This window comes from Caballeronia sp. PC1 (genome assembly GCF_021353155.1).
Classification (GTDB): domain Bacteria; phylum Pseudomonadota; class Gammaproteobacteria; order Burkholderiales; family Burkholderiaceae; genus Caballeronia; species Caballeronia cordobensis.
This window is the reverse complement of the sequence record NZ_JAJUBH010000003.1, coordinates 1,601,099-1,658,168: the sequence shown is the minus strand read 5'-3', so window position 1 is coordinate 1,658,168 and position 57,070 is coordinate 1,601,099. Positions and strand designations below refer to the sequence as shown.

The 57,070-nt window shown below is 63.1% G+C and carries 54 protein-coding genes and 1 pseudogene (2 of these 55 cut by a window edge); 32 read left to right on the top strand and 23 right to left on the bottom strand.

All coding sequences use genetic code 11. The features are described from left to right. From LY284_RS32145 to LY284_RS32105, 9 genes and pseudogenes are all read left to right on the top strand, one after another. A protein-coding gene (locus LY284_RS32145) for an ABC transporter permease (protein ID WP_233390391.1) crosses the window boundary here: on the top strand, positions 1-826 show its 3' portion. 95 nt of this gene lie to the left of the window's left edge; 826 of the gene's 921 nt are visible here — the last part of the coding sequence; its start codon lies beyond the left edge, outside the window; the stop codon is at positions 824-826. Then, positions 823-1,620, top strand: a complete 798-nt coding sequence (locus LY284_RS32140) for an ABC transporter permease (protein WP_233390389.1) — start codon at positions 823-825, stop codon at positions 1,618-1,620. The genes LY284_RS32145 and LY284_RS32140 overlap by 4 nt, the downstream gene beginning before the upstream one ends. Further along, positions 1,617-2,612: an ABC transporter ATP-binding protein gene (locus tag LY284_RS32135; protein WP_233390387.1), complete on the top strand. Its 996-nt coding sequence runs from the start codon at positions 1,617-1,619 to the stop codon at positions 2,610-2,612. Before LY284_RS32140 ends, LY284_RS32135 begins: the two co-directional genes overlap by 4 nt. Continuing rightward, positions 2,609-3,574: an ABC transporter ATP-binding protein gene (locus tag LY284_RS32130; protein WP_233390385.1), complete on the top strand. Its 966-nt coding sequence runs from the start codon at positions 2,609-2,611 to the stop codon at positions 3,572-3,574. Before LY284_RS32135 ends, LY284_RS32130 begins: the two co-directional genes overlap by 4 nt. Before the next feature lie 3 nt (positions 3,575-3,577). After that, on the top strand, positions 3,578-4,969 hold the full coding sequence (locus LY284_RS32125) for an LLM class flavin-dependent oxidoreductase (protein WP_233390382.1): 1,392 nt from the start codon (positions 3,578-3,580) through the stop codon (positions 4,967-4,969). Beyond that, the gene (locus LY284_RS32120) at positions 4,962-5,801 is read left to right on the top strand and encodes a TauD/TfdA family dioxygenase (protein WP_233390381.1); all 840 of its coding nucleotides are present in this window, start codon (positions 4,962-4,964) and stop codon (positions 5,799-5,801) included. The genes LY284_RS32125 and LY284_RS32120 overlap by 8 nt, the downstream gene beginning before the upstream one ends. Then, a pseudogene (locus tag LY284_RS32115) lies at positions 5,798-7,172 on the top strand (LLM class flavin-dependent oxidoreductase). Before LY284_RS32120 ends, LY284_RS32115 begins: the two are co-directional and overlap by 4 nt. Before the next feature lie 15 nt (positions 7,173-7,187). Further along, a complete protein-coding gene (locus LY284_RS32110; RefSeq protein ID WP_233390379.1) occupies positions 7,188-8,390 on the top strand; it encodes an acyl-CoA dehydrogenase family protein in 1,203 nt (400 codons plus the stop codon). Positions 8,391-8,450: 60 nt separating this feature from the next. Beyond that, complete coding sequence (locus LY284_RS32105; RefSeq protein WP_233390378.1) at positions 8,451-9,107, top strand: peroxiredoxin; 657 nt, start codon at positions 8,451-8,453, stop codon at positions 9,105-9,107. Positions 9,108-9,219: 112 nt separating this feature from the next. Here LY284_RS32105 and LY284_RS32100 read toward each other — a convergent pair whose 3' ends face one another. The 9 genes from LY284_RS32100 to LY284_RS32065 all read right to left on the bottom strand — a co-directional run bounded on the left by LY284_RS32100 (position 9,220) and on the right by LY284_RS32065 (position 16,933). Beyond that, positions 9,220-10,101 (bottom strand): class I SAM-dependent methyltransferase, encoded by an 882-nt coding sequence (locus LY284_RS32100; protein WP_233390376.1) that lies wholly within the window; start codon positions 10,099-10,101, stop codon positions 9,220-9,222. A 147-nt stretch (positions 10,102-10,248) separates the two neighbouring features. After that, positions 10,249-11,202: an aliphatic sulfonate ABC transporter substrate-binding protein gene (locus tag LY284_RS32095; RefSeq protein ID WP_233390374.1), complete on the bottom strand. Its 954-nt coding sequence runs from the start codon at positions 11,200-11,202 to the stop codon at positions 10,249-10,251. Further along, positions 11,202-12,530 carry an LLM class flavin-dependent oxidoreductase gene (locus tag LY284_RS32090; RefSeq protein ID WP_233390372.1) on the bottom strand — a complete coding sequence of 443 codons (1,329 nt, stop codon included), beginning with the start codon at positions 12,528-12,530 and terminating at the stop codon, positions 11,202-11,204. Before LY284_RS32090 ends, LY284_RS32095 begins: the two co-directional genes overlap by 1 nt. Before the next feature lie 190 nt (positions 12,531-12,720). Next, the gene (locus LY284_RS39140) at positions 12,721-13,488 is read right to left on the bottom strand and encodes a hypothetical protein (RefSeq protein WP_309243227.1); all 768 of its coding nucleotides are present in this window, start codon (positions 13,486-13,488) and stop codon (positions 12,721-12,723) included. 110 nt (positions 13,489-13,598) lie between these two features. Further along, positions 13,599-14,159: an FAD/NAD(P)-binding protein gene (locus LY284_RS39135; protein ID WP_309243226.1), complete on the bottom strand. Its 561-nt coding sequence runs from the start codon at positions 14,157-14,159 to the stop codon at positions 13,599-13,601. Positions 14,160-14,195: 36 nt separating this feature from the next. Then, positions 14,196-14,660 (bottom strand): RidA family protein, encoded by a 465-nt coding sequence (locus tag LY284_RS32080; RefSeq protein WP_077160855.1) that lies wholly within the window; start codon positions 14,658-14,660, stop codon positions 14,196-14,198. Between the two features lie 139 nt (positions 14,661-14,799). Further along, a complete protein-coding gene (locus LY284_RS32075) occupies positions 14,800-15,123 on the bottom strand; it encodes a ferredoxin family protein (protein WP_077160856.1) in 324 nt (107 codons plus the stop codon). After that, positions 15,120-16,736, bottom strand: coding sequence for an FAD-dependent oxidoreductase (locus LY284_RS32070; protein ID WP_233390369.1), 1,617 nt, complete (start codon positions 16,734-16,736; stop codon positions 15,120-15,122). Before LY284_RS32070 ends, LY284_RS32075 begins: the two co-directional genes overlap by 4 nt. Further along, a complete protein-coding gene (locus LY284_RS32065) occupies positions 16,733-16,933 on the bottom strand; it encodes a hypothetical protein (RefSeq protein WP_233390367.1) in 201 nt (66 codons plus the stop codon). The genes LY284_RS32070 and LY284_RS32065 overlap by 4 nt, the downstream gene beginning before the upstream one ends. Before the next feature lie 290 nt (positions 16,934-17,223). On the opposite strand from LY284_RS32065, the gene LY284_RS32060 reads away from it, so the two are divergent. Together LY284_RS32060 and LY284_RS32055 are read left to right on the top strand one after the other, a co-directional pair. Beyond that, complete coding sequence (locus LY284_RS32060) at positions 17,224-18,417, top strand: porin (protein WP_233390365.1); 1,194 nt, start codon at positions 17,224-17,226, stop codon at positions 18,415-18,417. A gap of 222 nt (positions 18,418-18,639) precedes the next feature. After that, the gene (locus LY284_RS32055) at positions 18,640-18,843 is read left to right on the top strand and encodes a cold-shock protein (protein ID WP_077160860.1); all 204 of its coding nucleotides are present in this window, start codon (positions 18,640-18,642) and stop codon (positions 18,841-18,843) included. 106 nt (positions 18,844-18,949) lie between these two features. On the opposite strand, the gene LY284_RS32050 is transcribed toward LY284_RS32055, so the two are convergent. After that, positions 18,950-19,864 carry a LysR family transcriptional regulator gene (locus LY284_RS32050; protein WP_233390363.1) on the bottom strand — a complete coding sequence of 305 codons (915 nt, stop codon included), beginning with the start codon at positions 19,862-19,864 and terminating at the stop codon, positions 18,950-18,952. 118 nt (positions 19,865-19,982) lie between these two features. Between LY284_RS32050 and LY284_RS32045 the strand changes: the two genes are divergently transcribed. The 5 genes from LY284_RS32045 (at position 19,983) to LY284_RS32025 (ending at position 25,279) form a co-directional block, all read left to right on the top strand. Beyond that, a complete protein-coding gene (locus LY284_RS32045; protein WP_233390361.1) occupies positions 19,983-20,726 on the top strand; it encodes an SDR family NAD(P)-dependent oxidoreductase in 744 nt (247 codons plus the stop codon). A gap of 18 nt (positions 20,727-20,744) precedes the next feature. Further along, positions 20,745-21,554 carry a sugar phosphate isomerase/epimerase gene (locus LY284_RS32040; protein ID WP_233390359.1) on the top strand — a complete coding sequence of 270 codons (810 nt, stop codon included), beginning with the start codon at positions 20,745-20,747 and terminating at the stop codon, positions 21,552-21,554. Between the two features lie 28 nt (positions 21,555-21,582). Next, positions 21,583-22,932: an MFS transporter gene (locus tag LY284_RS32035; protein WP_077160863.1), complete on the top strand. Its 1,350-nt coding sequence runs from the start codon at positions 21,583-21,585 to the stop codon at positions 22,930-22,932. Between the two features lie 249 nt (positions 22,933-23,181). Next, a complete protein-coding gene (locus tag LY284_RS32030; protein WP_233391090.1) occupies positions 23,182-24,654 on the top strand; it encodes an MDR family MFS transporter in 1,473 nt (490 codons plus the stop codon). A 52-nt stretch (positions 24,655-24,706) separates the two neighbouring features. After that, positions 24,707-25,279 (top strand): carboxymuconolactone decarboxylase family protein, encoded by a 573-nt coding sequence (locus LY284_RS32025; protein WP_233390356.1) that lies wholly within the window; start codon positions 24,707-24,709, stop codon positions 25,277-25,279. Positions 25,280-25,302: 23 nt separating this feature from the next. On the opposite strand, the gene LY284_RS32020 is transcribed toward LY284_RS32025, so the two are convergent. After that, positions 25,303-26,268, bottom strand: coding sequence for a LysR family transcriptional regulator (locus LY284_RS32020; RefSeq protein WP_233390354.1), 966 nt, complete (start codon positions 26,266-26,268; stop codon positions 25,303-25,305). 128 nt (positions 26,269-26,396) lie between these two features. Here LY284_RS32020 and LY284_RS32015 point away from each other — a divergent pair, with 128 nt between their 5' ends. Continuing rightward, positions 26,397-27,614, top strand: coding sequence for an FAD-dependent monooxygenase (locus LY284_RS32015; RefSeq protein ID WP_233390352.1), 1,218 nt, complete (start codon positions 26,397-26,399; stop codon positions 27,612-27,614). A 43-nt stretch (positions 27,615-27,657) separates the two neighbouring features. Here the strand turns inward: LY284_RS32015 and LY284_RS32010 are convergent, their stop codons facing one another. Next, complete coding sequence (locus LY284_RS32010) at positions 27,658-29,865, bottom strand: molybdopterin cofactor-binding domain-containing protein (RefSeq protein WP_375294319.1); 2,208 nt, start codon at positions 29,863-29,865, stop codon at positions 27,658-27,660. Then, on the bottom strand, positions 29,865-30,320 hold the full coding sequence (locus LY284_RS32005; protein ID WP_233390348.1) for a (2Fe-2S)-binding protein: 456 nt from the start codon (positions 30,318-30,320) through the stop codon (positions 29,865-29,867). The genes LY284_RS32010 and LY284_RS32005 overlap by 1 nt, the downstream gene beginning before the upstream one ends. A gap of 104 nt (positions 30,321-30,424) precedes the next feature. Here LY284_RS32005 and LY284_RS32000 point away from each other — a divergent pair, with 104 nt between their 5' ends. Next, complete coding sequence (locus tag LY284_RS32000; protein WP_233390346.1) at positions 30,425-31,330, top strand: LysR substrate-binding domain-containing protein; 906 nt, start codon at positions 30,425-30,427, stop codon at positions 31,328-31,330. On the opposite strand, the gene LY284_RS31995 is transcribed toward LY284_RS32000, so the two are convergent. Further along, complete coding sequence (locus LY284_RS31995) at positions 31,308-32,201, bottom strand: LysR substrate-binding domain-containing protein (RefSeq protein WP_233390343.1); 894 nt, start codon at positions 32,199-32,201, stop codon at positions 31,308-31,310. The two genes, LY284_RS32000 and LY284_RS31995, sit on opposite strands and share 23 nt — an antisense overlap. Positions 32,202-32,424: 223 nt before the next feature. Between LY284_RS31995 and LY284_RS31990 the strand changes: the two genes are divergently transcribed. The 8 genes from LY284_RS31990 (at position 32,425) to LY284_RS31955 (ending at position 40,905) form a co-directional block, all read left to right on the top strand. Further along, positions 32,425-33,357 (top strand): amidohydrolase family protein, encoded by a 933-nt coding sequence (locus LY284_RS31990; RefSeq protein ID WP_233390341.1) that lies wholly within the window; start codon positions 32,425-32,427, stop codon positions 33,355-33,357. Further along, positions 33,357-34,292 (top strand): amidohydrolase family protein, encoded by a 936-nt coding sequence (locus LY284_RS31985; protein WP_045460554.1) that lies wholly within the window; start codon positions 33,357-33,359, stop codon positions 34,290-34,292. The genes LY284_RS31990 and LY284_RS31985 overlap by 1 nt, the downstream gene beginning before the upstream one ends. Positions 34,293-34,348: 56 nt before the next feature. Then, positions 34,349-35,734: a UbiD family decarboxylase gene (locus tag LY284_RS31980; RefSeq protein ID WP_233390339.1), complete on the top strand. Its 1,386-nt coding sequence runs from the start codon at positions 34,349-34,351 to the stop codon at positions 35,732-35,734. Continuing rightward, positions 35,731-36,303, top strand: coding sequence for a UbiX family flavin prenyltransferase (locus LY284_RS31975; RefSeq protein ID WP_233390337.1), 573 nt, complete (start codon positions 35,731-35,733; stop codon positions 36,301-36,303). The genes LY284_RS31980 and LY284_RS31975 overlap by 4 nt, the downstream gene beginning before the upstream one ends. A 22-nt stretch (positions 36,304-36,325) precedes the next feature. Continuing rightward, complete coding sequence (locus LY284_RS31970; protein ID WP_233391088.1) at positions 36,326-37,372, top strand: GTP-binding protein; 1,047 nt, start codon at positions 36,326-36,328, stop codon at positions 37,370-37,372. A 63-nt stretch (positions 37,373-37,435) separates the two neighbouring features. Next, on the top strand, positions 37,436-38,776 hold the full coding sequence (locus LY284_RS31965) for a nucleobase:cation symporter-2 family protein (protein WP_233390335.1): 1,341 nt from the start codon (positions 37,436-37,438) through the stop codon (positions 38,774-38,776). Positions 38,777-38,796: 20 nt separating this feature from the next. Beyond that, positions 38,797-40,176 (top strand): amidohydrolase family protein, encoded by a 1,380-nt coding sequence (locus LY284_RS31960; protein ID WP_233390333.1) that lies wholly within the window; start codon positions 38,797-38,799, stop codon positions 40,174-40,176. Positions 40,177-40,179: 3 nt separating this feature from the next. After that, positions 40,180-40,905 (top strand): aspartate/glutamate racemase family protein, encoded by a 726-nt coding sequence (locus LY284_RS31955; protein ID WP_233390331.1) that lies wholly within the window; start codon positions 40,180-40,182, stop codon positions 40,903-40,905. Positions 40,906-40,924: 19 nt separating this feature from the next. Here the strand turns inward: LY284_RS31955 and LY284_RS31950 are convergent, their stop codons facing one another. Further along, positions 40,925-41,926, bottom strand: a complete 1,002-nt coding sequence (locus LY284_RS31950; RefSeq protein ID WP_255724893.1) for a LysR substrate-binding domain-containing protein — start codon at positions 41,924-41,926, stop codon at positions 40,925-40,927. Positions 41,927-42,061: 135 nt separating this feature from the next. Between LY284_RS31950 and LY284_RS31945 the strand changes: the two genes are divergently transcribed. From LY284_RS31945 to LY284_RS31930, 4 genes are all read left to right on the top strand, one after another. Further along, a complete protein-coding gene (locus tag LY284_RS31945) occupies positions 42,062-43,297 on the top strand; it encodes an amidohydrolase family protein (RefSeq protein WP_233390326.1) in 1,236 nt (411 codons plus the stop codon). A 34-nt stretch (positions 43,298-43,331) separates the two neighbouring features. Then, entirely contained in the window at positions 43,332-44,693 is a 1,362-nt protein-coding gene (locus LY284_RS31940; RefSeq protein ID WP_233390323.1) for an MFS transporter, read from the top strand. Further along, on the top strand, positions 44,690-45,235 hold the full coding sequence (locus LY284_RS31935; protein ID WP_233390322.1) for a GAF domain-containing protein: 546 nt from the start codon (positions 44,690-44,692) through the stop codon (positions 45,233-45,235). The genes LY284_RS31940 and LY284_RS31935 overlap by 4 nt, the downstream gene beginning before the upstream one ends. 120 nt (positions 45,236-45,355) lie before the next feature. Further along, positions 45,356-46,492 carry a porin gene (locus LY284_RS31930; protein WP_233390320.1) on the top strand — a complete coding sequence of 379 codons (1,137 nt, stop codon included), beginning with the start codon at positions 45,356-45,358 and terminating at the stop codon, positions 46,490-46,492. A gap of 132 nt (positions 46,493-46,624) precedes the next feature. Here LY284_RS31930 and LY284_RS31925 read toward each other — a convergent pair whose 3' ends face one another. Together LY284_RS31925 and phnA are read right to left on the bottom strand one after the other, a co-directional pair. Next, on the bottom strand, positions 46,625-47,914 hold the full coding sequence (locus LY284_RS31925) for an MFS transporter (RefSeq protein ID WP_233390319.1): 1,290 nt from the start codon (positions 47,912-47,914) through the stop codon (positions 46,625-46,627). A 51-nt stretch (positions 47,915-47,965) separates the two neighbouring features. Then, the gene (phnA, locus tag LY284_RS31920) at positions 47,966-49,198 is read right to left on the bottom strand and encodes a phosphonoacetate hydrolase (protein WP_233390318.1); all 1,233 of its coding nucleotides are present in this window, start codon (positions 49,196-49,198) and stop codon (positions 47,966-47,968) included. A gap of 105 nt (positions 49,199-49,303) precedes the next feature. Between phnA and LY284_RS31915 the strand changes: the two genes are divergently transcribed. Beyond that, positions 49,304-50,203, top strand: a complete 900-nt coding sequence (locus tag LY284_RS31915) for a LysR substrate-binding domain-containing protein (RefSeq protein ID WP_233390316.1) — start codon at positions 49,304-49,306, stop codon at positions 50,201-50,203. A 40-nt stretch (positions 50,204-50,243) separates the two neighbouring features. On the opposite strand, the gene LY284_RS31910 is transcribed toward LY284_RS31915, so the two are convergent. Both LY284_RS31910 and LY284_RS31905 read right to left on the bottom strand, forming a co-directional pair. Then, the gene (locus LY284_RS31910; protein WP_233390314.1) at positions 50,244-51,578 is read right to left on the bottom strand and encodes an MFS transporter; all 1,335 of its coding nucleotides are present in this window, start codon (positions 51,576-51,578) and stop codon (positions 50,244-50,246) included. Positions 51,579-51,608: 30 nt separating this feature from the next. Next, positions 51,609-52,577, bottom strand: a complete 969-nt coding sequence (locus tag LY284_RS31905; protein ID WP_233390312.1) for a dipeptidase — start codon at positions 52,575-52,577, stop codon at positions 51,609-51,611. Between the two features lie 116 nt (positions 52,578-52,693). Here LY284_RS31905 and LY284_RS31900 point away from each other — a divergent pair, with 116 nt between their 5' ends. Beyond that, the gene (locus tag LY284_RS31900) at positions 52,694-53,257 is read left to right on the top strand and encodes a PAS and helix-turn-helix domain-containing protein (RefSeq protein ID WP_045460597.1); all 564 of its coding nucleotides are present in this window, start codon (positions 52,694-52,696) and stop codon (positions 53,255-53,257) included. A 62-nt stretch (positions 53,258-53,319) separates the two neighbouring features. On the opposite strand, the gene LY284_RS31895 is transcribed toward LY284_RS31900, so the two are convergent. The 4 genes in view from LY284_RS31895 to LY284_RS31880 are tightly spaced (at most 46 nt apart) and all read right to left on the bottom strand, a layout consistent with a single transcriptional unit that may run on beyond the window. Beyond that, complete coding sequence (locus LY284_RS31895) at positions 53,320-54,861, bottom strand: amidase (RefSeq protein ID WP_233390309.1); 1,542 nt, start codon at positions 54,859-54,861, stop codon at positions 53,320-53,322. A 29-nt stretch (positions 54,862-54,890) separates the two neighbouring features. Then, complete coding sequence (locus tag LY284_RS31890; protein WP_233390308.1) at positions 54,891-55,655, bottom strand: SDR family NAD(P)-dependent oxidoreductase; 765 nt, start codon at positions 55,653-55,655, stop codon at positions 54,891-54,893. 46 nt (positions 55,656-55,701) lie between these two features. Beyond that, positions 55,702-56,352 (bottom strand): ANTAR domain-containing response regulator, encoded by a 651-nt coding sequence (locus LY284_RS31885; protein WP_014252309.1) that lies wholly within the window; start codon positions 56,350-56,352, stop codon positions 55,702-55,704. 1 nt (position 56,353) lies between these two features. Then, a protein-coding gene (locus tag LY284_RS31880) for a transporter substrate-binding domain-containing protein (RefSeq protein WP_053571330.1) crosses the window boundary here: on the bottom strand, positions 56,354-57,070 show its 3' portion. 438 nt of this gene lie beyond the right edge of the window; 717 of the gene's 1,155 nt are visible here — the last part of the coding sequence; its start codon lies off the right edge, out of view; it ends in the stop codon at positions 56,354-56,356.

The following is a 57,070-nucleotide window of genomic DNA, read 5'->3' as shown; positions in this document are numbered from 1 at the left end:
TCCCGCCTATCTGCTGATGCCGCCCGAAGCGACCGAGGCCGACCGCCAGATCTTTCGCGAGCAACTCGGCCTCGCCGATCCCGTTCCGCTGCAATACGCGCGTTTTCTCGCGGGTCTCTTGCGCGGCGACATGGGCAACTCCTTTCACTTCGGCGCACCCGCGCTCTCGATGGCGCTGAGCCGGCTCGCGTCGAGTCTTCTGCTCGTCGGGGTTTCGCTGACGCTGGCGCTGGCTATCGGCTTGTCGCTGGGCGTCGTGTCGGCGGTGCGCCGCGGCGGGTGGATCGACCGGCTGACATCGATCTTCGCGGTGCTCGGGCAGGCCGCGCCGCCCTTCTTCGTCGCGTTGTTGCTGATTCGGCTCTTTTCCGTGCAGTGGGGCTGGCTGCCGACCGGCGGACACGGCTCGTGGCGTCATCTGATCCTGCCCGTGTGCGCGCTCGCGTGGTACTCCGCCGCCGGCATCGCACGGCTCACGCGTGCCAACTTGCTTATGGTGCTCGAAGCCGACTACATCCGCATGGCGCGCATCAAGGGGCTGCCTGAGCGTGTCGTGGTCGGAACGCATGCGCTGCGCAATACGGCGCTGCCGATCGTTGCGTTCACGGCTTCGCAGTTCGGCGTGCTGATTGGCGGCGCGGTCGCGATCGAAACGGTATTCTCGTGGCCCGGCTTCGGCAGTCTGATGGTCGAGGCCATCAGCACGCTCGATTTCACCGTCGTGCAGGCGGCCGTGATCGTGTCCGTACTGCTCTTCGTCTCGATCAATCTTGCGGTCGACGTGCTCTACGCGCTCGTCGGTCCGCGCATTCGGTATCGGCAATGAGCATGCGATTCGTCCTGTTCGGCGGCCTGCTTGTCGCGATCGTCGCGGCATCCGCGTGCGCGCCCTGGCTCTCGGCCGTCGATCCGAACGCGATCGATCTGTCCGCGACCTTCCAGCCGCCGAACTGGCATCACTGGTTCGGCACCGACCAGATGGGCCGCGACGTCTTCGCGCGCACGCTCTACGGCGGACGCATTTCGCTCGCCATCGCGTTCTGCGCGGTGTTGCTGGCGGGCTTCTCGGGCGCGCTCGCGGGCCTCCTGTCGGCGTATGTCGGCGGACGTTTCGATGCCGCGCTGATGCGCATCGTCGATGCGCAATACGCGTTGCCGCCTGTGTTCCTCGCGATGCTGATCGTCGGCATCTGCGGACCGAGCATGACGAACATCGTGATCGTGGTGACGCTCGCGAACTGGGGACGCTTCGCCCGCATCATCCGCGCCGAGGCGCTCAGCCTGCGCGAACGCGACTTCATTCTGATCGCGAAGCTGGCCGGCGCGACGCCGCTGCATGTCGCACTGCGGCATCTGTTGCCCAATGTGCGCAGCACCTTTGCAGTGCTGCTGACGCTGGACATCGGCCTCGTGATCTTCATGGAAGCGGCATTGAGCTTCGTCGGGCTGGGCGTGCAACCGCCCGATCCGTCGTGGGGCGGCATGATCGCCGACGGCCGCAATTATCTCGATACCGCCTGGTGGCTGTCCGCGCTGCCGGGGCTCGTGCTGATCGCCACCGTGCTCGCGAGCAACCGCATCGGCGAATCGCTGCAACGCGACGAAGGAGCGGTGCGATGAGCGTGCTGAGCGTGCATGACCTCGCCGTTGAAACCGGGCACGCGCGGCTTGTCGATGGCGTGAGTTTTTCCGTGAAAGCCGGCCGCACGCTCGGTCTCGTCGGCGAATCCGGCTCGGGCAAGAGCGTGACGTGCCTGTCGGTGCTCGGCCTGCCGCCGCGCGGCGTGCGCGTCACCGAAGGACGCATCCTGTTCGACGGCGACGACCTGCGCGCGAAGACGCCCGCCGAACTGAACGCGTTGCGCGGGCGCGAGATCGGCATGATTCTTCAGGACCCGATGACCTCGCTCAATCCGCTGCTCACGGTCGGCCGGCAGATCACCGAGATGTTCAGCTATCGCGACGGCATGACGAGCCGCAAGGAACGCGAGACCCGCGCCATCGAACTGCTGCGGCGCGTGCGCATTCCCGCGCCGGAAAGCCGCCTGCATAGCTATCCGCATCAGTTCAGCGGCGGCATGCGCCAGCGCGTGGCCATCGCCATGAATATCGCGTGCAACCCTCGCCTCCTGATTGCCGACGAGCCGACCACCGCGCTCGACGTCACCGTGCGCCTGCAGATTCTCGATCTGCTGCGCGAAGTGCAGGCCGAACGCGGCACGGCGATCGTGCTCGTCACGCACGATCTGCACCTGGTGCGCCGCTATTGCGACGATGTCGCCGTGATGTACGCGGGACGCATCGTCGAACAAGGGCCGGTCGGCGATGTATTCGCGCGGCCGCGACATCCATACACCAAGGGTCTGCTCGGCGCCGTGCCGCGTCTGCGCGACCCGCAGCATCGGCTCACGGTGATTCCCGGTCAGCCGCCCTTGCCGGGCAGCATCGCGCAGGGATGCCGCTTCGCGCCGCGTTGTCCCGGTGCACGGGCCGACTGCATGAACGCTTATCCCGCGACGCGCACGATCGACACCCATCGCAGCGTCGCGTGTTTTCATCCCGAGCCGGACGAAAGAACGGCTGAGGTTCTTCTCGTGGCGGCCACCTCATGAACGCTCTCGAAGTGTCGGACATCCAGCGCGCCTTTCCCCTGCGCGGCGGCCTTTTCGCCAAACCGAAACTGCTGCGCGCGGTGGAGCACGCGTCCTTAGCGCTGCCGCGCGGCGGCACGTTCGGTCTGGTCGGGGAATCGGGATCGGGCAAATCGACGCTCGCGAAAATCATCCTCGGCGCCGACGAGCCGACGCACGGCGAAGTGCGCTTCGGCACGCGCGTATTCGGCAAGCGCACGAGCGACAGCGACCGGCGCTGGCGGCAACGCGCGGTGCAGGCCGTGCTGCAAGACCCGTTCGGCTCGCTCGATCCGCAGATGAACGTCGGCGATATCGTGCTCGAACCGTTGCGCATCCAGCAAAGCGGCTTAGTGAAAGAGGCCCTGCAAAAGCGTCTCGATGCACTGCTCGCCCAGGTCGGCTTGCCGGCGGAATTCAAGCGCCGCCGTCCCGCCGAACTGAGCGGCGGTCAGCGCCAGCGCGTTGCGATCGCGCGTGCGCTCGTGCTGGAGCCGGAGATTCTCGTGCTCGACGAGCCGGTCTCCGCGCTCGATGTCTCTATCCAGGCGCAAGTCCTCAATCTGCTGAAGGACCTTCAGGACGCGCTTGGTCTCTCCTATCTGCTGATCTCGCACGATCTCGCCGTGGTCGCGTTCATGAGCAGCCATATCGGCGTGCTCTATCTCGGCCGCTTCATGGAGCAAGGCACGCGCGAGGACATCGTGGAGCGCGCGGCGCATCCGTACACCCATGCGCTGATCGCCGCATCCGAGCCGGATGCGCCCGACGTGCGCGTGATCGGTGGCGAAATTCCGTCGCCGCTCGCGCCGCCTGCCGGATGCGTCTTTCATACCCGTTGCCCCGCCGCGCGCGATCCATGCCGCGTCGATGCGCCGCCCGAGCGACACCTGTCCGCAACGCATCGCGTGACGTGTCATTTTCCGATCACACCGAAAGCTTGAGCCATGTCTAAAGAGATTCGCATCAACGCGTTCCTGGCCTTCGCACCGACGCATCTTTCGCCCGGACTCTGGGCGCATCCGCGCGACCGCGCACTCGACTACAACGCGCTCTCGCTCTGGACCGATCTCGCGCGCACGGCCGAACGCGGCGGCTACGACGCACTCTTCTTCGCCGACGGCATCAGCCAGTACGACGTCTACGGCGGATCGAACGCGGCCGGCGTGCGCTGGGGCCTGCAGTTCCCGCGTCTCGATCCGCTGCTGCTCGTCTCCGCGATGGCGCAAGTCACCGAGCATCTCGGCTTCGCCGTGACGAGCAGCGTGAGCTATGAGGCGCCGTTCCTGTTCGCGCGGCGCATGTCGACGCTCGATCATCTGACGCGCGGACGCATCGGCTGGAACATCGTCACGAGCTTCGGACAAAGCGGCTCGCGCGCGATTGGCCAGCCCGATGCCCGTCCGCACGACGAGCGCTACGACCTCGCCGACGAGTACATGGAGATCGTCTATCGGCTGTGGGAAGAGAGCTGGGAAGACGGCGCGGCGGTGCGCGACCGCGATGCGCGCATCTTCGCGGATCCGCGCCGCGTGCATGAGATCCGTCATGAAGGCCGCTTCTTTTCGATGCAAGGCACGCATTATTCCGAGCCTTCGCCGCAGCGCACGCCGCTGCTCTATCAGGCGGGCACGTCGAACCGCGGCAAGGAGTTCGCCGCGCGTCACGCCGAATGCGTGTTTCTCAGTTCGCCGACCGCGCATCTGGTCGCGCGCGATGTCGCCGACGTGCGTGCGCGCGCCGCCGCGCTCGGCCGCGATCCGGCATCGGTGCTGTTCTTTTCGCTCGCGACCGTGATCGTCGCGCCGACCACCGAAGAAGCGCAAGCGAAATGGCAGGACATTCAGCGCCACGTGAGCCTCGAAGGCGCGCTTGCCTTGTTCTCGCGCTGGAGCGGAATCGACCTGTCGAAATACAGCCCGGACGATCCTTTGCAATACGTGAAGAGCGAAGGCATGCAGTCGGCGATCGAAGCCTTCACCGTCGCCGATCCCGAGCGCGTGTGGACTATCGGCGAGCTGGCGATCTTCAATGCGATCGGCGGCAAGGGGCCGGTGTTCATCGGCTCGCCCGCGCAGGTCGCGGATGCGCTCGAAAGCTGGAAAGCGCAAACCGGCGTCGACGGCTTCAATCTCAGTCATGCGCTGCTGCCGGGCACACACGAGGACTTCGTCGATCTCGTCGTCCCGGAGCTGCGGCGTCGCGGCATCTACAAACAGGCTTACACCAAGGGCACGTTGCGAGAAAAACTCTACGGCGAAGGCCACGCGCATCTGCGCGCGCCGCATCCGGCGGCGGCTCATCGCGCCGCTCACATCGAGGAACACACTCATGCTTGATACCGCATACGAAAGCATCACCGTGCAGCCGCTCACGCGTCATATCGGCGCGCTGATCGGCGGCATCGATCTGACGCGGCCGCTCGCGCAACAGCAGATCGCGGACGTGCGCCGTGCGCTGCTCGCGCATCAGGTCATCTTCTTTCGCGATCAGCCGATCACGCTCGATCAGCATCTCGCGCTCGGCCGGCACTTCGGCACGCTGCACGTGCATCCGAACAGTCCCGGTCCGCACGGCTATCCGGAGATACTGACCATTCATAGCGATGAGACGACGAAGCGCGTCGCCGGCGACCGCTGGCATTCCGATGTCTCGTGCGACGAAGCGCCCCCGATGGGCAGCATCCTGCATCTGCATACGCTGCCGTCGCACGGCGGCGACACGCTCTTTTCCAGCTCGTACGCGGTGTATGAATCGTTGTCACCCGGTTTGCGCACCTATCTCGAAGGTCTGACCGCGACGCACGATGGCGAGCCGACCTATCGTCACCGCAACCGGCTGCGCGGCATCGACGACACCGGCAAGAAGTTTCCCCGCGCCTCGCATCCGGTCGTGCGCACGCATCCGGAAACGGGCCGCAAGGGCATCTTCGTGAATTCGAACTTCACGACACATATCGACAACGTGTCCGCCGCCGAGAGCGAAGGCATTCTGCGCCTCTTGTACGAACGCTTCGCGTCGCCGGAGTTTCAGGTGCGCTTTCGCTGGGAGCCGCATTCCATTGCCTTCTGGGACAACCGCGCCGTGCAGCATCTGGCCGTATGGGACTACTACCCGGAAGTGCGCTCGGGCTATCGCGTGACGATCAACGGAGACAAGCCGTTCCTATGAGCCCGAAGAAGGAAATACGCGTCAACGCCTTCGCATTGCACAGCCCGGTGCATCATTCGCCGGGCATGTGGCGGCATCCGCGCGACCGCTCGCTGCACTACAACACGCTCGATTACTGGGTCGATCTGGCAAAGACGCTCGAACGCGGGCTGATCGATTCGCTCTTCATGGCCGACAGCATCGGCGTGAACGATGTGTTTGGCGGCAGCATCGACACCGCGCTGCGCCACGGCGCGCAGGTGCCCAAGCAGGACCCGATGATGGCGCTCTCCGCGATGGCCTACGCCACGCAGCATCTCGGCCTGTGCGTGACGAGCAACGCGAACCACGAGCCGCCCTATGTGTTCGCGCGCCGCATGTCGACGCTCGATCATCTGACGCGCGGGCGCATCGGCTGGAACATCGTGACGGGCTTCGCGCAAAGCAGCGTGAAGGTGCTCGGCAAGGACGGCATCGCCTCGCGCGACGAGCGCTACGACATCGCCGACGAATACATGGATGTCGTCTACAAGCTCTGGGAAAGCAGTTGGGAGGATGGCGCGAACGTGCGCGATACGGCCACAGGTATTTTCGCGGACCCGTCGAAGGTGCATCGCGTCGATCATCAGGGCAAATACTTCAGGGTGCAGGGCATCCACATGACCGAGCCTTCGCCGCAACGCACGCCCGTGCTGTTTCAGGCGGGATCGTCGGCGCGCGGGCAGCGCTTCGCGGGACGTCATGCGGAAGGTATCTATTTGAGCGGACCGAGCAAGAAGGGTGCTGACGCCGGTCGTCGCGGGAACGCGGGCCGAAGCCGTGAAAGCCGGACGCGATGCGGGCGATATCCAGTTCTTCACGATGGCGACCATCATCACCGGCCGCACATCGAAAGAGGCGCGCGACAAGTACGAGGACTATCGCCGCTATGTGACGCCGGAAGCCGCGCTCGCGATGTTCTCGGGCTGGACCGGCATCGACTTCTCGACCTACGACCCCGACGAGCCGATCCGCTACATGCAGCTCGACGCGGGCACGTCGTCGGCGCTCGAAGGTTTCACGAAGCTCGATCCCGAGCGCGTGTGGACGGTGCGAGAGCTTGCGCTGCACAACGCGATCGGAGGGCGCGGGCCGGTGTTCATCGGCGCGTCGGACGAGGTGGCGAGCGCGCTCGAGGAATGGGTCGATGAAACCGGCATCGACGGCTTCAACCTGAGCTATGCCGTCACCCCGGAAGCGTACGAGGATTTCGCGGATTTCATCGTGCCCGAACTACAGGCGCGCGGCCGCTACAAGACCGGCTACGCCCCCGGCACGCTGCGCGAAAAACTCGGCGGTACGGGCAGCCGGCTGAACGACCGCCACCCCGGCGCGGCGTTTCGCCTTCGATAACAACTCAACTCCATCATGAGCACTCAGACCAGCAAACTATCCGACGCCCTCGCCGCCTTGCCCGCACTCGCCGAAGAGATCGGCGTCGATGCCGCACAGCGCGAAATCCGCCGCGAACTGCCCTTCGCGGCCTTCGATGCGTTCCGTCGCTCGGGACTCGGAGCACTGCGCATTCCGGTCGAACGCGGCGGCCTCGGCGGCACGCTCGAAAACGCGCTTCACGTCGTGACGACGCTCGCCGCAGCCGAGTCCAACGTCGCGCATGCGCTGCGCGTGCATTTCGACGTGGTCGAATCCTTGCGCCTCGCACCGCGCACGGCGTTTCACGACCGGCAAGTGAGCCGCATCGTCGAGGGCGCGCTGTTCGGCGGCGCATCGGGAGAACAGGGCACGGCGCGCGCGGGCGAGATCGAAACCGTGCTGCGCCGCGAAGGCGATCACTTTCGTGTGACGGGCAAGAAGTACTACACGACCGGCACCGCGTATGCGGATTTCGTCCGCACGAATCTCGTCGATGAACAGGGCAAAGGCGTCACCGCGATCATTCCGGTGCGGGCCGAAGGCGTCAACGTGCTCGACGACTGGGACGGCATGGGCCAGCGCATGACGGCGAGCGGCAGCACGATGTTCAATGACGTCCGCGTCGATGCCAGCGAGGTCGTCGAGAAAAGCTATGGCTCGCTGATCGGCCGGCATGGCGGTGCATATCGGCAATTGCATCTGGTGGCGGTGGCGGCGGGCATCGTGCGCAACATCGTCGCTGACGCGCGCGCGTATGTCACCGGGCACGGGCGCCCCGTCATGCACTCCACCGCGCCGAGCGCGCGCGAAGACGTGTTCATCCAGCAAGTCGTGGGCGAACTGACGGCGCTGAGCCATACCATCGATGTACTGGTGCGCGAGAATGCGCGCACGCTCGGCGTGTCATCGGATGCGATCCTGCGCAACGATCCCGGCGCCGATGAGCTGGTGCTCCAGGGCGCGCTCGCGACGGCGCGCACGCAGATCGTCGTCGGCAAGCTCGCGTTGCAGGCGGGCGAGCGGCTCTTCGATGCGGGCGGCGCATCGGCGACGTCGCGCAAGCACAACTTCGACCGCCACTGGCGCAACCTGCGCACGATCTTCAGCCACAATCCGCTGCATCACAAGGCGAAGGTCGTCGGCGATTACGTGCTCAATGACGTGAAGACGCATTTGATCGAAGGCCGCACGTTCTGAGCGATGCGGCGGGCAGATTCCCTTAGAGACTTTCCTTATGCAGTAACGTGGAGAAAAGACATGTCAATTCGCATTGGCGATGAAGCCCCCGATTTCACGGCGGAGACGACCGAAGGTCCAATCCGCTTTCACGAGTGGATCGGCGACAACTGGGCAATACTGTTCTCGCATCCCAAGGACTTTACGCCCGTCTGCACCACGGAACTCGGGTATCTGGCCAAGCTGAAGCCCGAGTTCGACAAGCGCGGCGCCAAAGTCATCGGCTTGTCCATCGATCCCGTCACGAATCATTCGCAATGGGCCAGGGACATCGAGGAGACTCAAGGCACGGCGGTCAATTATCCGTTGATCGGCGATGCCGACCTCATCGTTGCGAAGCGCTATGACATGATTCATCCGAACGCGAGCGGCGGTAGTCCGCGCACGGCCAACGACAACGCGACCATCCGCGCGGTCTTTCTGATCGGTCCGGACAAGCGCGTGAAGGCCACCCTCACGTATCCGATGAGTGCGGGCCGAAACTTCGACGAAGTGCTGCGCCTGCTGGATGCGTTGCAACTGAACGCGAAGCATACGGTCGCGACGCCGGTGAACTGGAAGCCGGGTGAAGACGTCATCATTCCGACTTCAATATCGGATGAAGATGCGAAGCAGAAGTACCCGGAGGGATTCCGAACGCTCAAGCCTTATTTGCGCACGGTCGCACAGCCGAAGTAAGTCGTTCGTCCCGGCGAGCCAACGCGCTGACCGTGCCCCGGGTCAGCGCGTTTGCCCCATGATGTGGATTGCATACAGGCGCAACGCGTCCATCGATGTATCAAACCATTCGCTATGGCTTGATGAACCTGAGCGTCATCCGATCCGATTCGCCGATCGCCGCATAGCGCGACCGGTCGATGTCCCCACCCTGATAGGTGGGCGGCAACGACCAAACGCCGTGCGGATGGTCTTTCGTATCCTTCGCGTTCGAATTGATCTCGCTGCGCGCAACCAGCACGAAACCAGCCGCCTGGGCGTGCTCGATCACGAACGCTTCCGTCACGTAGCCCGAATCGATCATCTGCTGCACAGTGGTTCCCGCCCGCGCGCGATGCTCCTCGACGCCAAGCACACCGCCATGCTTCAGCGCGTCGAAGAACGCGCGCAGGTTCGCATCGAGTTGCCCGTCCTTGATCCAGTTGTGGATGTTTCGAAACGTCAACACGCGATCGAAGCGCTCGTGCGCGTCGAAGCCGATAAACCGGCCCGCGTGCAGTGTGCCGACCACGACGTTTCCATACACCGCCGGTGCGCTCGCGAGTTTGCGCCGATAGGCCGTATCCGTTGCATTGTCCTCGGCGGCGAGATCGGCGGACGTGCTGAGATACTGCGCTTCGTAAAGCTGACCCGCATCGTGCAGATAGGGCGCGAGAATGTCCGTGTACCATCCGCCACCCGGCGCGATCTCCAGCACCGCCTGTGTCGGGGCGATCTCGAAGAACTCGAGCGTTTCCTTCGGATGTCGATAGACATCGCGTGCACGCGCCCTATCGCTTCGTTGGGGTCCGCTGATAGCGGCATCCAGCGGCGCGGCGCCGGCAATTTTCGATTGCGAATCACGCGATGAATTCTGCGCATCCGGTGAGGAGGACGCGCATCCGGTCAGCGTGACAATGAACAAGGTGGCGGCGATCGTGATGATGCGCGCGCGAACAAGCTGAATATGGGTCATAAAGTCGAGGCAGGTATGCGATACGACACGATACGCGTTTCTTGCACAATCTGCTCCATGCCATTGTGCAGGAGTGGATTATTCGCGCGTCATCATGTCAGTTCGGCTTCGCTTGTTCCGTCGTGATCTTGCGTGAGATCGCGTCGCTCACCTGATCTGCAGCACCGCCTGCCGCACATCGATGCGGCGCGGAATCACCCTCGTATCGAAAGCCAGGTTCGCCGAGTCCTGCTGCGCGCGGATCACGTCGTCGGGGATCGGATAGCTCGCGCCCCACTCCAGACGCGAGATTGCCCGGTTCCACACTTCGAGCGGCACGCCCGTGTTGGTCGACAGAAATCGCGCCGTGTCTTGGGGATGCGCGAGACTGTCGTTCGTTTGGCGCGCAAGCTCATCGAACAGCAAACGCAGCGCGGCCGGATACTTCTGCGCAAAGTCGCGTGTCGAGATATAGAAGCCGTATTGCGGCACCGACAGATTCCCGATAGTGAGAATGGTCCGCGCGCCGGTGCTCAGTTCCGTGTCCGCGTAACGTGGATCGGGCACCGCCCACGCATCGATGAATCCGCGCTCGAAGGCCGAGCGCGCATCGCCGTAGGACAGGTACGTGAACTGCGCGGAGGCTGGATCCATGTGGGCGTCCTGCATCGCTTTCAGCACGAACAAGTGACCTTGCGAGCCCTTGGCGAAGGCGATCTTCTTGCCCTTGAGATCGCGCAGGTCCTTCACGGGCGAATCTTTCGGCACGACGATCGCATAGCTCCTGACGAGTCTCGGCGCATACGCCACGTACACGACCGATGGCGCCGCGCCCGCCTGCGCCATGATCGGCGGCGTCGAGCCGACCGTGCCTACGTCCACGTCGCCCGCGTTGATGGCTTCGACGAGCGGCGCGCCGTACACGAATTCATGCCACGACACCTTGACGTGATGCGAGGCGAACGCCTGCTCCAGCTTGCCGGATGCACGCAGCGCGACGAGTCCGTCACCTTTCTGGATACCGATGCGAATCTGAGCGGGGAAGCCCTCGTCCGCTCGCGCGGCGCATGCGACGGCGAAGCACCCGACGGCGACGATGTATTTCAGGAATCGGATTGGCATCAAGACTCGAAATGAGGATTGGCAGGACGGGCGAGACCGTAGTGACCGCGCAGCGTGGCGGCTTCATATTCGCGTCGGAACAGGCCGCGCTTCTGCAATATCGGCACGACGTATTCGGTGAAAAGTTCGAACTGCGCGGGCAACACGGGCGGCATGACGTTGAAGCCATCGGCGGCGCGGCTTTCGGTCCAGTCTGCGATCACGTCCGCGACATGTTCGGGCGTCCCGGACAGCGTGAGATGCCCACGCGCCGCCGCGAGCTTCCTCAACAGGTCGCGCAAGGTCGGACGTTCGCGCGCCACGAGTTGCGTGATGACCGCCGCGCGGCTTTGCGCGGCCTGCACGGTGGACGCGTCGGGGAAGTCATCCACGGACAACGGCTGATCGAGCGGCAACGTCGAGAAATCGTAGCCGCCGAAGCGGTTCGACAGGCGGCCGAGTCCCACGCTGACATCGGTGATCGAGTCGAGTTCGTCGAGCAGAGCGCTGGCTTCGGCTTCAGTCGAACCGATCGCCGCGCTGATGCCCGGCAGAATCACGATCTCCTCTTGCGAACGCCCCGCCGAACTCGCTGCCGCCTTGAGTTCGGCGTAGAAATCGATCGCGGATTCCTTCGTCAGATGTGCGGTGAACACCGCTTCCGCATATCGCGCCGCGAAAGCCTTGCCCGTCGGCGACGATCCCGCCTGCACCAGCACCGGATGCCCCTGCGGCGGTCGCGGCAGATTCAGCGGCCCCGCCACGCGATGAAACTTTCCCTGATAGCCGATGCGACGCACACGCGCCGGATCGAGAAAGCGGCCGCTCGCTGGGTCATCGACGACGGCGTCATCGGCCCAGCTGTCCCAGAGCTGCGTAACGACTTCGAGAAACTCATGCGCGCGCGCGTAGCGTTCGGCATGCTCGATCTGCTGCTCGTAACCGAAGTTCGGCCCCGCGCCGCCCACCCACGAGGTCACGATATTCCAGCCGATGCGGCCCCGCGAAATGTGATCGAGCGAGGCGAACTGACGCGCCAGATTGAACGGCTCCGTGTAGGTCGTCGATGCCGTCGCGATCAGTCCGATGCGCGAGGTCGCCTGTGAGAGCGCCGCGAGCGTGGTGATCGGCTCCAGCGCGCCGGACGCGACGAATCGTGCGCCTTCGCCGAGCGCGAGCGCATCGGCGAAGAACACGGCATCGAACAGGCTTTGTTCGGCCTTGACTGCGAGATCGCGAAAATAGTCGATATCGGTCAGCGCCTGGCGCGTCGCACCGGGATGACGCCAGCCGGCTTCATGATGGCCGCGTCCGTGAACGAAGAGATTCAGATGGATGGATCGGGCCATGTGCCTATCGTTGTGAATGCCGGTTTAGTCATGCATTGGGAATGACGAAGCGCTTGGCACATCAAGTTGCGTCATGGCAGGCGCTCGCGTGGTCGAGACTGCATCAGCGTAGCGATGACTCATGCGGCTGCAAACCAATTGCATCTGATATCGAAATCTGCGGCGTGCATGACGACGCGCACCGCCCTGCTCAGACTGCCTTGCGATAGACGCGCTGCGCGTAAGCCGCTTCGTCGAAGTCCGCCGGAACGTCGCCGCCCATGCGGGCTTCGTGCGCCTCGAGATCCTCCAGGAACAGGTCCTGGCTGATGCGCCGCACGACGGCCGGAATGTCGCGTTTCATGCACGGCACGTCGCCGACGGGCACGCCGCGGCTCACGAATCCCGCCGGATTGAAGACGTGGATATTCTTCAGGAAAGGCGCCGCGCCGCGCCGCTTCTCGACATACTCGAGTGCATCGCCAAGGTATGGATGCGCGCCGAGTGCGTCGTCGCGTTCGTCGGATACGGGCGTATAGCGGTCGCGCCAGAGCAGCACATGATCGGCGATGCTCGCAAGCTCCGGCCGCGCATGCAGATCCACGGCGTAGCCGGTGCCCGCGATCACGAAATCGAAATCGAACCTGCCGTCTTCCGCGCGCGCACGAACGCGTCCGCCATCGACCACGGCTTCGTGCCAGGGCGCGCCCAGATGCAGATGAAAATTCGCATGGCGCGCCACGCGCTCGATGGCATCGGCGGGCGCGGTCGAGCCTTCGCGACGGAAACGCAGCGCCTGCCGCCAGCGCACGGCATCGGGCAGCGACGGAAAGTTGTCGTACGCGCCGGGATAGGCCCGCGCGCGGCTCACCGGCACCGCGGGCAGTTTCGCGCGCCGCACGAACAGATGCACGTCGCGCGCGCCGGCTTCCAGCGCGGTCGCGGCTGCATCGAATGCCGACGCCGCGCCGCCGATCACCGCGACGGACTTCCCGGCGAGCGAGGCAAATCGATCGCATCGGACGTATGCGCCAGATGCGTGGCCGGCAGCGACGCCAGCGGGGGCACGATGTTCGGCCGTCCATTGCCTCACACGCCGTTGCCGAGGATGATCTTGCGCGCCGTCTCCACGCGAAGCTCGACGCCGCGCGCCGTGCGCACCGTCAGATGCAGCCGGAAATGCGCGCCCTCCGGCTCGATGAGCGTGAGCGTCGTGCCATAGCGAACGGGAATGCCGAGAAACGCGCGATACCACGCGAGATAGTCGGCCCATTGCGCGCGCCCTATCCGCTCGATATCCGCATACGATGCCTCGCCGTGACGCGCCTCGTGCCACGCCTGAAAGCTCAGCCCAGGCAGGCCCGCTTCCGGTCCGGGCAAGATCTTCGGCGTGCGCAGACGATTCATCCGCGCGTAGTTGGCCCACGAACCGGCGCGCGCTTCGTCGTGCGCGGCGTCGATCACGCTGACCCGGCCGACGCCTGCGCGCCGCAAAGCGAACGCGAAGGCCGCGCCGGTCTGACCGCCGCCGACGATCAATACGTTATGGTCGATGCCCGGCCGTTGCACGACCCAGTCTTCCGGATCGGGACCGATGAGACGCAGCGTGTCCAGCGCGTGCTGGTCGTGTGAGTGTTTCGATTGGCTCATGTGATTGTCGACAGCCTCCGCTGCACGTTGAGACGATCAGTCGCTCACGCCGACGACAGCGCGCAGAATCACCGGTTGCCCGCCGCGCAGCGACACGGCGCCGAATACCGAGCGTGCATGCACGCCAGCATCGCCCAGCACGTCGACCAGCACATCCGATGCGCCGTCGAGCACCTTCGCGTGGTCTTCGAAAGCCGCATCGGCGTTGACGAAGCCCTGCACGTCGAGCACCTGCTTCACGCGGTCGAGCGAGCCGAGTTCGTCGCGCAGCACGAGCAGCAGTTCGAGCGCCGCCTCGCGTGCGAACGCGACGCCGTCTTCGAGCGTGAGCGTGTCACCCAGCCTGCCTCTGGATGGCTTGCCGTCGATATGGCCGCCCGCCGATTTGCCCGACACGAAAACGAGATCGCCCCAGCGCGTGGCATTGCGATAGTTCGCCTTCGGGTTGCTCGAAGTCCGGTTCGGGTCAATCAGCCGGTTCAGTCTTTCGTCAGCGCTCATGGTGCTCCTGTCGGAATGAATGCGTTGAATCACGCGGGTCAGCCGCTCATGTTATGCAGCGTCGGCCGACGCGCTAACCAACGAAGCTTCATATCGATATGATCGGGCGACGCGCGGCGCCGGGCGTTTGACGCACTTCTCAGTGCGCGCGGCTCAGTAGCTCGTAGCTCGCATCGTCCGCCGCGCCGGATCGCTGGCCACGACGCCAGCCGATGGCTCGCCGATAACTGCCCGTGAGCGTCGCGGCCGCATCGATGCTCACGCCGGATGTCGTTTGAGGCGCGACATACAGCGCATCCTCCGGGCAGTACAGTTCGCACATGAAGCAGGTCTGGCAATCGTCCTGACGCGCGATGACCGGAGCGCCGTCCGGCGAGGCCGACGCATCGAACACATTGGTCGGGCACACGCGCACGCAGATATCGCAGCCGGTGCAGCGTTCCGTATCGACGATTTCGATCATGCGGCCATGTCCTCCTGCGCTTCATGGCGCACCGCGTGGCGCGCGACCCAGACCTCGTCGAGACCGCCGCTCAGGAGGCGATGCCGCTGCGCCGCGTCGGCGGCCGCGTACTCTTGCCGCCGCGCCATGCCGCGCGTCTCCGTCCGGGCGAGCGCGCTGCGATACATCCAGCGCGACACCGCGAGCATGGCAACCGCCTCGCGGGCACGCACCGCCCGGTTGCGATCCGATACCGCCGCGCCTCGCACGCGATGCCACAGCGCATCGAGCCGCCCGAGCGAGTCTTCGAGCAGGTCGGCGCGACGTGTCCAGTTGCGCTGCGTCGGGAACACTTCTTCCTGAACCGCGCGGATGAGCGCGGCAGGATCGATGGGCGCGTTCGCGCCGCCATCGCGCAAGGTCGCATGGCCTGCGCGAATCAGCGTTCGCGGTGCACGCGAGCCGCGCACCGCGCGGGCGTGATCCGCCGCGCCCGCGCCCGCCCAGAAGCCGGAAGACATCGCCCATGCGGCGTTGTGGCTGCCGCCGCCGGTGAAGCCGCCGCAAATCAGCTCGCGCGTGGCGGCGTCGCCGGCGGCGTAAAGACCGGGCACGGAGCTCGCGCAGGTCGCATCGGTCACGTGCAGGCCGCCCGTGCCGCGCACGGTGCCTTCGAGCCGCAGCGTGACCGGGAAATGCTGCGTGAAGGGATCGATGTTCAGCCGGTCGAACGGCACGAAGAAGTTCGGTTGCGAGCGGCGCATCCACGCGCGAATGTCGGGATCCGTGCGATCGAGGCACGCGAACACGGGCTGCGATTCCAGCGCCTTCGCGATGACCCCGCGCCCGTGCGACGAGCCCGCGCCCGGAATCGCGCAGCCGGTTGCATCGTAGAAGGTGGCCCAGTTATAGAACAGCGATTTCGTCACGGATGAAAACGCCGGACTCAGACCATAAGCGTTCGAAAACTCCATGCCGGAGAGTTCAGCGCCCGCCTCGGCAGCCATCAGGTGACCATCGCCCGTCAGCACATTGCAGCCGAGCGCGTTGCTCAGGAACGCACAGCCGCCCGTCGCGATGACGACGCTGCCCGCCCGTGCGCTCCACGTCTCGTCCGCCTGCCGATGAATGCCCGCCGCGCCCGCCACCGCGCCGCCCTCATCGACGAGCAGTTCCAGCGCGGGACTGTGATCGAGTATGCGCACGCCCGCCTCCTTCACGCGCTTGCGCATGAGCCGCATATATTCGGGACCCTGCAAAGAGGTGCGGCGCGCATTGCCCCCGTCGTCGATGGGAAACGGATAGCCCCACTCCGCGAGGCGCTCGCAGTTGAGATAGGTTTGCTCCATCACGCGATCCATCCACGCGTGTTCGGCGAGCGCGCCGCCGAGCGCGTAGCGGCTCGCCCGGGCGCGTTCGCGGGCTTCCCTGTCGCGCGGCACGTACCAGACGCCCGTGCCCGACGGCGCCGTCGCGCCAGACGTGCCGCAGAAGCCCTTGTCCGCGAGCACCACGCGCGCCCCCTTCGCGGCAGCGCTGATCGCGGCCCAGGCGCCCGCCGGGCCGCCACCGATGACGAGCACGTCGGCGTCGTAGTGGCGTTGAGCATCGGTCACGCTTGCGCGCTGTGTCATGCCTCCTCCTTCCATGCGGCGAGCCGCTCTTCGGCGACGAGCACCGTCTGATTGAAAACCAGCCCGGGCAAAGCCAGCGGGATGACGTCCTCGTAGATCTTCGAAATCTCGAACGTGATCACACCATCCGGCGGCGGTGCTTCGCAACGAACGAAATGGAGCAAGCGTATGAGCGTATCGTCGATGACCCTTTTCACGCGGGCGCTCGAATGCTTCACGCAACGGGTTATTTACGCATTGCCCGGGCATGTTCTATGTTTTGAGGTTGCGCCTCTTGCGGACGCACGCCAGCGTTATGCACGAGCCACAGTCGATACCCCGCCATTCCTTTGCTAGCGAGACCCTTTCGATTGCTTCGCTCATGCACTTCGCAATGCAAATGAACCATTCTAAACATTACAAACAAGAAATCGTTCGTTCGACTTCGGTAAGCACGACCGTAATATCCGCCTTCCCTCGAACTCATGGTTAATACCTAAGGAAGCGAATGAAACGAGTCGCACTCGCCGGCGCCGCTGGCTTGCTAGTCACCCTTCCCGGCATTGTTCAGGCACAGAGTTCCGTGACCTTGTACGGACTCATCGATGCCGGCATCGCCTATACGAACAATCAGCGCGGCGCGTCCAACGTTCAGGCGACGAGCGGCAAGCTCAACGGCAGCCGCTGGGGATTGAAGGGTGTCGAAGATCTCGGCGGCGGCTACAAGGCGCTGTTCACGCTCGAAAGCGGCTATCGGGTCAACGACGGCACGCTCGCTCAGGGCGGACGCGAATTCGGTCGGCAAGCGTATGTCGGCGTGGCAAAGACAGGCATCGGCACGCTGACGCTCGGGCGTCAGTACGATCCGAACACGGATCTCGTTGCGCTGTTCGCGGGGCCCGGCTTCTGGTCGCCCGCCACACATGTCGGCGATAACGACAATCTGAATCAGACCTTCCGTATCAACAATGCCGTCAAGTTCAAGAGCGATACCATCGCGGGCGTCACGGTCGATGCGCTCTATGGGTTCAGCAATCAAGCCAGCAACGGCGCGGGCGCGGGCTTCGGCAACAACCGCGCGTGGGGCGTATCGGCGAGCTACGCCAACGGGCCGTTGCAACTCGGCGCGGGCTATCTGCTGCTCGATCATCCGAATGCCACGTCGAACACGAGCGGTGCGATCGGCGGCGCATCGACCACATCCGGCGATGACTACAGCGGCGCATTCTTCTATGGCGTCAACGGCGGCGTCGCGCGGCAGCAGGTTGCGGTTGCGGGCGGCAACTATGCCTTCGGAACGGTCGCGACGATCGGCTTTGCATGGAGCCACACGCAACTCGACTACAACGATGGTTCGTCGCGCAAGTTCAACAACTACGATGTGAACGGCCGTTACAACATTACGCCCGCGACGACGCTGATCGGCGTGTACACCTTCACCGATGGCCGCGCCAACAGTCTGCCCGGCACCGGCGGCTCGACGCTCAAGCCGCGCTGGCATCAGTTCACGCTGGGCGTCGACTATGTGTTGTCGAAGCGTACCGACGTCTATCTCTCCGGTGTCTATCAACTCGCGGCGGGCGATGCCTCGACGCTCGTCGGCACGGGTTATCAGAAGATCGCCGCTATTGCCGATGCGGGCGCGGCGTCATCGACGAACCGTCAGGTGGCGGCGTTCGGAGGCGTGCGCGTGCGCTTCTGATGCCTGGTCCCTCACGGTATCGATCGACGATCATAAGCTCGGCACGGATGGGCTGATAACGATCGAATCATCCATTCGTTTGCACGACAAACCGGCGGACGTATCGTTTGCCCGTGCCGCGAAGCCAGCAGCACGCGGTACTCGCGGACCCGACAGCAACGGAGCATCTCTGGTGCGCAACGCCTATGTCGCGGTCCGCTTCAAATCATCGAGGATAGAGTCATGGCAACGGGCAAGGTCAAGTGGTTCAACGACGCGAAAGGATACGGATTCATCACCCCGGACGACGGCACCGATGATCTGTTCGCGCACTTCTCGGAAGTGCGGAGCGAAGGATTCAAAACGCTGCGCGAAAATCAGAAAGTGAATTACGAGGTCAAGCTGGGGCCGAAAGGGCGGCAGGCCTCGCAAATCGATCCTCTTTGAGACGAAGCCGGGTTGATCTCGACGGCCCACGCCCGGCAGTTCGGCTTGCATTGCTCGTCAAGCCTTCGCCCGTGCTATTACCGTGTTGCCGCCCCGGAGAACGACCTCACTCAGGAACGAAAGCCTCCGGAATCGCTCGTTCCAGCAGAGTCGCCCGCTTGTAGACGGCCTGCATGAAAACGCTCGCATTACGCGATGGCGGTGCAAAACGCGAATAGACGAAGTGCGCTGTCAAGTCGATAGCTTCACGCAGCGGGCGAATGACCAGCGCACTTCCCGTCGTAGCGAAATTATCGACGATCGTCACGCCAAGGCCGCCTTCCACGAGGGCGAGCGCCTGGTCCGCACGCATCACGTCGATCGTCGATTTGAGCTCAACACCGGCTTGCTGACAGGCTTGCGCGATCACCGTTCCGAAAGGAATGTCGCGCTTGAACAGCACGACGGGCTCATCCGCCAGATCCGCGAGCGAGACTTCCTGTTGAGCCTCCAGCCTGTGCCCCTTCGGCATCGCGCAGACCATGCTCCCGTACATGAACGGCACGTTTTCCAAGTGCTCATGCAGGACCGGCATGGCGGCGATGGCGACCTCCGCTTCCTTGCTCAGCAACTCCATCGGCATGTCGGCCATTAGCGTGGTCTGCCAGCTTACGGTCAGCGCAGGGAGCTTTCTCTTGAGTTCGACGAGCGCCGGCGCGACCACGCTCATCGCCAGCGACGCGCTGCACGACACCCGGAGCAGACTCGACGGTCCGAGGGCAAGCGCGTGAGCGAACTCGTCCACGCGCACTGCCGCCTGATAGACCTGCTCGACTTCCCTGAAAAGCGCATGCGCTTCCGCCGTCGGCACCAGACGGCCCTTCGAGCGCTCGAACAGGCGCAAGCCGAGCGTCGTCTCGACATGGGACACGAGCTTGCTCACGGCGGGCTGTGAGACGAAAAGCAGCTTCGACGCCGCGTTGACCGACCCGGTCAGCATGACCGCGCGAAAAACCTCCATGTGGCGAAGTTTGAACCGCATTGCAGCCGTCCCGATTCACCAAAAGTTATACGTTAGCGGACTTTCGGCATACGACAAAGCGGGCGTTAGTCCCTAGTATCGGGTCAAACGAATTCACCCTCTCACGGAGACAGAAAAGATGAACCAACTGGACTTGCAGGATCGCCTATGCGTCGTCACCGGAGGCTCCGGCGCGATCGGCTATGCGATCGCGGAACGATTCGTCGCTTCCGGCGCGAGAGTCGTGCTTTGGGATATCGACGGCGCGGCCGCTCATGCGGCGGCCGAGAACGTTCGTGCTGTTTCGTCGGCTCAGGTCAACGTGACGGACGCCGCCAGCGTTGCCGCCGCGGCACAGTCTGCCGCCGAACGCTTCGGCTCCATCGACGTTCTGATCAACGCGGCGGGCATCAACGGCCCGATCGGCCCCGTCGAAACGTATGCGATAGACGCCTGGCGCCAAGTCATCGACATCAACCTCACGGGCGTGTTCATCTGCTGCCGCGAAGTGCTGCCGTACCTGCGCCGTGCGCGGCATGGACGGATCGTCAACCTGTCGTCGGTCGGCGGCAAGGAAGGCAATCCCAATCAGGGCGCCTACGGCGCGTCGAAAGCCGGGGTGATCGCCCTGACCAAATCGCTGAGCAAGGAGCTTGCGGACACGGACATTCGCGTCAATTGCGTCACACCCGCCGCCATCGAATCGGACATGCTGCGCAACATGACCGCCGATGCGCGCAGTTTCGTGCTCGCGAAGATTCCGCTCGGCCGCGCGGGCCGTCCCGACGAAGTCGCGTCGATGGTCGCCTGGCTCGCAACGGAGGAGTGCTCGTTCACGACGGGCGCCACGTTCGATCTGACGGGCGGCCGTGCCACGTACTGACCGCCGGGACACGATCCAATGAACAGGCTTTCCCTCGCTCATCTCACCGTGCTCGATGTCGGGCCGCCACATCTGATTCCGCTCGCCGCGCAAGCCGGATTTCGCGCCGTCGGCATCCGCTTATGTTCTCCCATGCCCGGTGGAATTGCGTATCCGCTGCGCGCGGGCTCGCCCGAGTTGCGCGCCACCCAGCGTCTCATGGAAGCGCACGATGTCAAGGTGTCCGACATCGAAGTGGTTCGCATCGCCGCTAATACGCGCGTCGACGACTATGCCCCTGCGTTCGAGGCGGGCGCGGAACTCGGTGCACGGCGCGTCGGCATCAATATCGACGATCCGGAGCGCGCGCGCGCGATCGACTGTCTGGGCTCGCTATGCGATCTCGCCCGGCCGTTCGGACTCGCGCTCGACATCGAATTCATGATCTGGCGCCCGGTCGCCCGGCTCGAAGACGCGGTCGATATCGTCAAGGCGGTTGGCAAGGACAACGCTTTCGTGCTGATCGATGCGCTACATCTGATCCGCTCGGGCGGCACCGTCGAAGCAGTCGCGGCGCTCGACCCCGCGCTGATCGGCAGCGTCCAGCTTTGCGATGCGCCGATCGAATCGCCGCCGCCTTCAGCGATCATCGACGAGGCACGCGGAAATCGGCTCTTGCCGGGCGAAGGCAATCTGCCCTTGCTGGCCTTGCTCGCTGCATTGCCCAAGGACGTGCCGCTATCGGTGGAAGTGCCGCTCGCCCGCGAAACGCACTCGGCCAAGCGGGCGGCCCTCCTTCGACAAGCCACCGACCGGCTGCTTCGGGACAGTGCCCGGCCGCTGATCTGAACTTGCAAACAACTATACGGAGACAAACATGACGACGAACACAATACAAGACAGCGCCGCACTCGCGGATGCACCGGCCGACAGCAGGCGGCAGGCCAGGAAAGCCGCCATCGCCGGATGGATCGGCAGTGCGCTCGAGTACTACGACTTCTTCATTTACGGTACGGTGGCCGCCCTCGTCTTTCCGCGCATCTTCTTTCCGCCGGGCGACATGGCTGCCGCAACTCTTGCATCGATGGCAACCTTCGGTGTCGCCTATGCGGCCCGTCCCCTCGGCTCGTTCCTGATGGGGCATTACGGCGATCGTCTGGGCCGAAAAGTCGTGATGGTCGGCACCTTGCTTTTGATGGGCGTATCCACGTTTCTTGTCGGCTGCCTCCCGAGCTATCAGAGCGCCGGGCTTCTCGCCCCCGCGCTGCTCGTTGTGTTGCGTATTCTGCAAGGCATATCGGCGGCTGGCGAACAGGCCGGTGCGAATTCGATGTCGTTCGAACACGCACCCGCGCACCGACGCGGCTATTACACGAGCTGGACGTTGAGCGGAACGCAAGGCGGTCAGGTGCTTGCGCCCGCAGTCGTACTGCCGCTTGCCGCCTTGCTGTCGGAAGATCAATTGCTCTCGTGGGGGTGGCGGGTACCGTTCTGGTTGAGCGCTGCGGTCGTCGTCGTCGGCTTCATCGTACGTTCGCGACTCGAAGAAACACCGGCTTTCCAGAGCGAGGCGTCGCACGGCGAAGTTCCGCCGGCACCGCTCAAGACGCTCCTGACGACGTACCGAAAGGAACTGCTGCAAGTGTTCTTCGCGGCCCTGATCGCATCCATCGGGACGACGTTTGCGGTGTTCGCGTTGTCGTTCTCGCGCACGATGGAGCACCATGTCAGCACGTCGACCATGCTGTGGACGGCGATCATCGGCAATCTGATCGCCGTTTTCACGATCCCGGTCTATGCGACGATTTCCGATCGCATCGGGCGACGTCCGGTGTTCATCGCGGGCAACGTCTTGTGCGCGATCGGCGCCGCCGTATTTCTGTGGTCAGTCACGACGGGCAGCGATGCGTTGGTGCTCGTTACGGGCGTCTTTCTCGGTGGCGTCGTGTACAGCATCACGAATGCCGTCTGGCCGGCGACGTACGCCGAGCGCTTTCCCACGCAAGTGCGACTCTCGGGAATGGCAATCGGGACTCAGTTCGGTTTCGCGATCGCCGGATTTGCTCCGCTGATCGAGACGGCGCTGATCGGCAAGTTCGGCACCGCGCCCTGGGTGATGCCGGCAGTCTTCGCAGCGCTTGTGTGTCTGCTGTCCGCCGCGTCGATCTACTCGATGAGAGAAACCTACAACGTGCCGCTTGAGCGGCTTGGGAAGCACTTGGATTGAGTACGACGACAACGCACTCAATACTTCTCAGCCGGAAGATACGCGTTTGAGACGCCTGAGCCTATTTTCGAGCCTTCTAAACAGTGAAAAACAGGTAGCACGGCCCTACAGTTGAGCATGGGCCATCCGGAGATTCCCGCTTATTTGGGATAGACGGTTTGCCAAGTCTATCGACATGGTCGACGCGAAAACCATGTCCCGAACCGTCGCCATTTAAGCGGGAACATCATGAGCACCATGTTAGGCAACCTGTCTTCCAGATCGAAGACATCCAGGCCCCTTGTCATCGCAGCCGTGATGGCCTCGCTGGCGATGGTCGCCATCGAAGCAACGATCGTCTCGACCGCCATGCCGCAGATCGTGACGAAACTCGGCGGACTGCATTTATATAGCTGGGTTTTCTCGTCGTTCTTGCTGACGCAGACCGCCATGACGGTGGTCTTCGGCAAGCTCGCCGATATCTTTGGTCGCAAGCGCATCATGCTGACCGGCATCGCCATTTTTCTGGTCGGATCGGTGCTGGCAGGCTTCGCCTGGTCGATGCCCGCGATGATCGTCTTCAGACTCATTCAAGGCATCGGCGCCGGTTCAATACAACCGGTCACGCTGACCATCGTCGGCGATCTCTATCCGGCAAAAGAGCGTGGCAAGGTCCAGGGTTATCTGGCCAGCGTGTGGGCAACGGCGGCGGTCCTCGGGCCGATGATCGGCGGCTTTATCGTGCGCGACTTTTCGTGGGCGTGGATTTTCTGGATCAACATCCCGATCGGATTGATTTCGGCCGCAGGATTTGTCCTGTTCCTGCATGAAGACGAAAGAGATGCCCGGCCGTCGATCGATATCGGCGGTGCGGTTCTCTTCACGGTCGCCATCGCCGCGCTCATGATCGGCTTGACGAGCCTGAGTACAGCGGACTATACGCACGCGATGCTCAGCGGCGGCGTGTTCATTGCAAGCGCAGCGCTCTTTGTCTGGCAGGAACGGCGAAGCCCGGACCCGATGATCTCCTTTAGCCTGTGGGGACATAGGCCCATTGCGATGACCAACCTCGCGACGGCTTTCTCCGGCATGGCCTTGATGGGGCTGACAACGTTCCTGCCGATGTATGTTCAGGGTGTGCTGCATCGCACGCCGGTGGTCGCGGGCTTTGCGCTAACCATGGTCATGGTGGGGTGGCCGCTGGGCGCCACGCTTTCCGCCCGCTCCTTTCACCGGTTCGTTCTGCGCAAGCTGCTGATCGGTGGAAGCGCGGTGATCCCGGTTGGCGCGATGGTCTTCGTCTCGTTGACCCCGCATAGCGCACCGCTTCTGGCCGGTATCGGATCGCTGGTCATGGGCTTCGGAATGGGTGCGCTCAGCGTCACTTCACTCGTCTTCATCCAGGAGCAGGTCGACAAGTCGCAGCGCGGCAGCGCTACCGCATCGAACCTGTTCTCGCGCAATCTTGGAAGCACACTGGGCGCGACCGTCTTCGGCGCGGTGCTCAACTACGGACTCGCTCATTCGAAGACGCTTGGCGTGGTCACGTCCGATCAACTGCGCAAGGTGATCGAGTCAGCACCGGCCAGCGTGGATAGCTTTGCCGCCATTCGTCTGGCGTTGCACCAATCGGTTCATCTGACGTTCGTTGGACTCTTTATCGTCGCGTTGGCAATCGTCGTTTTCGCGGTTCTCGTGCCTACCGTTGCTGCGGCCAGAAACCGTGAAGCGCCTCAGCGTTGAGAATGGGCTCGTTGTTTTATATCTCTTAACCCGAAACATCAAAGGAGTTGGCATGACCCGTCTTACTACCGCCACGCTTGAAACCGCGACTGGCGCAACCGCGGACGTATTCGCGAAGGTCAAAAAAAGCGTTGGTAAAGTTCCCAATGCATTTGCGACGATCGGCACCCACAGTCCTGACGGACTTCAGGCCATATTCGCGATCGACGCAGCGGTCACCCGAAGCGAACTGTCAAACGCGGATATCGAAACGCTCAAGCTGGTCGTCAGCGAGATTTCGGGCTGCGATTACTGTGTAGCGGCTCACGCGCTGAAAGGCAAATTCTCGGGCCTGTCGCAGGACGTCATGACCCTGATCCTCGCAGGAAAGCCTACGGGCGACGCCAGGCGAGATGCGTTGATACGTTTTGTCCGGGTTCTTGTCGAAACACGGGGCACGCTTCCCGCTGCGGAACTCGATGCGTTTCGCGCGGCTGGCTACAGCGAACATCAGGTGATCGGCGTGTCTCTGGCGATCGCTTCCATCACCTTTGGAAACCTGGTGAACCGGATCAACGATACCGTGATCGATTTCCCGCTGCCGGCTCAACTGGTGTCTGGGAACAACGAAAGCACCCGCGTGTGACAGGTCTACCGAGTTCGCACTGTTTACGCAGAAGGAGAAGGCATCTGTTTCGTCCGCGCGGTCTTCCTTCCGCGCGGACGCGTCGCCGAGTCCGCGAACAGGTCGATCACCATCCCGCGTAACCATCGATTGCCTTCGTCCTGCTGGACGCGCGCGTGCCAGAACAAATGAATCGGCGCGGCGGGCAACGTCGCGGGCAAGGCGCGCAGGCTCAGTGAAAACGGCGCCGCCAGCTGCAATGCCAGCCGTTCCGGCACCGTGGCGATCAGATCGGTGCGTTGCAGGATATAGCCGACGCTCATGAAGTGCGGCACCGTCAGGCGCACGCGGCGCTGCACGCCCCGTTGTTTCAGCCAATCTTCCACCTGACCGTGCCCGGTGCCCGCCGACACCACCACCAGATGCTCGGCTTCGCGCCACGCGGCGAGCGTGAGCGGCGCATCGTCGAGCGCATGGCCGCGCCTGAAAAGACACACATAGCCCTGATCGAACAGGCGGCGCTGATAGAACCCGCCCTTCAACTGCGGCAGCAGGCCGATGGCGAGATCGACCCTGCCCTCGGCCATTTCGTTGCTCAGATTGACGCTCGTGTCGCGCACGGTATTAAGCGCGATGCCAGGCGCCTCGCGCGAGAGCCGTTCGACGAGCGCGGGCAGAAAGACGACCTCGCCGATATCCGTCATGCCGATCGTGATCGTGCGCGTGACGCGCAGCGGATCGAAACCCGTCGCAGGATTAAGCGCCTCGTGCAGGATCGCGAGCGCCTGATCGACCGGCTCCGATAAACGCAATGCGAACGGCGTGGGCACGACGCCGCCGGGGCCGCGCACGAACAGCGGATCGTGGAGCCGCCGGCGCAGTTTCGCGAGCGCGTTGCTGACGCCCGGCTGACTCATGTTCATCTGCTCGGCCACCTTCGAGACGTGCCGTTCCTGCATCAGGCGCTGAAAAAGCAGCAGCAGATTGAGATCGACCTCATCGAGATTCATGGCGCGCGTCCGGGCTTATTGATTTCAGTGATGACGCTGATTCGCGCCATTTTATTGTGAAATACGCGCCCCGTACCGAGAATTCAGACACCGACTCGAACACGGAGTCCGACTACTGGAGACATCGCATGGAACGGCTGGATATGAAGATCGCGATCATCGGCGCGGGCATCGGCGGCCTTACGCTCGCGCTCGCGCTGCGGGAACACGGTATCGACGTGCAACTTTACGAGCAGACCGACGCGCTTCGCGAGGTCGGCGCGGCAGTTGCGCTCTCGGCGAACGCGACGCGGTTTTATGAGCGCATGGGATTGCGTGCGGCCTTCGATGCGGTATGCGCCGAAATTCCCGCGCTGATCTATCGCGATGGGCGCAGCGGCGAAGTGATCGGACAGCATCGCGGCGAACCGAGCTATCGCCAGCAATTCGGAGGTGCGTACTGGGGCGTGCATCGCGCGGACCTGCAGGCCGTGCTGTCGAACGCGGTCGGGCTGGAACGCATCCATCTCGGTCATCGGCTGACCGATCTCGCGCAGCATGCGGATCGCGTGAGTCTGAGCTTCGCCAACGGCCAGCGCATCGACGCGGATCTGGTGATCGGCGCGGACGGTGCGCGCTCGATCACGCGCCGCTGGATGCTCGGCTACGACGACGCACTCTATTCGGGCTGCTCGGGTTTTCGTGGCGTGGTGCCGGCTGAACGCATGGACCTGCTGCCCGATCCCGAGGCCATCCAGTTCTGGTTCGGACCGCAGGGGCATCTGCTGCACTATCCGATCGGCGACAAAGGCGATCAGAACTTCCTGCTCGTCGAGCGCCATCCGTCGCCGTGGGCGTCGCGCGACTGGGTCACGCCCGCGAGCGAGGGCGAGCAGTTGCGCCTGTTCAAGGACTGGCATCCGGCGGTGGTGCAGATGATTTCGGCGGTGCCGATCAGCCAGCGCTGGGGGCTCTTTCATCGTCCGCCGCTCGGGCGCTGGAGCAAGGGGCGCGTGACGCTCATCGGCGATGCCGCGCACGCGCTCGTGCCGCATCACGGCCAGGGCGCGAATCAGTCGATCGAAGACGCCGTGGTGCTGGCCGCGCAACTGGCCAAGGCCGGCCCGGGCCGCTGGCGCGAAGCGCAGGAGGCCTACGAGCGCCTGCGCCGGGGCCGCACGCGCAAAGTGCAGTACGCCTCGATCACGACCGCCGACGTACTGCATCTGCCGGACGGACCCGAGGCGCAGGCGCGCAACGCCCGCCTTCGCTCACGCGAGAGCCTGCTGCATCATCTGGACTGGATTCACGATTTCGACGCGCTCGCGCAAGAGCCGACGGAACGCCAGGGCGGCACCTGGCTTTGAGCCGCGCTTCCCTCGCGCGAGCGCCGAACGAGTGAGCGCGAGCCTACACGCTGCGTAGATCGAACGGCGTGTGCCGGAGCCGCTTGCCCGTCAGCCGGAACACCGCGTTCGCCACCGCGGGCGCGACCGAAGGACTCGACAACTCGCCGACGCCGCCGGGCTTCGACGCATCGCCCTGCACGATGACGATATCGATTTCCGGCATATCGCTCATCCGCATCACGCGATACGAATCGAAGCTGGTCTGCTGAACGCGCCCGTGACGAATATCGATGCGATCGGCCGTTGCGTGCCCGAGTCCCCACATCAGCCCGCCGTATAGCTGCTCCTCGACGCCCGCCGGCGACACGGCCAGCCCGCAGTCGGCGACGCACGTGAGCTTCTCGATCACGATGCCGTCCTTCGTCCGCGCCACCCGCGCGATCACCGCGACATAGCTGCCGTAGGCCCGATTCGTCGCGACGCCGAGTGCGGTTCCATGCGGCATCGGCGCGTTCCATCCGGCGCGCGCGGCGGCCTCGCGCAACACGGTGGCTTGGCGCGGATCCTTCATATGCGCGATGCGAAAATCGACGGAATCGCGATGTCCCGCATGCGCCGCTTCGTCCATGAACGACTCGACCGCGAACACGTTCGGGATATAGCTCACCGCCCGATACCAGCCGGTCGGCACGCCGGTCTCGTGACGCACCCAGCCGACATCGACGTTCGGCGCGCCATACGCGAACTCGTACTTGCTGATCGCCTCCGTGGTGCTGTAGTCCATGCGATCCGGCCGATCGAAATAACCCGGTTCCCATTGTTCCGGCGAGGCCGGCATCACGGCGCGCAATTCCAGCGCGGAGAGATTGCCTTTCGCATCGAGCACGGCGCGTCCGCGATGATGGCTCGCGGCGTGATAGAACAGCGCGCGCATCTCGTCCTCGCGGCTATTCATCAGCTTGACGGGCTTGTTCGTTTGCATCGCGAGCCAGGTCACTTCGAACAGCCAGTATTTCGATTCGCGCGCGCCGAAGCTGCCGCCCGACACGCGCTCATGCAGCACGACGCGCTCCGCGGGAATATGGCCGATGACCTCGGCCGCCTCCTGCACCGTCGACGGCACCTGCAAGCCGCCCCAATACTCGATGCCGCCGTCCTTCGCCCATGCGGTCACGTTGATCGGTTCGAGCGGATTCTGCGCCTTGTACGGCATCGAATACGACGCCTGGATCACGCGCGGGGCACGCTTGAGCAGCGCTTGCGCATCGCCGTTCGTCACGGTCGGCACGACGCGCGCTTGCGCGTCATCGAGCCATGCGGCCTGACGCGCGGAGAGATCGCGGCTGTCGAAGTTCTCGAACGGACTGTCCTCCCATTCGATGTGCAGCGCAGCCTGACCCTTGTGCGCCGACCAGTAATCGTCGGCGAGGACGGCGACGCCCGCCTGATTGCCGCCCAGCACATCCGGACGGCCGGGAATCTGCAACACGCGCCGCACGCCGGGAATGGCCAGCGCGGCCCTGGCATCGACGCTGCGCACGCGCGCATCGATCACCGGCGCGCGCGTGACGACCGCCACCAGCATGCCGGGCAAGCGCACGTCGATACTGTACTGAAACGCGCCCGTGGTCTTCGGCGCGGCGTCGCGCTTCTTCTTCAACTTGCCGATGTACTTGAACTGCGACGGGTCTTTCAACGGCACGTCCTTCGGCGCGGGCAGGCTCGCCGCGATGACCGCGAGCGAGCCATAGCTCGCGCGCGCACCGCTCGCCTGGTCCACGACGACACCGTTGTCGGTCGAACAGGCGGAAGGCGGCACGTTCCATTGCTTCGCCGCCGCCGCGATCAGCATCGCGCGCGCGGTCGCGCCCGCGTGCCGCAAGCGATCGTATTCGAGCGACACACTCGTGCTTCCGCCTGTCGAAAACACCTTCCACAAGGGATGAATGTAGTCCGCGTAGAACGGGTCCTCCGGCGTGATGACCTCGATGCGAAACGGATCGACATCGAGCTCCTCCGCGACGACCGCCGCGAGCGCGGTGCGCGTGCCGGTACCCGAATCGTGCTTGTGGACGACGAGCTTGATCGTGTCGTCGGGCAGCACGCGGACCCATGCGTTGGGCTTGAACTCACCGCGTTGCGGATCCGCATCGCCGTTTTTCGCGAGCGCGTCGGGCAGATGCAATCCGATTGCGAGCCCCGAAGCGAGCAACGCCGAACTTTGCTTGATGAAGCGACGCCGCGCCGCGCCATGACGATCGATACGCATCATGCCTCCGATGCCGCGCGTTTGATTGCACGGCGAATGCGCGCATACGTCCTGCAGCGGCAGATATTGCCGGACATCGCGGCGGTAATGCTCGCATCGTCGATGGCGGGCTTGCCCTTCAGAAACGCCGCCGCCTGCATCAATTGCCCCGACTGACAGTAGCCGCACTGCGGCACGTCCTCCGCGACCCACGCGCGCTGCAACGGATGCGTGCCATCCTTCGACAAGCCTTCGATCGTCGTGACGTGTCTGCCCGCGACGGCCGCGGCAGGCAGCAGACAGGCGCGCACCGCTTCGCCCTCCAGATGCACCGTACATGCGCCGCAAAAGCCGCCGCCACAGCCGAACTTCGTGCCCGTCAGCCCGATGCGTTCGCGCAGCACCCACAAGAGCGGCATGTCTTCCGGTACATTGTCGAGCGAGTGCCGCGTATCGTTGACGATGATTTCGATCATGCGCCGTCTCCTGAATGTCGTCGTGTTTGCGGCCATTATTGGAAGCGCTCGAAAAGAGCGCCAGCGACGATTTCTTCCATCATCCGTAAGCCGGGCTAACACCCATGCTCAAGCGCTACCCTTCGATCCAGTCGATGCAGGCCTTTCTGCACGCCGCGCGCGCCGGCAGCTTTTCGAGCGCGGCGCGCCAGTTGTCGCTCACGCATAGCGCGATCAGCCAGCAGATCCGCACGCTCGAGGATTTCGTCGGGCAACCGCTCTTCGTGCGCGAAAGCGCGCGCGTCGTGCTGACGGATGCGGGCGCGCTCTTCGCCAAGCAACTGACCGATGGCTTCGAGCAGATCGATCGCGCGTTGTCGTTCGTGAAGGAGCGCGCGGTGAAACAGTCGATCACGCTCGACGTCGATCCGGAACTCGCGCAAAGCTGGCTCGTCGCCCGGCTGCCCGCCTTGCTCGGCGGACTCTCCGCCACGTCGCTGACGCTGCTGTCCGCGCCGCGTCACGATCGCAGCGCGTTCGAACGCGTGGATCTCGCGCTGCGTTACGGCTACGGCGAATGGGATGGCTTGGAGAACACGCTGATCTGCGGCGATCGTCTGACGGTCGTGGGTTCGCCCGAGCTTTTGAAAGCGCGCGGGTTCGTTGCGCCTTTGAAACCCGAACAGGTGCTCGAACTGCCCTTGCTCGGCTACACGAAGCGCTCATGGATTCCGTGGCTCGATGCGGCCGGCCTGCCCGCAGTCGAACCCGAAGCGATCGCGATCTTCGATAACGCCGCCGGCCTGATCGCGGCAGCAAGTGCGGGCGCGGGCGTCGGGCTCGCGCGCGGCCTGCTCGCCGCCGATGCGCGGCGCGACGGCAGGCTGGTCGAGCTGACGCACATCGAGATTCCGACGCACTACAACCTCTACGCCGTGTGGCCGCACGAGAAAGCGGCGCGCGTCGCCCCGCTCGTCGAGGCGATCCGCGAACTCGTCGCGCAAACGGTCAGGCTGGACCTTGCGCCCTAGCCGTTTCGCGCACGGTTTCGAGGAATCGCGCAAGCACCGGAGACGGCGTTTCCGCACGATAACGCGCATGCAGCGACACTTCCGGCGACGGCGCGGCGAGCGGCACGAATGCGACGCCCCCGCTCGACAACTGCCGCGCCGAAGAAGGCACCAGCGCGACGCCGAGCCCTTCGCGCACGAGACACAGCAGCGTGTGCAACTCGACGACTTCCTGTTCGATACACGGCGTGAATCCCGCTTCGACACAGCAGTCGCGCAGAAAACGCGCGAGTTGCGACTGCAATAGTCCGAACGATAAAAAGCGCTCGCCTTCCAGTTCGCGCAACGCGATCTCCCCGCGCGATGCGAGCGCATGCGCGAGCGGCAGCGCGACCATCGCGGGTTCACGCAGGACGACCTCGCTGACGATCTCCGGATCGTCGTGCGATACGCGGAAGAAACACACGTCGAGCCTACGCTCCTTCAACGCCTGAATCTGCGCGGCGGGCGTCATTTCGTGCAGCGTCCAGCGCACCTGCGGATGCTTGCGCGCGAACACCCCGAGCGTGCGGGGAATGGGTTCCACCATTGCGGAACTGATGACGCCGATCTCCAGGCTGCCCACTTCGCCGCGCCCCGCACAACGCGTGAGATCGATCGCGCGCTCGAACTGCGCGAAGATCAGCGGCGCCTGTTCCTTCAGTGTTTTCCCTGCCTCCGTCAGTTCGACGCGATGCTGCGAGCGCAGAAAGAGCGCCGTGCCCATCTCCTCTTCGAGGATGCGGATCTGCTGGCTCAAGGGAGGCTGCGAGATGTGCAGCCGCGCGGCTGCGCGGCCGAAATGCAGTTCATCGGCGAGCACCGCGAAGTACCGCAAAAGCCGCATGTCCATATCGCTAACGTATCAAGATCGTGGTTAAAAAATATTGTACAGAGCGCGCGTTACTTGTGAGACTGCATCGCAAGCAGCAGTGCGCATCAGTGTGACACTCGATGCCGGCGAGGGGAAGACACCGCGACGTGTCTTGCAAAGGGCCGCATGGAAAAGCCTCGTTTCGAGCGCTTTCGTTCCATCGATACGCCTGTTAGCGATTCCCTCAAGGAGATCGAGAACAATGATCATCGACACAAGCTGTTATCCGACGAATCTCGTCGACCTCGCCTGGCGCCACGACGGCGAGCCCTTCTCCGGCGAGCGTCTCATCCAAGTGATGGACGGGCCGTACATCATCAACGGCAAGCCGCGACGCATCGACAAGGCGTTCATCCAGCCGCCGCAGGGCAACACCATCTATACATGGACCGATGGCGTGCGCACGGGCCGCGAGTCGATCGACGACTACATGGCGTACACCGTCGAGATGACGCAGAAGTATCCCGACCGCCTGCTCGGCTGCTTCGTCTATAACCCGCGCTGCGGTCCCGAAAACGGCGCCGACGCCATCGAGTTCTACGCGAAGGAGCATGGCTTCAGGATGGTGCAGCTGCAGGCCAACATGCATGCGTATCGTCCGGATCGCGCGCTCGACTGGCTGCGTCCGGCATTGCGCAAATGCGCGGACCTCGGCCTGATCGTCAAGCTTCATACGGGGGACGGTCCGTACAGCATTCCGAGCGAATGGTATCCGCTGATTCGCGAGTTTCCGACGGTGCCGTTCATCATGGCGCACTTCGGCGTGCAGACGGGCGGCGTGTACTGCTTCGAGCCGTATCAGATGGCGCTCGACACGCCCAACGTGTATTGCGAATCGAGCTGGTGCCTGCAATCGCGCATCGTCGAGTTCGCGAAGGTGCTGCCGACGCACAAGATTCTCTACGGCTCCGATACGCCGCCGAACGAACCCGGCATGTGGCTGCGCCTGCTCGAAGTGCTCTGCCACGAGCCGCCGCAAGGCCTGAATCTCGACGAGGACGCGCTCGAGGACTATCTCGGCAACAACCTCGCGCGCATGCTCGGCATCGAACCGAGCGCGCCGCCCAAGACAGTCGAAGACGCGCAAGCCTATCTCGACCAATGCAAAGAAGCCGACTACGCTGGAGCCCGCTGATGATCATCGATACCCATCTGCATCCGACCAATCTCGTCGACGAAGCCTGGCGTCATACGGGCGAGCCTTTCACCGGCGAGCGCCTGCTCAAGATGATGGACGGTCCGTACATCATCAACGGCAAGCCGCGCCGCATCGACATGGGCTTCATTCAGCCGCCGCCCGGCAATACCGGCTATCGCGACGGCAACCGGCGCGGCCGCGAAGGCATTCGCGATTACATGTCGTATATCGCCGAATTGACGCAGAAGTATCCCGACCGCTTCATCGGCAACTTCACGTACAACCCGCGCTGGGGTCCGGAAAACGGTGCAGCCGAACTCGAATTCCACGTGAAGGAATACGGCTTCAAGATGCTCAAGCTGCACGCGAACATGCACGGCTACCGTCCGGATCGCGCGCTCGACTGGCTGCGTCCGGCGATGAAGAAATGCGCGGAGCTGGGCGTCGTCGTGCTGATCCATACCGGCGACGGGCCGTACACCATTCCCACGCAGTTCTATCCGATCATCCGCGAGTTCCCGATGGTCAACTTCATCATCGGTCACTTCGGCATTCAGACCGGCGGCAACTACTCGTTCGAAGCCTTCTGGATGGCGATGGACACGCCCAACGTGTATTGCGAATCGGGCTGGTGCTATCAGTCGCGCATCGTCGAGTTCGCGCGCGAGTTGCCGCGCAACAAGATCGTGTTCGGCACGGACTCGCCGCCGAACGAGCCGGGCATGTGGCTGCGCGAGCTGGAGATGTTGTGCGGACCCGCGCCGCAAGGCATGGATCTCGACGAAGACGGGCTCGAAGACTACATGGGCAACAACATCGCGCGGCTGGTCGGCATCGAGCCAACGAAACCGCCGAAGGATCTTGCCGAAGCGGAGAAGCGGCTGAAGGCCACTTACGTGAAGAGCGACGACGACGTCGCGCAGCCTGCCTGACATCACAGGGGCGCGGTCGTCCACGCGCCCTCGCTTCTCTCACGACGGAGTTCACGATGGCCGATAACCTCTTGCGCGCCACGCAGGACTTTCATCGTTTCGCGGATATATACCGCGAGCGATATCCCGACGATGTGCTGACGCTTCGCGATTCCGTTTCCGCCGATCAGGACGTGACCGCGATCGTCGCGCAACTTGCCGCGCGCGGACAACATCCGATGCTCGTGTGCGAGCACGTCGACGGCATCTCGACGCATTTGGCGACCAACTTCTTCGCATCGCGTGAACGCATCGCCCGTTTGTTCGATACGAACGCGAGCGGCTTGTTCGACGCCTATCAGCAGCGCGCCAACGCGCCCATCGCGCCGGTTCATGTATCGAGCGGTCCCGTGCTCGATGAAGTCATCGAAGGCGATTGCGTCGATCTCGCGCAACTGCCGATGATCCGCCACTTCGACACCGATCGCGGTCCCTATGTGACAAATGCGGTGATCGTCGCGGAGGACCCGGTAACGGGCATCGCCAATCTCAGTTATCACCGTTCGATGCGTCACGCACGCAACGCGCTCGCGACGAGCCTGCATTCGCGCGGCCATGCGTGGCGCATGCTTCAAACCGCGAAGTCGCGCGGCGGCACGTTGAAGGTCGCGATGGTCATCGGCGCGCATCCCTTGTTCATGCTTGCCGCGGCGGCGCGCGTGCCCTTCGGCATGGACGAGCGCGCAATCGCGGGCGGACTCTTCGGCGCGCCGCTCGAACTGGTGCGCACCCCGCGTCATGGCATCGGCGTGCCGGCGGCGGCCGAGTTCGTGCTGGAAGGCACGATCGATCCGGATGAACACGCCGAAGAAGGCCCGTTCGGCGAGTTCACAGGCTACTCATCGGATCGTTCGACCAACAACGTATTGCGCGTCGACACGATGATGCGCCGCCGCGATGCGTGGCTCGTCGATGTCGTCGGCGGTCCGTATGCCGAGCATCTCACGCTCGCACGTCTGCCGCGCGAAGCCGAAATGAGCGAGAAGCTCAAGGCGCGTTTTCCTTCGGTGACAGCGCTGCACTATCCGAACTCGGGCACGCATTTTCATTGCTATGTCGCGCTCAATCAGACACGCGACGGCGAAGCGCGCCAGATCATGCTCGCGCTGCTCGGCTGGGATCCTTATCTCAAGCATGTCGTCGCGGTGGACAGCGATATCGACATCGGCGACGACTCGCAAGTGCTCTGGGCGATGGCCACGCATGCGCAGCCGCACGAAGACGTGTTCATCGTCGATGGCTTGCCGGGTAGTCCGCTCGATCCGTCTTCGTCGGCTAACGGCACGACATCGCGCATGGGCATCGATGCGACGCGCGGCGCAAAGTTCGACGGCATGCGCGCGCGCATCGGCGATGAAGCGATGCGGCGCGCGATGGACATCATCAAAGGAGCCGGACGATGAGCACGCGGCGCATCGCGGTGGGCATCAGCGGCGCGTCGGGCTTCGTGTATGGCGTGCGGCTGCTGCAATTGCTGCGCGCACTCGACATCGAAACGCATCTGACCGTATCGCGCAGCGCACTGCTGACGATGTCGCACGAAACGGACTACAAGCTCGCCGATGTCAGCGCGCTGGCGAGCGTCACGTATCGCTGCGACGACATGGCCGCCGCCATCTCTAGCGGCTCGTTTCGCACGCTGGGGATGATCGTCGCGCCCTGCTCGATGAAGACGCTCGCCGAAATTGCGAGCGGCCTTTCGTCGAGCCTGATCTCGCGCGCCGCCGATGTCACGTTGAAGGAACGCCGCCCGCTCGTGCTGCTCGCGCGCGAAACGCCTCTCACGCTGGCGCACCTGCGCAACATGGTCGCGGTCACGGAAATGGGCGGCATCGTCGCGCCGCCGGTGCCCGCGTTCTACGCGCGCCCGGCCTCGCTCGACGCGATGATCGATCACACGCTCGGCCGCGTGCTGGATCTGTTCGGACTCGATTGCGGCGCGGTCACGCGCTGGAAAGAACACGACGCATGACTCACTTCAAGGAGACAAGATGATGACGCATATCCACACGACGCATAACGCGTTCGAAAAAATTCCCGTCACGGTGCTGACGGGCTTTCTCGGCGCAGGCAAGACCACGTTGTTGAACTACATCCTGCGCGAGAAACACGGCCACAAGATCGCGGTAATCGAAAACGAGTTCGGCGAAGTCGGCATCGATGGCGGGCTCGTGCTCGAATCGACCGAAGAGATCTACGAGATGACCAACGGCTGCGTGTGCTGCGTCGGCGCGGTGCGCGAGGATCTCGTGCGCATCGTGCGCATGCTCGTCGACCGGCCGGAACGGCTCGATCACATCATCGTGGAGACGAGCGGGCTCGCCGATCCGTATCCGGTCGCGCAGACCTTCTTCATCGACGACCCGATCGCGCAACGCGTGACGCTCGACGCCGTCGTGACGATGGTCGATGCAAAGCACATCGCCGCGCATCTCGACGATCTCGTGCTCGACGGCCGCGACAACCAGGCGGTCGATCAGATCGTATGCGCGGATCGCATCGTCATCAATAAGGTGGACCTCGTGACGTCTGCGGAAATCGCATCGTTGAAAGAGCGGCTGCGCGGACTCAATGCGACGGCGGAGATCGTCGAATCGAGTTATGCGCAAATCGATCTGCGCAGGATTCTCGGCGTGGGCGCCAACGAGTTCGCGCAACAGCTCGTCGAAGCAGAGGAACATCACCATCACGATCATGAACATGAGCACGATCACGACGATCACCATCACGATGAAAGCGTGTCTTCCGTCGGTATCGAAGTGGACGCGGACATCGATCTCGATGCGCTGCAAACCTGGCTCGCCGAACTGCGCACAGCCGACGCGACGAAGCTCTTTCGCATGAAAGGCATCTTCGCGGTGAAGGGTCAGCCCTACCGCTACGTGCTGCAAGGGGTACACGACATCATCGAACTGAAAGCGGCGCAGGCGTGGGGCAGCGAGCCGCGTTCGAGCCGCATGGTGTTCATCGGACGCGAGCTGGATCGCGCCGCGCTGAACGAGCGCTTCCATGCCTGTCTCGCCGTGCCGGTCGCGGCCTGACGAGCGATGACGTCCGGCGCGCACAGCGACGCGCCGGCGGAAAACATAATCAGGAGACACGTGATGAACACCGAACACCACCCGGTCGACCGAGTCCTGCCCAAGCGGCAGATGATCACGCTCGGCTTGCAGCACATGCTGGTCGCGTATATCGGCGCGATCGCGGTTCCGTTGATCGTCGCATCGGCGTTGAAGTTGTCGCCGGCCGATACCACCGTGCTCATCAGCACGGCGTTGTTCTGCTCGGGTATCTCGACGGTGCTGCAGACCGTCGGCATCTGGAAGTTCGGTGTGCGCCTGCCGATTCTGCAAGGCGTCGCGTTCAGCAGCGTGGGACCGGTCATCGCGATCGGCCTGAGTCCGGGCGTCGGCTTCGCGGGCGTGTGCGGCGCGGTGATCGGCGCAGGTGTCTTCACGATGTTCGCCGCGCCCCTCGTCGGACGCTTGCGGCGCTTCTTTCCGCCGGTCGTCACGGGCTGCATCGTCACGGTGATCGGCTTGCAGCTTTTTCCCGTCGCGTATCAATGGGCAGGCGGCGGCGAGCATGCGCGGCAGCACTTCGGCGCACTGCCCTTTCTCTCCGTCGCACTGTTCGTCGCGCTCGTGATACTTGCCGTCAACCGCTTCGCCAATGCGTTCCTGCGCAATCTTTCCGTTCTGATCGGTCTCGTCGCAGGCAGCGTGCTCGCCTGCGCGCTCGGCATGGGCGACTTCGCCAACGTCGCGAACGCGCCGTGGTTCACCATGCCGCTGCCCTTTCACTTCGGCATGCCCGTGTTCTCCTTCGTGCCCGTCATGACGATGATCGTCGTGATGGTCGTGCAGATGGTCGAATCGATGGGCCTTTTCGTCGCGATCGGCGATATCGTCGAGAAGAACATCAGCGAGGACGACGCGGTGCGCGGCATGCGCGCCAACGGGCTCGCGAGCGCGATCGCGGGCATGTTCGCCGCGTTCCCGTTCATCGCGTTCATGGAGAACGTCGGGCTCGTCATTCTCACCGGCGTGCGCAGCCGCTGGGTCGTCGCGGTGAGCGGCGTGCTGATGTGCGTCGTCGCGCTCGTGCCGAAGATCGGCGCGGTGGTGGCGTCGACGCCATCGGCCGCGCTCGGCGGCGCGGGGATCGCGATGTTCGGCGTCGTGGTCGCGGCCGGCGTGCAGACGCTCGCGAAAGTGGACTTCGAGCGCAATCGATACAACGTGCTGATCGTCGGCTTCACGATCGCCACTGCGCTCATCCCCGTGATGGCGCCGCAGGTCTTCGGGAAGATGCCCGAGTGGACGCAGCCCTTCGTGCATAGCGGCGTCGTGCTCGCCTGCCTCGTATCGGTCGTGCTGAACGCCGTGCTCAACGGCGCGCATGAGGAAGACGTCGTGCCCGCGCACAACATGGTGCGCGAATGAACGCAACCACAGGATCCACGATGAACATGCAAGCCTTACTGATCAAGAATCCCGTCGCGGTGATGAGCGGATCGAAGGGCGGCGCCGCGCGTCCTGGCGCTGTCGATATCCGCATCCGCAATGGCGTGATCGACACCATCGCGCCCAATCTGGAAGCGCGCGCCGACGAGCGCGTCATCGATGCCAGTTCGTGCGTCGTGTATCCGGGATGGGTGAACACGCATCATCATCTGTTCCAGAACCTGCTGAAGGCGGTGCCGTCCGGCATCGATGCAGACTTGCAGGAATGGCTCGCCGCCGTGCCGTATCCGCGTCTCGCGCGCTTTACGCCCGAGCTCGCACGCGTCGCGGCGCGTCTCGGCATGGCCGAACTGCTGCTCTCGGGCGTGACGACCTGCGCGGATCATCACTATCTCTATCACGCGGACGGCACGACCGAAACGGGCGATCTTCTCTTCGACGAAGCCGCCTCGTTCGGCCTGCGCTTCGTGCTGTGCCGTGGCGGCGCGTTGCAGGCGGCGGGCGATCATCCCGGCTTCTCGAAGGTCGCGCTCAAGCCCGAGTCACTCGATCAGATGCTGGCCGATATCGAACGCCTGAAGGCGCGCTATCACGATGCGACGCCCGCATCGATGCGCCGCGTCGTGGTCGCACCGACGACGCCGACGTTCTCGCTGCCGCCCGCGCTGCTGCCCGAAATCGCGCGCGCGGCGCGGCGCATGGGTTTGCGCATGCATACGCATCTGTCGGAGACGCGGCGCTATGTCGACTTCTGCCGCGAGCGCTTCGACAAGCTGCCCGTCGAATTCGTCGCCGATCACGAATGGCTCGGACCGGACGTGTGGTTCGCGCATCTTGTGCATCTGGAAGCGAGCGAAATCGCCATGCTCGCCGAAACGGGCAGCGGCTGTTCTCATTGCCCCGTGAGCAATGCGCGGCTCGGCAGCGGCATCGCGCCCGCGCCGCGGATGGCCGCGGCAGGCGTGCCGATGTCGCTCGCGGTGGACGGCGTCGCATCGAACGAATCGGGCAGCATGACCAGCGAAGCGCACTTCGCGTGGCTCGTGCATCGTGCGGCGCAGGGCGCATCGGCGACCACCGTCGATGAGATCGTCCACTGGGGCAGCGCGGGCGGTGCGGGCGTGCTCGGTCTCGATGCGGTCGGCACGCTCGAAGCGGGCAAGGCCGCGGATCTCGTGCTGTACGACATCGACAATCCGCGCTTCTACGGCTTTCACGATCTCGCCGTTGCGCCGGTCACTGCGGGCGAACCCGCGCGCGTGCGCTACAACATCGTGAATGGCCGCGTCGTCGTCGATGACGGCGTTATTCCCGGTCTCGATCTCGACGCCCTTCGCCATCAGGCGGCGGAAGGCGTGAAGCTGTTGTTGGAGGATTGACGCATGCGACGCGTTCGTATCGGCATATTGACGCCATCGTCGAACACGGCGCTCGAACCGGTCACGTCGGCGATGCTGAGCGCATTGCCGAACGTGAGCGCGCACTTCGCGCGTTTTACGGTGACGGAGATCAGCCTCACGCAACACGCGCTCGGCCAGTTCGATGCGCACCGCATTCTCGACGCGGCGCGGCAACTCGCCGATGCCCGCGTGGACGTCATCGGCTGGAGCGGGACATCGGCGGGATGGCTCGGCTTCGAGCGCGACGAAGCGCTATGCGCTCAATTGACGGAAGCGCAGGGCATTCCCGCGACGACTTCCGTGCTTGCGCTGAACGAACTGCTCGCGAAGACGTGCGTGCGGCGTCTGGGGCTCGTCTCGCCGTATACCGACGACGTGCAGGAGCGCATCATGTGCAACTACGAGCGGCTGGGGATCGAATGCGTCGCGGAGCGTCATCTGGGCTTGAGCGAGAATTTCCGCTTCGCCGAAGTGCCCGATAAGGTGCTCGCCGAGATGATGCACGAAACCGCGTTCGCCCGCCCCGACGCGGTGACGACGTTCTGCACGAACCTGCATGCGGCGCATCTCGCGCGCTCGTTCGAAGCCGCGACGGACATTCCCGCCTACGACACGGTCGCGACCGTCGTGTGGAAGGCGCTGAGCATGCTCGACGTGGATACGTCCGCGCTTGGGGGCTGGGGAAGGATCTTTTCGATGAGGAAATGACCGTGGCAGGACAACGAAATCAACTGACAGCACCTGGCGTCCCCGTGCTTTTCTCCTCATGCTGCTGGCAATAACGACATTGCTGCGTCTCTAACCGCGCCTGTTCGGTGAATGAGCCTTGACTACGATCCACGTGATGGCACTCATGGTGCAGCCACTCGCCGAATCGCTGATAGCTTTCCATATTGCTACGCCGGTTAGGCGCGCAAAGGTAGTAGCCGAGCGGGCTCTCGAAGCGCTGCTCGAAAGGCTCAATCAGTTGTCCGCTCGTCAACGCGTCGCTCACCAGGCAACTGGGAACCAGCGCAACGCCTAACCCGGACACCGCAGCCTGGATAATCAAGCTGAAAAGATTGAAGCTGGGGCCGATGCGCGCGCTTTTGTGCTCGCCGGCATAAGCGATGAACCAGTCTTCCCAAGCCGACGGAATCTCGTTGTGCTGCAACAGCGTGCGGTCTTTCAGATCATAAAAGTTCTTGATGTTATGGCGGCGCACATAGCCAGGCGAGCAAACGACGCTCGTTTCTTTGCCGATCAGGTAAGTAGCCTCTGCAATTGCCCAGTCGCCATAGCCGTATTGGATCGACGCGTCGTGATCGGGTCCAGCATCCATGCTGTCGATCGTGTAATAGCGCACGAAGTTGATCGATATATCGGGGTTGAGCGACCTGAACGATTCCAGTCTGCAAAGCAGCCAGTTCGCCGCGAAGGTCGGCGCCACTGAAAGATTCAACAAATGAGTGTGCCTGGCGGTGGACATGACCTGCGTTGTCGCGCTCTCCAGCGTCTGAAGGGCGGACCGCACCTGTTTGAGGTAAACCTCTCCGATATGCGTCAGCGCCAGACCGTTTCGGGACCGGATGAATACCGGATGGCCAAGGTAGTTCTCAAGCTCGGCGATATGCCTGCTGATAGCGCTTTGCGTCACGAACAATTCTTTCGCGGCCTTCGAGAATGACATGTGCCGCGCGGAAACGATGAACGCGTTCAGTTCCGAAATAGTTGGACAGCGTCTGCGCATACGTATGAGTACAGCTCATGGGGGTAGAAATATTTGGCAGGAGCTACATTGAAAAATTGACAGACTGCGGTTTTCGTCGTGGTTACAGTCAGGGCATGGAGACAACTACAGCCGCGCCCTGCGGCACGCTCGATTATGCGACCAACCATTATCCGCAATGCAGCAATTCTCGACACTCGAAATCTCAAGCTGCAGTTTACTCATAGCATACTGATCTCGGACGGCACGATCCAGAAAATCGGTGGCGGTGACCTCTCTTGCGAAGGGGCGCTCGAAATAGACGCCAAAGGCATGACTCTGATGCCCGGTCTGATCGATTGTCACGTGCATGTGATGGCCTCTTCGTTCAACTTGGGCACGGTTGCGCGTCTGCCCAACGCACTGGCGCTGCTCCGCGCGCTGCCGATCATGAAGGGCATGCTCGACCGCGGCTTTACCTCGGTACGCGACGCCGGCGGTGCCGACTGGGCGCTGGCCGAAGCGGTGAGGACCCGTCAGATAGTGGGTCCGCGGATGTTCTGTGCTGGCAAAGCGTTGTCCCAGACGGGTGGTCACGGTGACTTTCGTGCCCGCAATGACATATTGGAAGACCCCTGCGCTTGCGCCTACAAGATCGGCAACATTGGCCGTATCGTGGATGGCGTCGATGCCTGCCGCCTTGCCGTGCGTGAGGAGATCCTGAAAGGCGCAGCGCAGATCAAGGTCATGGCCTCCGGCGGCGTGGCTTCGCCGAATGATCCCATCGACAACATGGGGTTTTCCGAGGCGGAGTTGCGTGCCATCGTGGAGGAAGCCAGCAACGCCAACACATACGTCATGGCCCACGCGTATACGCCGAGGGCGATAACACGCGCCATCCAATGCGGCGCGCGCACGATCGAGCACGGCAACCTGGTGGACGAGCCCACGGCGCGACTGATGAAGGAGAAAGGCGCCTATATGGTGCCGACGCTCATCACCTACGAGGGTCTGGCCAACGACGGCCCGAAGTACGGCCTTCCGCCTGAATCGGTGCGCAAGATCGCCAAGGTACGGACCAACGGCCTCGAGGCGCTGAAGGTGCTGGATAACGCAGGCGTAAAGATGGGTTATGGCTCGGACCTATTGGGCGAAACGCACTACCTGCAGTCCGATGAACTGCTATTGCGGGCCAAGGTTCTGGGCAGTCCCAAGACGATTCAGCAGGCGACGCTGATCGGTGCCGAGATCCTTAATCACCAGGGCCTGCTCGGCGAGATCGTCGAACAAGGCTATGCCGATCTGCTGCTGATCGACGGCAACCCGCTCGACGACATTGCGCTGCTGACCCAGCATGACACGGCTATCAAGCTGATCATGCAGGACGGCGTTATCCACAAGAACTGCCTCTGATTGGTCTCTTCTCCGTCCTCCTTCGGATCAGCTCATGCATACCGTATCGGAACGTCTGGAGCGGCTGCCGTTCAGCCGCTTTCATTTCAAACTTCTATTCATTGGCGGCCTGGGGCTCGCCTTTGAGGCGCTGGACGCGGGAATCATCGCCTTTATCTTGCCCTCCTTGCGCGCACAATGGCACTTGACCGGCGGCCAGGCGGGATGGATCGCGAGCAGTACCTATGTTGGTTTTCTGGTCGGCGCACTTCTGTCAGGTCTGATGGGCGACCGGTACGGCCGCAAGGTCGTCATGATGTGGGCGCTGGTGCTCTTTTGTGTTGCCACGTTCGCCAACGCCTTCGCGACCAATTTCCACGAGTTCTACATGCTGCGCATGATTGCGGGTGTGGGGATGGGTGCCGAGGGGGCCATTGTCGCACCGTATCTGGCCGAATTTGTCAGCAGCCGTTATCGCGGCCGCTTCACAGGAGCATTGGCGGGATTCTTCTCGTTCGGGTTCGTCTTATCCGCGTTACTGGGCTATCTGATCGTGCCGACGAGCGACGATGGCTGGCGTTATTTGATGGCTATTGCGGCCTTGCCCGTGGTGTTCCTGTTGTGGATGCGGCGCGCATTGATGGAATCGCCGCGCTGGCTAGAAGAGATGGGCCGCTTCGACGAAGCGGCGCGTATCTGCGATGCGATCGAGGTGCAGGTCGAAAAGGCGACTGGCCAGCCGTTGCCGGTGCCGGAGAGAGCACCCAATCGTGCGACGCCAGCGAACCCCGACGAACGCGGAAGTTTTTTTGGCCGACTGGCTCTGCTGTTCAAGCCGCATTACCTCACTACGACCATCGTAGTCTGGGTTTTCTGGATTACCGTCATTTTCTGCTATTACGCCTTCCTGGTCTGGATTCCGAGCCTGCTGGTGACCAAGGGCTTCGCCATTACCAAGAGCTTTTCGTTCACCATCCTGATCTATCTGGCGCAGATCCCGGGCTATTACTCAGCCGCCTATCTTAACGACAAGATTGGCCGAATGTACACCATCCTGGTCTACATGCTGGCGTCGTGTCTGGCCGCACTCGGACTGGCTTTTGCAAGTGGCGATGCGCATATCGTCCTCTACAGCATGCTGCTGTCCTTCGGCATGAACGGTGTGGTCGCCGGCCAGTACACCTATACCGCCGAGATCTATCCCACGTCTATCCGCGCCACGGGTATGGGCACCGCGTCGGCGCTGGCTCGCATCGGCTCGATCGCATCGCCGACGATCGTCGGGGCGGCCTACCCGGTGCTCGGCTTCGGTGGGGTGTTTGTGCTCATCACCACGGTGCTCTTCATCGGGGGGCTCGGCATTCTCTTCTTTGGCAAGAACACTCAAGGCATTACCTTGGAGGGCATCAACGAATGACACTAGAGCAAACACTGGAGCGGCTCGCGCAAGCCGCGCATGCGTTGGGGCGCGCCAAGGACGCCGAGGCGCGGTGGTCAGAGATCTCACGTGTAGCGGAATCCGTCCTGGGTTACAGCCTGTTGACGGGACTTGTCTATTGGAAGGAGCAGCGGCTGATGCGCCGTATCTTCTCAAGTGACGAAACCGTGAGTCCGCTGGGCGGCTTCAAGGCAACGGGAAAGGGACCCTGGTCAACGCGGGTGCTTGAGCAAGGGCTGCCCTACGTTGGAAGCGACGAGGCCGATATTCGGTCGGTGTTTTCCGAATCTGAAATGCTCATCGACCGCGGCCTGCATTCCGTACTCAATCTCCCCGTTTGTTGCGAGGGCAACGTGATCGGCTCGCTCAATCTATTGGATAGGCGACATGCGTACGATCATCTCGACGAGCGGGTGATGAACCTTTTCGCAGGTATTTGTGTGCCTACGTTTATGTTGGCGCACGAGGCCGAACGAGGGGCAGCGGCGGAACTGGATGCTTCTAAGCTGGACAGCGTTTAACGCCGATTCTTCTTTTGTTTCTATTTTCGCATTATCTATGCAGTACGACAATTCGTAGTGCAAACCAATCGCTAGACGCGGTTTCGAAGAAGAATTCACATCACAGGTTGAGGAGATTCAATGAAAAAGATATGTCTTGCAGCAGTATCGATATCGGCTGCAATGGGTAGCCATGCGCAGAACTCGGTGACGTTATACGGAACAGCGGACGACGGTATTACCTACACCAACAATCAAGGCGGACACAGCAATGTCCAGGCTTCAAACGGCGCACTTGGAAGCAGCAAATGGGGCTTCCAGATCAAGGAGGATCTCGGCGGCGGCTACAGCGCGCTCGCGCGTCTGGAGAACGGGTTCGACATCAACAGCGGAAAGCTGAACAACGGGGGCCGCCTGTTCGGGCGACAAGCTTACGTCGGCGTGGGATCTCCGTTCGGCACGGTGACAATGGGCCGTCAGTATGACCTCGTTCTGGATTCACTCATCGGTCTTTCCGCGTCAAGCCGGTTCGGCGGGATCCTCGCGGCACACGCGGCAGATGTCGACAACGTCTGGGGCAACTATTCGTTGAGCAACTCAATCAAATATGTCTCACCGATCTACGGTGGCCTGAAGGTTTCGGCGCTGTTCAGCTTTGGAGGCGTCCCCGGGGATTTCTCGAACGGGAAAAAAGAATCGGTCAGCATCAGCTATGCGGGCGACGCGTTGAGCGCGGCAGCCGTCTTCTCGCGCATCAACAATCCTGCCACGTCCATCTACGATGCAACGGCCGCTCCGGTCGCGGGAGGCGCCTTTGCTAACCCGATTTCCAATCCGACGTTCAGCGGCTACACGTCCGCACAAACCTTGCAGGTCGCGGGAGCCGGTATCAACTATCGGGTGGGACAAGCGCTCATCGGCTTTACTTATACGAACACTCGATTTGAGAACGTGGTTCGCACTTCGTCGACGCCATTTTCCGGAACCGCGACGTTCAACAATTTCGAGGTTCTCGCCACCTACAACCTGACGCCGGCTTTTATGTTGGGGACCTCATACGACTACACGAAGGCCGAGACCGCAAAGTACCTGCAGCTCAATGCGGGAACCTGGTACAGCCTGTCCAAGCGAACGCTGCTCTACGCGACGACTTCGTGGGAGCGCGCGACGGGCATCGACTCGACTGGCAATGCCGCGGTCGCCGCGCTGGCATTCCTGACGCCCTCCTCCTCGGCCAATCAGGTCGCTGTCCGAGCGGGTATTCGACATAACTTTTGATTCGGCGAAACTTGGCTGTGGCAGCTAAGTTGTAGTGTTCGCTTTGGGCCAAGTTGAAAATGTCCGCATTCGCCGCGCAAAACTAGCACCGAACCATTCGACTCACACTTGCGACCCAAAACCCCAGCTCGATCAGCGTCTTATCAACATCGAAAGAACCGCACTCGCAGCGCAAAGCCCCGCGACAATCGGAAAGATGATTGAAGTATGGCCGGTCGTATCGATGATGTGGCCGATAACCGGTTCGCCGACGCCCGCAAACATGTACGACATGGTGTTGAGCACGCCTGTCGCCGTGCCCGCGGCGCGGCGTCCGAAAAGGTCAGGACACAGAGCCCAGAACGAAGACGCGGGCCCAAAGACGAAGAAGCCGCACAGGAACAGAAGCGCGATCGCGAGCGTGCCGCCGTGCGGTACAAACATCATGAAGATGGCTGTCGCGCACGCCAGCACCATGTACGAGACGATCGCCATATAACGGCGGCCCTGGAACAGCACGTCGGAGATCCAGCTATTCGACAGCGAGCCGAGCGCCATGCCCACCGGTAACGCAACCGTGATCCACTTGGGGTCGATCACTGTCGATGAGGTCTTCCAGTCGATGCCGAGAAAGTGCACCGGCACCCAGACCACCAGCGCATACCGTGCTGCGTTTTGAAAGCCGATCGCGAGACCCGTGACGTAAAGCCTCCAGTTCTTCATCACCAGTGCATAACGCTGCGCGCTCGTCAGCTCGCCCTCTGATTCATCGGACGACGCGCCTTCATTCGATTGATCCGCTGCCGGCAGATCGCGAGCCTGGGGTCGCTCCGAAACGAAGAGCAACAGGACCAGCGCGCCGAGCAGCATCGACAACGGTGCAAGCCGGAAGATCCAGACCCAGCCGAGCTGCATCGTGCCAAGAATGATGACCGGGAAAATATAGGCAAGCACGGAAGAGAAACCGGAAAAGCCCACATAAACGCCATAGACAAAGCCGCGATGCTTATGGTCCCACCAGTTGGATAGCAGGCGGCTACCTGGCGCGAATCCCATCGACTGGAAATAGCCGTTGAGTCCCCACGCCAGCAGAAAGAACAGGAACGTATGGCCAAAACTGAATAGCCAGTTTGCCGCCAATGAAAGAATGGCCCCGGCGATCATCATCGTCTTGCCGCCCAGTTTGTCGCCCAGGTTGCCATTGATGAACTGCCCGCCCGCGTAGCACCAGAGCATGGTCGCACTGATCCAGCCGAGCTCGTACTTCGACAGGCCGTAATCATGCTGAATGCCGGCGACGGCGAAACCGAGCGTCTGCCGTCCGGTGTAATAGAACAGATAGCAAAAGGTCACGCCAATCAGGGCACGCCATTTGTACTGCGCGAAAGTCGTGGGCGTGTCGTGGGTCGTGTATCGCAAGACGTCAGGCGTATCAGAGGGCATGGGTGTCTCCATATGGCACGCGGTCTTTGCCGCGCTGGCCGTTGGTCGATATCAGGCGAGGTGGTTGAGTGCGAGATCGATCACGTCGAAGTTGCGCAGGCGCCGAGTGCCGTCGATGCCGCTGAGCTTGCGGTTGAAAATGAGGGGCACCTTCTGTTCGGACAGCCCGCCGTGAGAGCGCAGCGGCACGGTGAGCCCGGACAGGTCATGATTGGTGGCGGCGCTGCCGAGCGCCGTGAGCCGTTCGCCGAGCACCACGAGCTCGCCGATCCGGTCCGGCGGCAGTTCGAATCGCTCGCTCGCCTCGGCACGCGTCAACACCGCCTCGACGCCGTTGATTGCCGCGATAAAGGCCATCACATCGCGTTGCCGCGCTTCGTCGTCGCCTTCGTGCAGATAGACGGTGGCGTAGGATCCGAGCGCGCCGTGATGGACGACATACGGATCGGTGATCGGCAAGATCACACGCGTGCTCTGCGCGCCGTATCGCGCATCGAGGGCGTCCTGCAGGTACACGACATTGGGTCGGCCGATAGCATCGGTCTTCGCGTTCATGCCGTGATCGGCGGTGAGCGCCAGCACGGCGCCCTCGTCGTGCAGACGCTGCAGATAACCGTCCATCATCGCGTAGAAGGCGTTTGCCTCGGGTGTGCCGGGCGCGTGCTTGTGCTGCACGTAATCGGTCGTGGACAGGTACATCAGGTCCGGGCGCTCTTCGCGCAGAATCGACAGGCCGGCGGCGAACACGAACTCCGACAACTCCGCGCTGTACACGGACGGCACAGGCATGCCGACCCGCGCGAGGATGTTGTCGATGCCGTGCTCCCGACGCGTCACCTGATCTGCTTTCTCGGCGGAAAAGCAGATGCCCTCCAGCCGATGACCGAGCAGGCCCCGCAGCTTGTCCTTTGCGGTCACGACGGCGACGCGTCCCCCCGCCCTCGCCATCTCGGCGAGAATGGTCGGCGCGCGCAGGTACTTGGCGTCGTTCATCAGGACTTCTGACTGAGTCTCCTTGTCGAAAAAGAAGTTGCCGCAAATGCCATGAACCGATGGCGGCGCGCCCGTGACGATCGACAGATTATTGGGGTTGGTGAACGACGGCACGACGCAGTCGCCCGCCAGCACCGTGCCCGTCGATTGCAGGCTGGCCAGAAACGAAACCTTGCCGGCGAGGATCGCCTGATTGATGTACTCCTGCTCGCAACCGTCGACGCACACGACGATCGTCGGCGCGGAAGGCCATTGATAAGTCCGGGAATTGACGTTGATTTGCCGGGTCATGGGAACACCTTTTCGATCGAGTGAGGGGAGTGACGTCAGCGTATGATGATCAATCCGCTCACACAATCGACAAAATATCCCACTGCCCGTTAAATAAACTCACATATGCGATCGAAGCTTCCACCCCTTAACGCACTGCGCGTGTTCGAAGTCGCCGCGCGTGCGGGCAGTTATTCCGCCGCTGCACGCGAGCTGAACCTGACGCACGGCGCGGTGAGCCGTCATATCGCGATTCTTGAAGACTGGCTGGGCCAACCGCTATTCGTTCGTGCCGGGCAAAGCATGGTCGCGTCGGGGCATGCGCGCGCGTTTGCCCGCGAAATCAGCGCGGCCTTCGACCATATCGCGGACGCGGCGGAGCGCTACGGCAAGAGCCAGCATCGCAAGGTGATTCGAATCAGCGCGGCGGCGACCGTCGCGATGCGCTGGCTGATCCCTCGCCTGCCGTTGTTCACCGCGATCCACCCGGATGTCGACGTGCGTGTCTCGACGACGCTGACGACCGATTCCGCGCTGCGCGGCAGCTTCGATCTGGCGATTCGTCGCGAAGTCCCCGTCGAGGGGCAATTTCAGGCGTGGCCGTTATTCGAGGAGCGCAACACGGTCATCGCGAGCTCGGCGCTGATCGCGCGAACGGGGATATCGTCGGTTGAACAGCTCGGCGCCGAAACGTGGCTTACCACGGAATCGCGTCCGGGGGATTGGGAAGGATGGACCGAAGCCGTGGGTCATCCCACGCTTCGGGCCAGTCGCACGTTGAGATTCGATCACTTCTTCGTGACCTTGCAAGCCGTGGCAGACGGCCTCGGCTTTGGTATCGGGCCGTTTCCCACGCTAGAGGCCGATTGCGCTTCAGGCCGTCTGCAGAAGCCGTTTCCCGATCTGACTTCCAGGGGAGCGACTTACCATGCGTTGGTCCCGCTCGATGCGGATAAGCCCGTGCACATGAGAGATTTCGTCGACTGGCTGACGGCAAGTGGCGAGAGCGACCCCGCTGCCAGATGATGGATGGTCTCTCGGTTATACGCGCGTGAACGTGTTCGCTCTACGCTTTTTTCATCGAGCGCGGCGCGAACAGAATCAGCGTGATCGCGCCGAGCAGGACGACGGCCGTGACGAGGTACAGACCGGACGTGAGCGAACCCGTCACCGTCTTGAGCCAGCCCATCGCGAACGGGCTGGCGAAGCCGCCGATCAGCCCCAGACTGTTGATGAACGCGATCGCTACGGCCGCCGAAGGGGTGCCGGCGAAATAGTCCGTCGCGATCGACCAGAAGAGCGGCATCGTCGCGAAAATTCCGGTTGCGGCGACGGTCAACAGCGCGAGCGTCATCGCCACGTTCGTGGGGATATACGGCAAGAGCCCGAGCGCCACGGCACCGGCGATCGCCGCGAGCGAGGTGTGCAGGCGCCGCTCCATCGTCCGGTCGGAACGGCGGCACAGCCAGACCATGCCCGCCGCGCTCAGGCCATAAGGAATCGCCGAATACCAGCCGATGCTCGCGAGGTTCGTGACGCCGCTCGACTTGAGCAGCGTGGGCAGCCAGAAGCTCACGGCATACGTGCCGCAGATGAACGCGAAGTACGCGAACGCCAGGGCGTAGAGACGCGGGCTCGTCATGGCCGTGCGCAGGCCGGAATCCGCGCGGGCCGAGTTTCGCTGCGACTCCGCCGCGAGCGCGGCGCTCAGGCGGTCGCGCTCAGCGGACGTGAGCCATTTCGCCTTGGCCGCACTGTCGTCGAGATACGCGATCGCGACGAAACCGAGCAGCACCGCCGGCGCCGCCTCGATGATGTAGAGCCATTGCCAGCCCTGCATACCGAAGCCACTGAGACTCGACATCGCCCAGCCGGAAACGGGGCCGCCGAAAAGGCCCGCAATCGGAATGCCGGTCATGAAGATGCCGAGCATGTGACCACGCCGCGACTCGGGAAACCAGCAGCCGAGGTAGTACACGACGCCCGGAAAGAAGCCGGCCTCGAATACGCCGAGCAGGAAGCGCAACACGTAGAAGCCGGTCGGCGTCGAGACGTGTGCCATCAGGCATCCCACCACGCCCCAGCAGATCATGATGCGCGCGATGGTCCGCTTCGCCCCGATGCGTTCGAGAATCATGTTGCTTGGCACTTCGAATAAAAAGTAGCCGATGAAGAAAATGCCCGCGCCGAGCCCGTACACGGTGTCGCTGAACCCAAGGGCGTCCTGCATCTGCAGCTTGGCGAAACCCACGTTGATGCGGTCCAGATACGCCACCACATAACAGATGAAGAGCAGCGGAATCAGCCGCCACGCTACTTTGCGGTACAGCTTTGCATCCGAATGCGTGTCCGCCTCGCCGAGCGTCAGATTGCTTGCGAGCGGCTGGATCTTGTCGTACATGTTGCCTCCGTATATATCGTGCGCCGCGTTTCAAACCGACCAGACTTCATGCAGCACGCGAAGCCAGTTCTCGCCCAGCACCTTCTCGATGACGCTTTCCTTCATGCCCGCCTTCTGCATGGCCGCCGTCAGATTGGGAAACTCGCCGATGGTCCGAATGCCGAGCGGATTCAGCACCGTGCCGAAATCCGTGAGCCTGCGGTATGCGCCCTTGTCGTGACTGATCCAGTCGTAAAAGCCCTTGTCGTAGCCTTGCGTGAAATCCGTGCCGATGCCCACCGCGTCTTCGCCCACCACATCGATCACGTATTGAATGGCCTCGACATAGTCTTCCACCGTCGAATTCGGTCCGTTCTTGAGGAACGGCGAAAACATGGTCACGCCGACGAACCCGCCGCGATCCACGATGAAGCGCAGTTCCTCGTCGGATTTGTTGCGCGGATGCTCCTTCAGCCCCGACGGCAGACAGTGCGAATAGCACACCGGTTTGGTCGAAGCGAGAATCGCCTCGCGCGATGTATTCGGCCCAACGTGCGAAAGATCGACGAGCATGCCGACACGATTCATCTCCGCCACGATCTCGCGTCCGAAGCCCGACAGCCCGCCGTCGCGCTCGTAGCATCCCGTGCCGATAAGATTCTGCGTGTTATAGGCGACCTGCGAAATGCCGACGCCGAGTTCCTTGAAAAGCCCGACATACTCGATGCGGTCCTCGAACGCGTGGCTGTTCTGAAAACCGAGAATGATCGCGGTTTTCCCCGCCTGTTTCGCCGCGCGAATGTCGTCGACACTGCGCGCGAGCGTCGCGAGTTCGCGGTTGGCCGCGACCAGCCGCTTCATCTCGATGATGTTATCCACGGTTCCGAGAAAGTCTTCCCAGATGGAAACCGTGCAGTTCGCGGCGGTCAGCCCGCCGCGCTGCATATCCTCGAAAATCGACTGGTCCCATTTCGAAACGATCAGTCCGTCCATCACGATGCATCGGTCATGCAGAGTCATTTCTCCCCCAAGTTTTCGCCAGTTCGTCACGATTGAGAGAAATGTAGGCGCTACAATTACATAGGTCTATACGTATCGAATACCTAGGTAACCGTCACCGGAAAGCGCGCATTCATATGAACGTTCCTTCTTCCGCTCTCGACTATCGGGAGGTGTTTCTCAAGTTGCCGACGGCGGTCATCGTCGCGCGCGAACGCGTGATGGTCGATTGCAACGACCGTGCGCTGGCGCTGTTCCGGGCCGCGCGCGAGGACATCGTGGATCAGTCGTTCGCGGTGCTGTATCCCGAACAGAAAGACTTCGCCAGCACCGGCCGGCGCATCGCGCCGCTGATCGCGAAACGCGCCGTGTTCAGCGATGACCGCATCATGCGGCGGATCGACGGGAGTCATTTCTGGGTGACCGTGTGCGGCTTCGGCTTCAATCAGAAGCGCCCGTACGAACTCGCGCTCTGGACCTTCACCGACCTCTCGCAGAATGAAAAGCACACGGACGTTGCGCGCTTGCTCACGGAGCGCGAGCGCGATGTCGCGGCGCTAGTCGTGCATGGCATGACGAGCAAGGAGATAGGCCGCGAACTGGATATCAGCCCGCGCACGGTGGATATCCATCGCGCGAGCCTCTTGCGCAAGTATGAAGTCAGGACCACCGCGGATCTCATCAAGCAGATTCTGGCTTGATCTTCGCGATGGCCTGGGTCGTGACGCTGCGGGTGCGCTTCATGGCGCGCATGCAACCCGCATCAACCGAGTAGCGGCGCCTTGCGCTTGCCCGCGCCTTGTTCATACGCATAGGCCAAGCCGAGCAAAGCCGCTTCATCCCACTGGCGGCCTACGAAGATGAGCCCGAACGGCGAGCCCGACGCGTAGTAACCCGCCGGCACCGCGATGCCCGGCAGACCCGCGATGTTGATCTCTCCCACCGTGGTCTCCTGAATGGTGTCTTTCCCGTGCAAGGGCGGAAGCTCGCAGCGCATCTGCGGAAAGACAAGGGCATCGAGCTTTTGCTCGTCGAACACTTTTTCGAAGATGCGCAGATAACGCGCCTTCAGATCGACGAATTCGGGCATCTCCGGCGGCAGCGACGGATTCTCCAGCGCGGCCTTGAAATCCGCCAGGTTATGCATGTAGTTCAACACGCCGTCCGGCCCGAACGCGTCTTCGTCCTGCGTAGCCTTCGCGAACTCCGCGAAAGTCTTTAGCGCCGCGCCCTTGCCGAGCCGTTCGAGGTACTTCTCGACATCGTAAGGAATGGATTCGAGACCGCGCGCATCGAAATTGCCAAGCGGCGCAGTCGTCTTGCGCAGATCGGCAAAGCCCGAGCCTTGAAACGGATCGTCGATGAGCGTCGCGCCAAGCGATACGAGTTCCCCTTTCACGCGCTCATACAACGTGGCCGCTTCGTCGGAAAGCGGCTGTTTACGCCATCCGGGGCCATACAGACCGATGCGTTTGCCTTGCAGCACGTTGCCGTCCAGCGCGGCCGCATAGCCGCCTTCCGGCTGCCGGCCGACGCTCGCGAGCGTCTTCGGGTCTTCGCTCGTGTAGCCGGCGAGCACGTCGAGACACAGCGCGGCATCTCGCACGTTGCGGGCGATCGGCCCGACGACATCGCGGTTGCCGGACAACGGCACCACGCCCGCGTTCGGCACCAATCCGATGGTCGGCTTGATGCCCACGAGGTCCTGCGCCGATGCGGGATTCTGGATCGAGCCGCCGGTTTCTTCGGCGAGTCCGAGCACCGCCATGCCCGATGCCACCGCCGCAGCCGTGCCCGCGCTGCTGCCGCCCGGCACGCGGTCGCGCATCGCGACATTGATCGTGGGGCCCGCCCAGCTATCGTTGGCATGCGATCCGGTGTGGCTCAGGATCGGAACGTTCGTCTTGCCGAGCAGCACCGCGCCCGCACGGCGCATGCGCGCCACGACCGGCGCATCGCGCTCGGGCATCAGATCGATGCCGCCCGTCTTGCTATACAGCTTCGACCATCCCGCGGTGGTCGGGAAGCCGACCATGTCCATCGGGTCCTTGATGACGACCGGCACGCCCGCGAGCGGCCCCAGTGCTTCACCGGCCGCGCGCCGTTCGTCGATCCTGCGCGCATCGTCGATGGCCGCCGGATTCAGGAAGATCAGCGCGTTGTAGGTGCCGTTATGGCGCTCGATCCAGTCGAAGCAGGCACGCGCCAGTTGTTCGGCCGTGAACCTGCCGCTCCGGAATCCGTCCTGCACGCCCTCGACCGTGAGGTTGACGAGATCGATGTCGCTCGCACTGCGTGTTTCCATTCGATGCCCCCGTTGAGTTGATCCGTGCCTCAGAGTTGTACGCCGCGCGTGAGCGCACCATCGACGACGATGTTCGCGCCGCTCACGAAGCTCGCCGCCGGGCTCGCGACGAACGCCACCGCATTCGCGATCTCCTGCGGCTTGGCCATGCGCCCGGTCGGGTTCAGCGCCAGCGCCCGTTCGAACAGCGCCGGATCGTTGTGCTCGATCCAGTCCCACACGCCGCCTTCGAAATACACATTGCCGGGCGAAACCGTGTTTGCGCGAATTCCCTTCGATGCCAGCTGATTCGCGAGCCCCTGCATGTAATGCACGAGCGCGGCCTTGAAGACGCCATACGGTCCGGCGGCGAAGTCGATCTCGCGTGCCGACACACTCGAAATCGCGACGATCGACGCAGCCTTGCTGGCGGTCAGATACGGCATGGCGGCATCGACGAGATTGACCGTGCCGAGCAGATCGGTTTCGAACTCCTTGCGCCAGGATTCGATGTCGTTGCCGATGGCAAGCGCGCTCACGTTGGCCACGACGATATCCAGCCCGCCCCACTCCGCACCGACGCGCTCGACCCACGCCTTCAGCGCGGCGCCATCCGACACATCGACCGCCGCGCCCGACGCCCGCGCGCCGCTCAGTTCGGACAGCGCGCTCGCAGTCGCCGCGACGCTGGCTTCATCGCGTGCGCAAATGGCCACGTCAGCGCCCTCGGAGGCCAGCGTCCGCGCAATCGCGAGACCGATGCCTTTGGTCCCGCCGGTGACGATCGCCTTCAAGCCCTTCAGTTCCAGGTCCAAGTTCGTCGCTCCTTTGTGTGTCGATGAAAATGACGGCACGACGCGCTCATTCCCGGTCGCGCCCGTCCTCCGTTCCCAGCCCGCGCGCAATCTGCAGGACTTCGCCTGCCTGAATGACGGAGTGGCAGATATCGTCGATGGTCACGCGCTTTTCCATCGCCTGCGCGCGCAGCATGTCGTACGCTTCGCGCTCGCTCACGCGATGCATGGTCATCAAGATGTTCTTGGCTTCGCGCAGATGCCGGCTGTCGAGCAGTTTCTGCTCGAGCCTCGCGATGCGCTGCGTATGCTGACGCGCGCGCCTCGCGTGATAGAGCGCCATCACCACGGTGGACAGCAGCCCGGAGGCGCGAATCGGCGTCGTGACGATGCCGTCCGATCCCATCTTGATGGCCTGATCGATGAACGTCGGATTCTCGTAGGCCACCACGCAGATGACGGGCGGCCCATCCGGCCCGCTCCACTCGCCTTTCGGGGCGCGCTCTTCGGGCAGCAACGCGCGAAACACCAGATCGGTGTTCTCAGGGAGGGTGTCCGTGGGCGGCCAGCATCGCTCGACCTGAAAGCCCATGCGCCTCAGATGGTTCGTGAGCGTCAGCCCGTCATCGTCGTCCGGATGAAAAACCACGACGCGTGCATTGCGCTCGAGAATCGAACCCGTCAGGCTTCGCTGGCCTCTGTCTGTTCGCGCGCTCACGTCAATACTCTCGCGTGCTCAGCTTCGTGACCCAGTCCCCGAGCGTCTGACGCGTCATGTACGGGTCGGGGCCGACGGCGAACTTGGATTCGCGCAGGACGGTGAACTGGCCGTCGGCATTCGCGCGGCCGATACGCGGATAGAGCGCCATGTGATGATTGACCGGATCGATGCGCACCCGGCCCTGCGGCGCGGCATATTCCGAGCCGAGCAGATGCGGCATGATGGCGCCGATCTCGTCGGAGCCCGAGCGCGCGTAGGCTTCGGCGAACATGTGCATTTGATAGTACGCAGCCTCCCAGTTCATGTCCGTCGGGGTATCCGAGCCGTAGCGCGACTGATGATGCGCCACCGCGCGGTGATTCTCTGCCGTGTCGATGCTCTGAAAATAAGGCGCCGCCGTGATGTGCCCTGCCGCGATGCCAGGCTGCATCGCGTGGATTTCCGTCTCCGATGTATTGAGGCTGCCGATGGGCATGCGCGACGGATCGAAGTCCGCGTGCGCGTAGGCATCGTAAAGATAGGGCACGGTCGCACCGATAACCGTGCTGAAGATCCAGTCCGGCGACTTGCGCCGGATGTCCGCGACGACCTGCTCGAACTGCTCGCGCGTGGCGTCGAGCGAGAGATAGCGTTCGCCGAGGATCGCGCCTTCGGGATGCTGAAGCAGCAACTCCTGCATCGTGCGGTTGCATTCGTACGGATAGACATAGCTCGA

Excerpts from the sequence above, each read along its gene's own strand:
- LY284_RS32140 (WP_233390389.1), top strand. The coding sequence starts at position 823 with ATGAGCATGCGATTCGTCCTGTTCGGCGGCCTGCTTGTCGCGATCGTC.
- LY284_RS32135 (WP_233390387.1), top strand. The coding sequence starts at position 1,617 with ATGAGCGTGCTGAGCGTGCATGACCTCGCCGTTGAAACCGGGCACGCG.
- LY284_RS32130 (WP_233390385.1), top strand. The coding sequence starts at position 2,609 with ATGAACGCTCTCGAAGTGTCGGACATCCAGCGCGCCTTTCCCCTGCGC.
- LY284_RS32125 (WP_233390382.1), top strand. The coding sequence starts at position 3,578 with ATGTCTAAAGAGATTCGCATCAACGCGTTCCTGGCCTTCGCACCGACG.
- LY284_RS32120 (WP_233390381.1), top strand. The coding sequence starts at position 4,962 with ATGCTTGATACCGCATACGAAAGCATCACCGTGCAGCCGCTCACGCGT.
- LY284_RS32110 (WP_233390379.1), top strand. The coding sequence starts at position 7,188 with ATGAGCACTCAGACCAGCAAACTATCCGACGCCCTCGCCGCCTTGCCC.
- LY284_RS32105 (WP_233390378.1), top strand. The coding sequence starts at position 8,451 with ATGTCAATTCGCATTGGCGATGAAGCCCCCGATTTCACGGCGGAGACG.
- LY284_RS32100 (WP_233390376.1), bottom strand. The coding sequence starts at position 10,101 with ATGACCCATATTCAGCTTGTTCGCGCGCGCATCATCACGATCGCCGCC.
- LY284_RS32095 (WP_233390374.1), bottom strand. The coding sequence starts at position 11,202 with ATGCCAATCCGATTCCTGAAATACATCGTCGCCGTCGGGTGCTTCGCC.
- LY284_RS32090 (WP_233390372.1), bottom strand. The coding sequence starts at position 12,530 with ATGGCCCGATCCATCCATCTGAATCTCTTCGTTCACGGACGCGGCCAT.
- LY284_RS39135 (WP_309243226.1), bottom strand. The coding sequence starts at position 14,159 with ATGAGCCAATCGAAACACTCACACGACCAGCACGCGCTGGACACGCTG.
- LY284_RS32080 (WP_077160855.1), bottom strand. The coding sequence starts at position 14,660 with ATGAGCGCTGACGAAAGACTGAACCGGCTGATTGACCCGAACCGGACT.
- LY284_RS32075 (WP_077160856.1), bottom strand. The coding sequence starts at position 15,123 with ATGATCGAAATCGTCGATACGGAACGCTGCACCGGCTGCGATATCTGC.
- LY284_RS32070 (WP_233390369.1), bottom strand. The coding sequence starts at position 16,736 with ATGACACAGCGCGCAAGCGTGACCGATGCTCAACGCCACTACGACGCC.
- LY284_RS32060 (WP_233390365.1), top strand. The coding sequence starts at position 17,224 with ATGAAACGAGTCGCACTCGCCGGCGCCGCTGGCTTGCTAGTCACCCTT.
- LY284_RS32055 (WP_077160860.1), top strand. The coding sequence starts at position 18,640 with ATGGCAACGGGCAAGGTCAAGTGGTTCAACGACGCGAAAGGATACGGA.
- LY284_RS32050 (WP_233390363.1), bottom strand. The coding sequence starts at position 19,864 with ATGCGGTTCAAACTTCGCCACATGGAGGTTTTTCGCGCGGTCATGCTG.
- LY284_RS32045 (WP_233390361.1), top strand. The coding sequence starts at position 19,983 with ATGAACCAACTGGACTTGCAGGATCGCCTATGCGTCGTCACCGGAGGC.
- LY284_RS32040 (WP_233390359.1), top strand. The coding sequence starts at position 20,745 with ATGAACAGGCTTTCCCTCGCTCATCTCACCGTGCTCGATGTCGGGCCG.
- LY284_RS32035 (WP_077160863.1), top strand. The coding sequence starts at position 21,583 with ATGACGACGAACACAATACAAGACAGCGCCGCACTCGCGGATGCACCG.
- LY284_RS32025 (WP_233390356.1), top strand. The coding sequence starts at position 24,707 with ATGACCCGTCTTACTACCGCCACGCTTGAAACCGCGACTGGCGCAACC.
- LY284_RS32020 (WP_233390354.1), bottom strand. The coding sequence starts at position 26,268 with ATGAATCTCGATGAGGTCGATCTCAATCTGCTGCTGCTTTTTCAGCGC.
- LY284_RS32015 (WP_233390352.1), top strand. The coding sequence starts at position 26,397 with ATGGAACGGCTGGATATGAAGATCGCGATCATCGGCGCGGGCATCGGC.
- LY284_RS32010 (WP_375294319.1), bottom strand. The coding sequence starts at position 29,865 with ATGCGTATCGATCGTCATGGCGCGGCGCGGCGTCGCTTCATCAAGCAA.
- LY284_RS32005 (WP_233390348.1), bottom strand. The coding sequence starts at position 30,320 with ATGATCGAAATCATCGTCAACGATACGCGGCACTCGCTCGACAATGTA.
- LY284_RS32000 (WP_233390346.1), top strand. The coding sequence starts at position 30,425 with ATGCTCAAGCGCTACCCTTCGATCCAGTCGATGCAGGCCTTTCTGCAC.
- LY284_RS31995 (WP_233390343.1), bottom strand. The coding sequence starts at position 32,201 with ATGGACATGCGGCTTTTGCGGTACTTCGCGGTGCTCGCCGATGAACTG.
- LY284_RS31990 (WP_233390341.1), top strand. The coding sequence starts at position 32,425 with ATGATCATCGACACAAGCTGTTATCCGACGAATCTCGTCGACCTCGCC.
- LY284_RS31985 (WP_045460554.1), top strand. The coding sequence starts at position 33,357 with ATGATCATCGATACCCATCTGCATCCGACCAATCTCGTCGACGAAGCC.
- LY284_RS31980 (WP_233390339.1), top strand. The coding sequence starts at position 34,349 with ATGGCCGATAACCTCTTGCGCGCCACGCAGGACTTTCATCGTTTCGCG.
- LY284_RS31975 (WP_233390337.1), top strand. The coding sequence starts at position 35,731 with ATGAGCACGCGGCGCATCGCGGTGGGCATCAGCGGCGCGTCGGGCTTC.
- LY284_RS31970 (WP_233391088.1), top strand. The coding sequence starts at position 36,326 with ATGACGCATATCCACACGACGCATAACGCGTTCGAAAAAATTCCCGTC.
- LY284_RS31965 (WP_233390335.1), top strand. The coding sequence starts at position 37,436 with ATGAACACCGAACACCACCCGGTCGACCGAGTCCTGCCCAAGCGGCAG.
- LY284_RS31960 (WP_233390333.1), top strand. The coding sequence starts at position 38,797 with ATGAACATGCAAGCCTTACTGATCAAGAATCCCGTCGCGGTGATGAGC.
- LY284_RS31955 (WP_233390331.1), top strand. The coding sequence starts at position 40,180 with ATGCGACGCGTTCGTATCGGCATATTGACGCCATCGTCGAACACGGCG.
- LY284_RS31950 (WP_255724893.1), bottom strand. The coding sequence starts at position 41,926 with ATGCGCAGACGCTGTCCAACTATTTCGGAACTGAACGCGTTCATCGTT.
- LY284_RS31945 (WP_233390326.1), top strand. The coding sequence starts at position 42,062 with ATGCGACCAACCATTATCCGCAATGCAGCAATTCTCGACACTCGAAAT.
- LY284_RS31940 (WP_233390323.1), top strand. The coding sequence starts at position 43,332 with ATGCATACCGTATCGGAACGTCTGGAGCGGCTGCCGTTCAGCCGCTTT.
- LY284_RS31935 (WP_233390322.1), top strand. The coding sequence starts at position 44,690 with ATGACACTAGAGCAAACACTGGAGCGGCTCGCGCAAGCCGCGCATGCG.
- LY284_RS31930 (WP_233390320.1), top strand. The coding sequence starts at position 45,356 with ATGAAAAAGATATGTCTTGCAGCAGTATCGATATCGGCTGCAATGGGT.
- LY284_RS31925 (WP_233390319.1), bottom strand. The coding sequence starts at position 47,914 with ATGCCCTCTGATACGCCTGACGTCTTGCGATACACGACCCACGACACG.
- phnA (WP_233390318.1), bottom strand. The coding sequence starts at position 49,198 with ATGACCCGGCAAATCAACGTCAATTCCCGGACTTATCAATGGCCTTCC.
- LY284_RS31915 (WP_233390316.1), top strand. The coding sequence starts at position 49,304 with ATGCGATCGAAGCTTCCACCCCTTAACGCACTGCGCGTGTTCGAAGTC.
- LY284_RS31910 (WP_233390314.1), bottom strand. The coding sequence starts at position 51,578 with ATGTACGACAAGATCCAGCCGCTCGCAAGCAATCTGACGCTCGGCGAG.
- LY284_RS31905 (WP_233390312.1), bottom strand. The coding sequence starts at position 52,577 with ATGACTCTGCATGACCGATGCATCGTGATGGACGGACTGATCGTTTCG.
- LY284_RS31900 (WP_045460597.1), top strand. The coding sequence starts at position 52,694 with ATGAACGTTCCTTCTTCCGCTCTCGACTATCGGGAGGTGTTTCTCAAG.
- LY284_RS31895 (WP_233390309.1), bottom strand. The coding sequence starts at position 54,861 with ATGGAAACACGCAGTGCGAGCGACATCGATCTCGTCAACCTCACGGTC.